Origin of the sequence: Lysinibacillus sp. NPDC058147 (genome assembly GCF_042884205.1) — a bacterium.
GTDB lineage: Bacteria > Bacillota > Bacilli > Bacillales_A > Planococcaceae > Lysinibacillus.
Map to the genome: position 1 here is coordinate 230,687 of NZ_JBHVUJ010000004.1, position 57,469 is coordinate 288,155.

Sequence of the window (57,469 nt, forward strand, 5' to 3'; positions counted from 1 at the left end):
GAAGGAATTAGTGTATGGCAAACTATAAATTAGTAGCAACTGCTGCAATGGGATTAGAGTCGATTGTGGCACAAGAGGTAAAGGCACTAGGCTATGAAACAACAGTTGAAAACGGCAAAGTGTATTTTGAAGGTGACGAAACGGCCATTGCACGAACAAACTTATGGCTACGTGTAGCAGACCGAGTAAAAATTGTTGTAGGACAGTTTCCTGCTAAATCTTTTGAACAGTTGTTTGAAAGTGTAAAAGCTTTACCGTGGGAAAAATACTTACCAGTTGATGCAGCTTTCCCAGTATCAGGGAAGTCTGTTAAATCCAAATTATTTAGTGTGCCAGATTGTCAGGCAATTACTAAAAAAGCAATTGTAGAGCGCATGAAACAACATTATAAACGTTTAGGATTTTTAGATGAATCCGGTGCAACTTATAAAATTGAAGTTTCAATTTTAAAAGATGTGGCTACACTTACTATTGATACATCGGGTGCGGGCTTGCATAAACGCGGCTATCGTCAAGCACAGGGTGAAGCACCTTTAAAAGAAACATTAGCAGCTGCACTCGTACAAATTTCAAAGTGGAATCCGAATCGTCCGTTCGTTGATCCATTCTGTGGTTCTGGTACAATTGCGTTAGAAGCAGCAATGTTTGGACAAAATATTGCACCAGGCTATAATCGTGAATTTATTTCAGAGAATTGGCCATGGATGAAGGCGAAAATTTGGGATGCAGTGCGAGATGAAGCGGACAGCTTAGCGAACTATGATCAACCATTAGAAATTTTCGGATCTGATATTGATCATCGCATGGTGAGTATTGCACAAGAAAATGCACTTGAAGCGGGCTTTGGTGATATGATTACGTTCAAGCAAATGCAAGCACGTGATTTTACTACACAGCTAACAGATGGTGTTATGATTGGTAATCCGCCATACGGAGAACGTATTGGTGACATCGAAGTCGTGGAGCAAGTAATTCGTGATTTAGGAAAAGTCATGAAAAACTATCCGACTTGGTCCGTGTACATGTTATCCTCAATGAAAAACTTTGAGGAATTGTACGGGCGTCAATCGACTAAGAAGCGTAAATTATTCAATGGTTTTATCGAAACTAATTATTACCAATTCTGGGGACAAAAGTCTAAAAGAGATTAACGAATGATAACGGAAGATAAGATTTTTTCTTATCTTCCGTTTCGTCGCGTATAATAGGACCAGATAGTTAGAGGGGGAACGTCAATTGCGTAAATCTTTACCATTTGCATTAACAAAGGACCGCTCATTTTTCGAGTCATTAGGTGACTGGATGGGGGACGTCCTTTATGATGAATTACCTGAAAAGGGCTTTGAATGCCGTGACGAGCAAATTTTTATGGCATATCAAATTGAGCAGGCCCTAAAAGAAAAAAACGTGCTTTTTGCGGAGGCAGGTGTAGGGACAGGGAAGACAATTGCCTATTTACTACCAGCTGTATCCTACGCACGCTATACTGGCAAACCAGCCCTTATTGCATGTGCAGATGAAACTTTAATAGACCAGCTAGTAAAAGAGGGCGGCGATATTTATAAGCTACAAAAAACGTTAGGTCTTGAAATTGATGTTCGCTTAGCGAAGTCACGAGACCAATATTTATGCTTAAAGCGTTTTGAGGAAGCTGAAAAAGTGGAAACTGATGAATGGATCGATGATATTGCATTTTCTATACCCGATGGAGTATATGCACAAGGCTCAATGATTGCTATACAACCTTATGGTGAACGAAGCGATTATCCAACTGTCAGTGATGAAGATTGGCAAAAAGTAAACTACAACTCGATTATGCAGTGTTCAGTATGTGATCTTCGTAATCGATGTGGCCAAACATTAAATCGTGCACATTATCGTAAATCGACGGATTTAATCATTTGTTCGCAAGATTTTTTGATGGAGCATTTAGCGACAAAGGAGTCTCGTGAACGTGAAGGGCAACTAGCTTTATTGCCTGAAGTATCGATGATGGTGCTAGACGAAGGCCATTTATTAGAATATGCAGCACAAAAAGCAATGACGTATAAAGTTCAGGCGACAACAATTGTGACATTGTTAGAGCGCTTAATGGTGGATGGTGTGCGCGAGCGTACATTATATGCGATGGAAAAATTGCAAGATGACCACGAGCTATTTTTTGACCAGCTACGAGATGATCTAGTAGCCTCTGAAGAAGAGCGTAAACGCATTAATAAATCCCCAAATCTATTGAAATATGGTAAACAACTTATTGCTGATGTTGAAACATTACTCGAGGAATTTGTCTTTGAATCTGAAATGTATATGATTCCAGAGTATGAATTAAATATGGCAGAGGAATATTTAGAACAATACGAGGCATCTTTACGTATTTTCATAGCTCAGGGAGATGCAGTCGATTGGTTAGAGGAAACTGATGGAGAGGAAACGCTTGTAATTATGCCTCGTCTCATCACAGAAGTTTTAGCAGAAAAATTATTCTCTAAAAAACTTCCAATAGTATTCTCTTCAGCAACTTTATCAGTCAATAAAGATTTTTCATATATTGCCTATAGTCTAGGAATTCGTGATTATCAATCATTTGCTGTTCCATCTCCATTTGATTATGAAGAAGTTATGCGAATTTATTTACATGAGCTTTCTCAAAAGGAGAAAACGGCGCGTGTTCAACAGCTATTACGTGACGGTGAAAAAACATTAATTTTATTTAAATCAAAACAAGCAATGTTAGATTTCAAAGAGGAACTACCTCTTATGGAACGGATGTATGTAGCGTTTGAGGGGGACCGTGAACTATCAGGAATTGTTCGTGATTTCCAAGAAGGCACAATCAAAACATTATGCTCCTATCATTTATGGGAAGGTCTAGATTTGCCGGAAGAGGCATTAACACGAGTTATTATTTTTGATTTACCTTTCCCTCCACACGATCCATTATTTGATGCGAAACGTACATTTGCAGAAAATCCATATGAAGAAGTGGAATTACCGTTTATGCAGCTTCGTTTACAGCAAGGAATGGGGCGTTTAATTCGTACTTCAAACGACCATGGAGATATCCATATTTTGTTGAATGAAGATGAAGCAAAGCAACGTGAAACATTTGAAAATATATTGGCTGTTACACCAGAAATAAAGTAGAAAAAGCGAGATTGCACTTGTTGCAGTCTCGTTTTTTTATATATTTAAATAACATTTTTATCGTAAAATAATGATGAGTCAGAAAAAAACTGTTGAATATTTCTCTTTTAAGCTATATAGTTCTTTGTAATGCAATGAAAATTATTAAAATAATTTATTTTTTATATTGAAAATAATTTTGCAAAAGGTTTATAATAATGACAAGAAATTTTAAGAATAATCAAAATCAACATTTGGTTATTCCGTGATAGGGGGGTTGAGCCTGTCGAACATTCAAACATTGTGTCGAAAGTATACGAACTTATCTGCAACAGATATAGAAAAGTTAAAAGAAATAGAAGCAACATTATCGTATTATGCTGAATTGACAGATTGTTATATGTTCATAGATTGTATGCTGGAAAACTTACCTCATGCAATTGTTGTGGCAGAGGCTTTCCCGAAAACAGAAAGCGGCTTATACGAAAAATCTGTAATTGGCAAATTTGTATTTGAAAGCTTTGAACCAGCAGTATTTTCTGCTTTTAAAAATAAAGAAAAATCGTCAATTACTAGAGCAATAACACAGGAAGGTATAACAGTTGAACAAAACGTTGTCCCTCTCCTTAATGACCAACAGCAGATTATTGCAGTATTAATCCAGGAAAAAATGGTGGATATGCAAACAACACCTAAAGATGATTTTCGACATATGCCTTTTGCATTAATTGAGCATATTGTAGAGCCAAATTCTCAACCGATTCCAGTAGTTTCTGATTTACTAGTGGAATCAATTATTCTTACAAATCATGAAAACAAAGTTATCTATAGCAATCCTGCAGGCTACCGATTTATATCTGAGCTATCAGGACTAGAACGTTTTGACAACGTTGCATTGAATAAGATTTTACCTTTTTTACAGGAGGTCTATGATAAAGGCGATGATGTCTTTTTCTTAGAAATTACGATTGATCGTAAATCCTTTATTGTGAAGAAAATTCCTATTCGTGATCAAAACGATAAAGTGACACTCCTCATTATTCAAGATCTTACAGAACTTAAGTTAAAAGAAAATGAACTAATGATGAAAACATTTGCTATACGAGAAATTCACCATCGAGTGAAAAATAATTTACAGACAGTTACGAGTCTATTGCGCTTGCAAATGCGAAATGACTTGTCAGCTTCAGGTGCGAGTGCTTTTCAAGAGGCATTAAATCGAATATATAGTATTTCCTCTGTTTATGAACTTATTTTAGAAAATGAAGATAACGCTGAAGAGAAAGTAGACGTTATCGCGTTATCTAAAAAGATAGGACATAAAATGGTTGGGACATCCAATACAGCATCAATTCAGTTAACCTTTCATCACGATAATGTACAGTTATTTTGTCATTCTAAAAAAGCTGTTTCGCTCGCGTTAATCATTTGTGAGCTACTGCAAAATGCACTGAAATATGCTTTTATAGGTCGTGAGGAAGGAACAATTGATATTCAATTTCAAGAGGATGCTTCCACTATTTCACTTGATATTTCTGACAACGGCGTTGGAATGCAAGAAGTGAAGGCCTCATTTGGAATGGAGATTATTACAAGGCTTGTTGAATATGATCTAGCTGGCACATTTTCAATTATCCCTAGTGACCAAGGTACACATACTCAAATTCAGTTCCCTGTAAGTGAGGAGGTATTTATCCTAAATGGCTAGGAAAGTTATGATCGTCGAAGATGAGTCGCTTATTGCAATTGATTTGAAGTTTATGCTAGAGGATAACGGCTACGAAGTGGTAGCGCAAGCGAATAATGGCGAATCAGCAATTGAGTTGGCTTTTACACATAAGCCACAGCTAATCTTAATGGATATTAAAATGCCAAAGCTAGATGGTTTAAAGGCAAGTAAAATTATTGAGCAGCAGCTTGGTATACCGGTGCTATTTATATCAGCTTATAGTGAAAAAGAGTTGTTACTGTACGTAAAGCAGGACAATGTTTTAGGCTATGTTATGAAACCGTTTTCTGAGAAAAATGTCCTTCCAGCGTTGGAAGTGGCATTTCACCAAATTGATAAGTTCAACCGTCTAAACGGGGAATTGTTGCATAAACAAACAGAATTAGAAAAGCGAAAAATAATCGAACGAGCAAAAGGGTTGCTAATGCAGTCGGAGAACCTGAGTGAGGACGAAGCTTATAAAAAAATTCGCAATGAAAGTATGCAGACTCAACAAGAAATGGCGCTTATTGCAAGGCGCATTATCAATACCTTACAAGTAAATAGCTAAAGCAAAGACGCTTTAAAGAGATTTCTTCTTTAATGCGTCTTTTTTATTTTCATTCAGCTCTCACCTCTAAAGGTGATGAGATGAATGCGGTTATTGTTCCTTTACGGTAGGTGTTCAACATCTACTGATTAAATATAAAAGCCTCTGGCGGGTGTCACAGATTTGAAAGGAATGAATTGTGTCTACACAATTCATAATCTGGACGCATTGTTTATCGAAAGCGACAATCAAGCCAAGGCGAAATAGATATATAGATAACAATTAAGGGGTGATGAGAAGGATGGCAATGATAGGAACGGTTATCGTTTATATTATTATGACCTGTGCAGTTTTAGGGGCAATCGGAGCAATTCGAGATGCTGAATATGGAATCGGTAAAGAGTTTATGAATGGTATTCATACGGTTGGACATATTTTTGTACCTGCTGCAGGGATCATGGCTGCTATACCTTACTTAACGTGGTTTATAAGCCATTTTATTAGTCCAATTTTTGAATTGATTGGTGCTGATCCAGCTATTGCAGCAACGACAATTTTAGCTTCGGACATGGGAGGATACCAATTAGCGAATGCGTTAAAAGAGTCTTATGAAGGATGGGTCATGGCTCTAGTTGTCGGATTTATGTCAGGCGCAACAATCGTGTTCTCTATTCCAATGGGCCTTGCCATGTTAGATAAGCGAGATCATAAATATATGGCTTTAGGTATTATGGCGGGAGTTTTAACAATTCCGATTGGAGCATTTATTTCTTCAATTATGATTGTGATATTTAATACAGACGTTCGTGAAGTGATTAGTACAACAGCTGCACCAACATATGTATTTACCATTTCTATTTTACAAATATTAATAAATTTATTGCCTTTATTTATTTTCGTAGTGTTAATTGCGTTAGGTCTTAAGTTAATTCCGAATGGCATGATCAAAGGATTCATGATTTTTGGACGCGTGATGGATGCTGCTATCAAACTTGTGCTAGTGTTCTCGATTGTAGAAATTTTTACAGGTGTTTTTACAAAAATTTTCGGTGCGTGGGGCTTTGATCCGATCATGGCAGATAAAGTCGATCAATTCCGAGCATTAGAAACAGCAGGGTATATCGGTATTATGCTATCGGGTGCATTCCCAATGGTGTACTTAATAAGAAAATATGCATCGAAACCTCTAGAAGCGGCAGGGAATAAATTAGGCTTATCGTCAGTAGGAAGCGCAGGTATTTTAGCGACAATTGCTAATATTTTAGCCATGTTTACACTCATTCGACATATGCCACCTAAAGATAAGGTTATTAACATAGCCTTTGGCGTTTGTTCAGCATTCCTTCTAGGAGATCATTTATCATTTACGGCTAACTTCCAGCCGACAATTATTTTACCTGTTATTACTGGTAAGTTTTTAGCGGGTGTTATCGCTATTATTTTTGCCTATAAACTATCTGTTCCAACAGCTTTAAGGCTAGAACAAGAGGATCGCAAGGCAGGAATTATTAAAGAAGGTGAATATCTAGAGAAGAATCTGGATTAGATAAAAAACTTGAAAGAGGTGATTACGTGTGAGTGAAGAAAAGAAACGGTTTATTCAGGAGTTTGTGCCAGGTAAACAACTAACATTGAGTCATCTAATAGCAAATCCTGATCCTGAGATGTTTCAAAAGCTGGGCATTCAAGAAGCAGGTGCACTGGGCATCATGACATGTACACCGAGTGAGACAGTTATTATCGCAGGGGATTTAGCAACAAAGGCAGCCAATGTAAGACTAGGATTTTTAGATCGCTTTACTGGCAGCCTCGTTATTGTTGGTAGTGTCTCCGAGGTTGAAATGGCAATGTTAGAGATTAATCGTTTTCTATCAGAGATGCTAGGCTATACACCATCAAAAATAACTAAGTCATAGGATGTGCTGAATGAAAAATCGAGTAATGATCATAGGTGGTGTTCAAGCAGGTAAGTCGACACTGATGAATGCGTTATTGGGGAAAGAAAGACAAGCCAATAAAACACAGGCGCTCGTTTATGATGACTGGATAGTTGATACACCCGGAGAATATATTGAAAATCCGATGTATTACAGAAACATTATGGCAACATCGCTTGAAGTGACACATGTGATTTATTTGCAGGATGCCACCTCATCAAAGAGTGTTTTTCCTCCGCAATTTAGCTTAGGAATTCCTAAAATACAAATTGGTGTCATTACAAAAATTGATGCACCCCTTGCAGATGTAGAAAGAGCAATATCGCTATTACAAAATGTCATGACGCATGGTCCAATTGTCAAAACCTCTTCTTGGCAAAAGCTAGGTATTGAATTTATTGCACCACTTATAGAGCTCAGTACTGAGGAAGAAATTCGTCAATTTGTGAAGGATCGCGATAGTCCTTATCTCATGTATTGCCCGTAGTGGCGAGAGGGGAGAGTAAATTGAAGACAGAAAAAATTTATAGCGCAGGCATTGATATTGGTACAAGTACAACAAAGATGGTTGTCAGTAGTTTTCTGTTGAAAAACGTTGCAGGTGTAACGCATGTGCCACGCATAGAAATTATTGAAAAAACGGTTTTGCATCAAAGTCCAATTATTAGAACGCCGTTTATCAATAAAGAGATTATCGACATGGAAAAAATTGAGCAATTTATTTTTCAGCAATATCAATTGGCCCACATTTCACCGGCAGATATTTCAACAGGTGCCATTATCATTACAGGCGAATCTGCCACAAAGGAAAACGCAAGCGAGGTAGTTCATGCGATTTCAGATACAGCCGGGCACTTTTTAGTTGCTACTGCTGGACCCGATTTGGAAGGCATCATTGCAGCAAAAGGCGCAGGTACCTTACAGCATTCTAAAAATACTGCTAAAGTTATCGCTAACATCGATATCGGCGGTGGTACTGCAAATATTGCGGTAATGCAATTCGGAGAAGTAATTGGTACGTGTACATTGCATGTCGGTGGAAGACTTATAGAATTTCATAACGGAATGGTCCAATCGATTTCACCACCCATTATGAAACTTATGGAGAAATGGTCAAACCCATTAAAGGTGGGTGATTCAGCAGAGGATGTACGTGTCACACAACTAATCCAAGAAATGGTGGATATAGTAACGAAGACACTAAGTGGACAATTAACAGATGAACAGCATCCATTATTGCTAGGACATTTGCCAACTTGGGATAAACCAGTTGAAGCAGTCGTTTTTTCCGGTGGAGTAGCCGCCTGTATTTATGAGAATGAATGTACAAACCGTCAGTATGATGATATTGGTGAAAAATTGGCAAAAAGTCTTTTGCAGCATGAACAGCTACAATCCTTTTTATGGTTAAAACCAGAGGAAACAGCGCGGGCAACTGTGACAGGTGCGGGTACTCAAACAACTGAGATTAGTGGTGCAACAATTCAGGTAGATGCAGAGGTATTGCCTTTAAAAAATGTGCCTGTTTTCAATTGCCATATGGAAACGAACAATAAAAAATTCGACTATGCAGTGAAAACAGCTGTTGACCGAGCTGATGCTCTATTTTCTATACAGGGAAATCGCTCTCCGTTTGCACTTTATTTTAGTCATTTACCATATTTAAGTTTCCAGGATGTTCATGCATTATGTGAGGCCATTTTGAAGAACTTAGCGATGAGAAGCTCCAAGGAAATACCAATTATCATAGTCATTCAATCAGATTATGCAAAGGTTATTGGGCAAACGATACAAGCGATCAATCAAACAGTTCCTATCATTTGCATCGATCAAATCAAAGTAGAAACAGGTGATTATATTGACATTGGGGAAATACTACCATCTGGTGTTGTCCCAGTCGTTGTAAAAACACTTGCTTTCCATTCAAAGTAAGGAGGATGAATGTGAATCTATCGGTGATATTTGGTGGAGAAAAATATAATTTTAATTCATTAAAAGATGTAATGGCCAAGGCCAATGAAGAAAAATCAGGAGATCAGCTAGCTGGAATTGCGGCTGAATCTGTACAGCAACGAATTGCAGCAAAGGCAGTTCTTAGTGAGCTGCTAGTGAAGGATATCAGAGAAAATCCATTAGTTCCTTCTGAAAATGATGAAGTGACACGCATTATTGAAGGTGATATTAATGAACAAATTTATGGAGAAATAAAAAACTGGAGTATCGAGCAACTAAGAGAATACATTTTATCAAATGAAACAGGCGATCGGGAATTAAAACGATTAAGCAAGGGCATGAATTCAGAAATAATTGCGGCCGTTACAAAGCTAATGTCCAATTTAGATCTTGTCCATGCTGCCAATAAAGTGGAAATTCTGTCGACTTGTAATATTACTATCGGACAAAAGGGCACACTTTCCTCAAGATTGCAGCCGAATCATCCAACAGACAATATTGATGGGATAATTGCCTCATTAAAAGAAGGATTGTCCTATGGTATTGGCGATGCGGTCATTGGAATTAACCCAGTAGATGACTCCGTTGAAAGTGTGAAAAAAGTATTGCAAGCCACAAAGGAGTTTATCAATGATTGGTCGATTCCTACACAAAACTGTGTGTTAGCGCATATTACAACACAAATGAAAGCCATTAAACAAGGCGCACCAGCAGATATGATTTTCCAAAGTATTGCTGGAACAGAAATTGCTAACCGCTCGTTCGGCATTTCTGCTGACCTAATAAGAGAAGCTGAAGAACTTGTGAAAAAGCAAGGAACAGGAACTGGTCCGAACTTATTTTATTTTGAAACTGGGCAAGGTTCGGAGCTATCTGCTGAGGCTCATATGGGTATTGACCAAGTAACACTTGAATCGCGCAATTACGGATTTGCTAGACATTTTAATCCGTATATAGTGAACACGGTTGTTGGCTTTATTGGACCTGAGTATTTATACAATAACAAACAGGTTATACGTGCAGGATTAGAAGATCACTTTATGGGCAAAATGCACGGCATTCCAATGGGCGTTGATATTTGTTATACAAACCATATTAAGGCAGACCAAAATGATGTTGAAGATTTAAGTGTGTTACTAACAGCAGCAGGTGTCAATTTTATTATCGCTGCACCTATGGGTGATGATGTCATGCTGAACTATCAGTCAATGAGTTTCCATGATGTCGCTACATTACTTCAAACGTTTGGTAAAAAACCAGCACCTGCATTTCTAGCGTGGTTAGAAAAAATGGGCATTTATGAAAATGGTCGTCTATCTGCAAGAGCTGGCGATTTATCTATATTTGAAAGGTAGGTGAGTCCATTGAATGAACAACTAGTATCAATGATTACACAGCTCGTAATGGAAAAGATGAGCAATAATACGTCAGACAAACCTTCTGTTGACACAGCTGTGCCAACAGAAGAGCAAAAGGAAACACTTATTAAATTTCACGATACGGTAGCTAATGCTAATTATGCTAATGAAGTAGTAAGTCCGAGCACAACATTACAATCAAATGAACCATTAATTAAGCTTTATAATGTTGAATCAAGTAATCATGAACAATCATATTACAGCGCAAGTAATGATGAATCGACTTACACTTCAGTACCTATTACAGCCTTTAAATTTGAAGAGGATGAAGTGTCTGAAAGTGTACAAGCTGCTAAAAAGCATACACCTGCAAGAATAGGTGTTGGTAGAGCGGGGACAAGACCAAAAACAAAAACTTGGTTAAAGTTCCGACTCGATCATGCAGCCGCAGTAGATGCAGTTTATGGAGAAGTGACAGAAGGGCTACTACAAAAGCTCGATGTCTTTCAAGTAACTTCAAGAGTGACAGATAAGGAAGAATACATTACTAGACCGGATTTAGGTCGTCGTTTATCAGATGAAGCAAAGACACTTATTCAATCGAAGTGTAAAAAAAATCCAAAGGTACAAATCATTATTTCTAACGGATTAAGTGCAAGTGCGATTGAAGAAAATGTGCAAGATGTTTTCTTAGCGTTACAGCAAAGCCTTCGTAATTTGAATATTGAAATAGGAACTACTTTCTATATTGATAAAGGGCGTGTTGCTCTTATGGATGAAATAGGCGAGCTTTTACAAGCAGAAGTGATCGTTTATTTAATCGGCGAGCGTCCTGGACTTGTATCGGCTGAGTCAATGAGTGCCTATATATGCTATCAACCTAGAATTGGCACAGTAGAAGCTGATCGAATGGTCGTTTCGAACATTCATAAAGGTGGTATCCCGCCATTAGAGGCAGGTGCTTATTTAGGAACAGTCGTTCAAAAAATATTGCATTACAAGGCAAGTGGAGTAGGTCTTGTGGCAAAAGAAGGTTAGGGGGCCAAACAATGAATCCTCAAAAAATTATGGCAGAAATTTTGGCAATGCAAATCATTCCAAGAGTGAATAGTGAATTAGCTGAGCAATTAGATTTAAAGCCATATCACAATAGCATTGGACTCGTAACTCTAACAATAGATGATGTTGGATATGTAGCGTTGGACGAAGCTACGAAAAAAGCAGATGTTGATGTTGTTTATGCAAAAAGCTTTTATGCTGGAGCGGCACACGCATCTGGGCCATTATCTGGCGAGGTCATTGGCATCATTGCTGGTAGCTCGCCCGATGAAATACGCAGTGGTTTTGATGCGATTCAGCAGAAAATCCAGTTTGATACGTATTTTGAAGCAATTCTTCAAAATGAAAGCCACGCTCTTTTTGCACATACTGTAGCGAGTTGTGGTACGTATCTGGCTGAGCTAGCAAACGTTAAGGTTGGAACGGCCCTTGCTTATTTAATAGCACCGCCACTTGAAGCTGTCGTTGGTTTAGATGCTGCATTAAAGGCGGCAGATGTAGAGCTAAAGGTTTTCTTTGGTCCACCATCTGAAACCAATTTCGGTGGCGGTTTAGTAAGTGGTAGTCAATCTTCCTGCCAAGCTGCTGCCAATGCTTTTAGAGAAGCTATTGAGAATTTAGCAAGAAATCCAGTTGTTTAGAAAGGAGGGGCTTTATGGCCACATTAGATAAAGATTTATTAGCAATTCAAGAAATGAGAGACGCTGTGAGACGTGCCAATATTGCACAGACTGCATACATGCAGTATTCACAGCAGCAAGTTGATACTATCGTCAAGGCTGTTGCGGATGCCGCATTTAAAGAGGCAGAACGTTTGGCAAATATGGCCGTTCAGGAAACAGGGATGGGTATACCTAATCATAAAAAAATGAAAAATGAGGTAGCCTCTAGAGATGTCTATGAAGATATTAAAGATTTGAAGACTGTTGGTGTCGTCGGTTTCGATCGAATGAAGAAAGTGACAGAAATTGCTAGTCCGTTTGGAGTAGTCGCGGGAATTGTACCAACAACTAATCCAACATCAACAGCAATCTTTAAAACACTTATCTCATTGAAAACTAGAAATGGTCTCGTATTAAGCCCACACCCATATGCGGTTGATTGTACAAAGGAAGCTTTAGAGATTTGTAGAGTAGCTGCAGAAAAAGCAGGAGCACCAGAAGGGTTACTACACTGTTTAACAATGTCTTCTATGGAAGCTACACAGCAATTAATGAAGCACCCAGATATTCACTTGATTTTAGCGACTGGTGGCGGTGCGTTAGTAAAAGCTGCCTATAGTTCAGGCAAACCTGCTTATGGTGTAGGACCAGGAAATGTTCCAGCTTACATTGAAAAATCGGCGAACATCTCCAAATCAGTTCGTCAGCTAGTACAAAGTAAGTCTTTTGATAACGGCACAATTTGTGCGACAGAGCAATCAATTATTGTAGATAAAGTCATTGCAGAGCAAGTTTTAGCAGAGTTAAAGAAAAACAATGCGTATATTTTGAGTGCTGAAGAGAAAGTGAAGATGGAGAAGTTGATTTCTCCTGTTCCTGGGAAAGTAAATCCTCAAATCGTAGGTAAATCAGCAGCTTGTCTAGCAGATTCTATCGGTATTACCGTACCGGAAGACACAAAAGTACTTGTCGGTATGGAAACAATGATTGGCAAGAACATTCCTTTTTCACTTGAAAAACTATCACCGATTTTTGCGTTATATACAGTGGAGGACAGTACAGAGGCCAAACAGGTGATGATTGATTTACTAAACATTGGTGGACGAGGACATACATGCTCGATTCATACAGAGAATACAGCTTTGGCTGAGCAGTTTTCAGTCGATTTACCAGTGTCTCGAATTGTTGTCAATACATTATCATCTATTGGCGCTGTTGGTGGGACTACTGGATTGGCACCATCCTTTACTTTAGGGTGTGGTACGTTTGGTGGCAATATTACGTCCGATAACATTACAGCGAGACATTTATTAAATATTAAACGTATGGCATATGGCATTAAAGAAGTAGATGTGCCAAAACCAGAATTTTTAGTACAACCAGTAGTAGAGAATATTCAGGCACAAGATCAATCTTTGGATACAGCAGTAGTTCAACAAATTGTTGATCAAGTATTAAAACAAATAACATTACAAAATAAATAATTTGGAGGAATGACAAATGAGTACAGCATTAGGAATGGTAGAAACAAAAGGATTAGTAGGAGCAATTGAAGCGGCAGATGCAATGGTAAAGGCTGCTAGCGTTAATTTAGTAGGTAAAGTACATGTTGGTGGCGGTATTGTCACTGTATTAGTTCGTGGTGATGTAGGCGCAGTAAAAGCAGCTACTGATGCAGGTGCGGCAGCAGCTCAACGTGTTGGAGAACTTCTATCAGTTCATGTAATCCCACGTCCACACCACGAATTAGAATTAATTTTACCAAAAGCAGAAGCTTAATTTTACTTCAGTCCGAATACAGGTGACGGAAAGAAGAGTCGAAGCGACGGAAAGAATCCCCGCAGTGACGGATAGAACATCATAAAGGGAAGGGCAGGATGTTATACATTGTACTCATCCTGCTTTATCCCCTATAACAATATAGCTAGAAAGATATAGAGGTGGCTAACTTGAATACAGCGACAAAAACATTTCCTGTGGCCATTTCAGCTCGTCATATACATGTAAGTGAAGAGGATTTACAGGCACTTTTTGGTCCAAATGCGACGCTAACGAAGGATTTTGATCTTTCACAGCCAGGACAGTTTGCAGCCAAAGAGCGTGTCTCTATTGAGGGACCAAAAGGTGTTCTTCACAATGTACGTGTATTAGGTCCAGTAAGAGCGGCAACACAGGTGGAAATAAGTCGAACAGATGCAATGAAATTAGGATTAACCCCTCCTTTGAGACAATCGGGTGATATCGAAAGTTCAGCTGGCATCAAATTAATCAATCAAGAACAAGAAATACACATTAAGCAGGGAGTCATTATTGCGCAGGCACATATTCATATGACGGAAGAAGATGCGATCGCATTGGATGTTCGAAATAATGAATTAGTATCTGTTGAAGTTGATAGTGAGCGACCTGTGACATTTCGTGGAGTTGTAGTTCGTGTATCAAACGATTTTAGTTTAGAGATGCATATCGATACAGATGAAGCGAATGCAGGTTTTATTGAACAGCAAGCTCAAGGAAGAATAATCAGATCATTGACATAAGGAGGAGGTTAGATGCAGGAAAATTTAGTTCAAAAAATCGTCGAAGAAGTATTGCAACAAGTTTTAAAAAATCAGCCTTCCTCTCAACATGACGGTAAAATTCCAGTTGGTGTATCAGCACGACATGTTCATCTGGCTCAAGCGGAAGTGGAGCAACTTTTTGGTGAGAACTATCAATTAACACCTAAGTTTGAGCTTTCGCAGCCAGGACAGTTTGCTGCTGAGGAAACAGTTGTTATTGCTGGTCCAAAAGGTTCCATTGAGCGAGTGCGTATTTTAGGCCCAGCTCGTTCATTGTCCCAAGTGGAAATTAGCTGGACAGACGCGATGAAATTAGGGGTTAAACCACCACTAAGAATTTCAGGAGATATAAAAGGCTCTAGCTCTGTTACACTTATCGGTCCAAAGGGTGGTGTAGTGCTAAATGAGGGACTCATTATTGCACAAGCACATATTCATATGTCACCAGCTGACAGTGCTCGGTTCCAAGTAGTGGATGGACAATCGGTACAAATTAAAGTAGAAGGTATAAGACCGATTATTTTATCAAATGTAGTGATTCGCGTTTCAGAGCGTTATCGATTGGAGATGCATATCGATACAGATGAGGCAAACGCGGGTTTAATCCAACAAGGTACATTTGCAGAGATAGTCAATGCTCAAGTAAATGAACAAATGAGTGTCAAAGAACTTTCGCCAGTCGTAATTCAGGCTGAAAAACCATTAAGCTATAAATTTGAAAAGAAACTACTTTCGCAAGTAGAAGTACTTGAAATAGAAGCGCAGGAAATTGTTGTTCCTAAAAAGACAATTGTGACAGCATTGGCCTATGACAAAATACGAGAGTTGAATAAGACGTTAACAATTCGCTCTGAGTAATTATAGTCCATGCGGGATAAAGAGGTGAAGTTCATGCAGATGGGAAGAGTGATAGGTAGTGTATGGGCAACACGTAAAGAAGAAGGGTTGAATGGCTTAAAATTATTAATTATTCAACCAATCGATTCCAATCAACAGCCGATTCGTTCAGAAATTGTAGCAGCTGACCGTATCGGGGCAGGAATCGGAGATGATGTGCTTATTACAAGTGGTGGATCATCCCGATATATTATGAAAGAAAATCCGTTGCCTATCGATGCGGTCGTTATAGGTATTATTGATTCTACTGAAGTTATGCGAGGTGAGAATAATGAGTAGCGCAATTGGAATGATTGAGACAAAGGGATTAGTTGGTTCTTATGAGGCGGCCGATGCAATGATAAAGTCTTCAGATGTAACCATTGTGAAACAGGAGTTTGTTGATGGTGGCATTGTTACCGTAGTTGTCAAAGGTGATGTTGGTTCAGTTCAAGCAGCTGTAGAAGCTGGTAAAGAGGCGGCTATGCGCGTTGGAGAACTATTAGGTGCTCACGTAATTCCGAGACCAGATGAAGATGTTTTTCAAATGATTAAAGGACCAGAAGCACCGAAGAAAAAGCCTGCATCAGCTTCAACATCAACACGTGCTAAAAAAACGACAGAAACAGCAGCTACAGAAAATCGAGGTGAGGCATAATGACATTTCGAAAAAGTAAAATCGCTGTAATCGGAGCTGGTCATACAGGTGCAACTTTAAGCTTGTTTTTGGCACAAAAAGAACTAGGCGATGTTGTACTGTTAGATATTCCAGAAGCAGAAAATCCAACAAAGGGAAAGGCGCTGGATTTATTACAAACAGGACCAATCGAAAAGTTTAATGTTTCTATTAAAGGAACGAGTAATTATGAGGATATAGCTGGAGCAAATATTGTCATTATTACAGCTGGTATTCCCCGTAAACCTGGCATGAGCCGAGATGACTTAGTGACGACGAATGCAAAAATTATTCAACAAGTGTCTAAACAAATAAAACACTATGCTCCAAACAGCATAGTCCTTATATTGAGCAACCCAGTTGATGCCATGACCTATGTTTGCTATAAGGAAACAGGATTTTCTAAAAATCGTGTCATTGGTCAATCAGGTGTGTTAGATACAGCACGTTTCAATACATTTGTAGCACAAGAGCTGCAAATTGCACCGGAAGATGTGTCAGGGTTCGTCTTAGGTGGACATGGTGACGAAATGGTCCCTTTAATTCGATATTCCTACGCTGGAGGTATCCCATTAGAAAAACTAATTCCTCAAGATAGACTACAGCAAATCGTAGAGCGTACACGTAAAGGTGGCGGAGAAATTGTTGGTTTGTTAGGTAATGGTAGTGCTTATTATGCGCCGGCAGCTGCCTGTGCACAGATGGTTGAAATCATCATGAAAGATCAACGTAAAATAATTCCTTCTATCGCCCTTTTAGAAGGAGAGTACGGATACAACGAATTATTTTTAGGTGTGCCGACAATATTAGGTGGCAATGGCATTGAATCGGTCATTGAATTGCACCTAACAAATGAAGAAAAAGCGGCGCTCCATCAATCGGCAGAAGCTGTAAAACAAGTATTAACAATTTGTCAAAACATTTAACTTCTTTGATATGTAGGATCCCCAACTATATATCTATTGATAAAAATTTAGCTCTTGAAAATGTTTGATTGGAAACCGAACATATAACTTCTTTCAGCAGTAGTCTTCCACCTCTATAGGTGGTTAGATGAATGCGGTTTTAAGTCACTTTTCAGCGAGTGTCCAAACATCCACTGAAAGAATTTAAAGCCTCCGGCGGATGTCACGGAAATCGGAAAGGAGTTCACATAGGATGTTAGCCTAAGATCATCGCATCCATGCGATAACGGCTAACTTACCTGCGTCACGCAGGCCTAAGCACAAAGCCGATTCCGGACGCAATTATGCCGAGGCATAATTGATTTTGAAAGCTAGTAAAATTCCCCCGTATTTATATAAAAGTAGAAGCTCTCCTTGATCGTGAAAATGATGAGGAGAGCTTCTTTGCTATATACAACTCAAATTGAGCAAATTAAGATAGGGTGAATGTTTAGGCGCAATTGCTGAAAAACGACTTGATAGTCAACAGAACACATGTGATGCAGCACCCATTAATTTTCCTTCCTTTTATGTAAATATGGGATTAATGAAAGTAACCCTAGGGTAGCTAAACAAACGCCAATCCACAGTGGTGATATATAGCCATATCCATTACTAATACCTAGGCCGCCTAGTGATGAACCAATAACAATACCAAGCGTGATAAAAGAACTGTGAATGGTATTTATCATCGTGCCATTATTAGCTGTTTTCATCACTCTCGCCACCATAGCTGGATTCATCGCAACACCAGTGAAGCCAATAAAAATACTAGTAATAACTGCAATAAATTTATTCTCAGCTCCTAAAGCAAATAAAGACAATGCTACGATTAAAATAATCAATCCACCCAAAAGTGTTTCCATTGTATATTTATCAGCAAACTTGCCAATCACTATATTTCCAATGACTGTAGCACAACCATAGAGAGCAAGTAAATATGGAATACTTGCGCTTGAAAAGCCGGTGATATTTGTAAAGATAGGCGTGAAATAACTAAATGCTGCAAACGTACCACCTATAATAAACATACTTGTTATGTACGCTGCCCAAAGATGAATATTTTTAAAGCGCATGAGCTCGTCTTTCCAGTTTAATAGTGCTTTGTTTGGCGATGATGGTAGTAACAATTGAATTAAAATCCCGGAAATTAGTACGAGAATAGAAACGAACCAAAAACTCGTACGCCAGCCAAAATTTTGCGAGATAACTGTTGTTAGAGGAAAGCCTAAGACTGTTGCGATCATTAAACCTGCAAGAACAATAGATGCAGCTTTTCCCCTAGAATGAGGGGGAACCAATGTTGCAGAAAAGGATATGGCAACACCAAATGCTGAGGATGAAGCAATCCCGGTAATAATACGCGAAACCATCATACTATCATAGTTCCAAGCGATAGCTCCGAGCGACTGGCCGATTAAAAATACAAACATTAAAAATAACAATGCTTGTTTGCTGCGTATTCGTAGAAGAGTTGCAGTTAAAATAGGTCCTCCTACTACCATTGCTCCTGCATAAGCTGTAATTAAATACCCGATTGAAGATACAGAAACCTGAAATGCAAGAGCAAGCTCGTTCATCATACCTGCAACCATAAATTCAGATGTAGTCATACAAAATATCGCTAAAGCTAGTAAATATATAATCGATGGCATAAAAACACTCCTTAATTCATTATTGTAACGTTCGGTACAAAAATCATGCTAAAAAAGAGCGCACTAAGCGCCAAATATAGAATCCAATGTTCCTTTCATAATTTGCTCAGACAACATCCGATTTTGCATCGAAACATTCAGAACACGGAACCCGTAATAACTACTTAAAAATAGACTAGCTAATTCCTCAGCTGTTTGCTTTTTTGAAATTTCACCAGTTCGTAATCCTTCCTCCATTACTTTTTCAATAGCTTGTTTAAGAAGCTCGACATGCTGTGAGAAAATTTCTTGAACCATTACATCGTTTTTAGCTCTTTCTACACCGGCATTAATTAATAAACAACCCTTTTGATCAATATTCTCAAAGTCTTCTTTCAGTGCCCATTCGAAAAGATTACTTAACCGTTCTTTCAATGCAATAGGAGCTTTTAATAATTCCTGCTGTTCCTTAATTCCAAACTCATGATAGCGTTCTAATACTTGCTTATACAGTTCATGTTTACTACCAAAAGTATTGTATAAGCTACCTTTCCCAAGTCCAGTATCATTGCATAAATCCTGTGTAGAACAGCCTTCATATCCTTTTATCCAAAAAGTTTTCATGGCGACATCTACAATTGAGGAATAATCAAACTCTCGGGGTCTGCCTCGTTTATTCAAAGTTATCCACCTCCCATTTACATTAATAGAATATCTTTTTTGTACTAAGTGGTCAATAAAATTTTTCAGTCAAGGAAAGTTAAAGGGAGAAAAGCATAAGTCTTGATTGACTTTGCCCTAAGGGGAAGGTGTATAACAGAATAGAGGAAATAAATAGTAAATGTTTGGTTGAGTTGGGAGGTGCTATTTTGCTATCAATAGGAGAATTCTCAAAAATATGTGGTGTCTCGACAAAAACACTTCGATATTACGATGAGATTGGTTTAATTAACCCGGATGAGATTAGTGCTGAAAACGGTTATAGGTATTATTCCATCGAACAACTTAAAAGGATGCTCTATATTAACCGCTTAAAATCTTATCATTTTTCTCTTGAAGAAAATCAATTATGCCTCGGCATAATTGCGTCCGGAATCGGCTTTGTGCTAGCACAAAGACCTCCTTTCCGATTTCCGTGACATCCGCCGGAGGCTTTAATTTCTTTCAGCGGATGTTTAAACACCCGCTGAAAGAAATTAAAATGATGCTGGCATTAGAAGAGGATCAATCCGAAGAAATGCTTTGTTCAGTGCTTAACCAGAAGAGAAATGAAATTCAAGAGAAACTAAAGGTTTTTGAATTCCTTGTAAAACAACTTAGTCATGATATTTCAAACTTAGAAAAGGGAGTACCAATCATGTCGTACCTTGACAATATCGAAGTACAGCTTGTTGAGACAAAGCCAAAGAATATCCTTTATAAGCGATTGATATTGAGCAGTGATGATTATGCCTCGGGATATGGTCATTATTTTAGTAAGCTTTATGAAAGAATTGCGATGGAGAAGCTCACTTTACTTGGTCAGCCAATGACGATTTACCATAGCCCTGAATTTAATCCTGCTGGCAATGATACCGAGTTTGCTATTCAAATAGCCGAGTCTGTCAAAGGAACTAGAGATTTACATGGTGGCCTCTGTGCTAAATCTGTTTTAAAGGGACCATATTCAGAATTAACAGCTATCTATGCTAATTTGATGAAGTGGATTGAAAACGAAAGTTATGAACTGATATCGCCACCATATGAAATATATGTAACAGATCCACATCAAGAAAACGCCCCTGAGGATTATGTTACTGAGGTTTATTTTCCTGTAAAGAAAAAATGACAAAACTACATTATAGGAGGTTCCTATGCAATCAACAATAAACTGGCACACGGTAAAGCCTGAAAGCATATATATGAACAATGAAAAGCTATCCAAGCTAGAGCAGACGATAAAAAGTGAATATAACAATATAAATGGCATTGTTATAATTAGAAATGGTCATTTAGCCTATGAAAAATATTTTAATGGCAAAGGTCCTGGTGATTGTCACCATGTAGCATCTGTAACCAAAAGTGTACTATCTGCACTTATAGGTATCGCTATCGATAAAGGATATATTAAAAGCGTGGAAGAGAAAGTGATAGATTTTTTCCCAAAATATATTTTTGATGCTGATAAGCAGAAACAACAGATTACAATACGACATCTTCTCACGATGACAGTACCATATCCATATGAGGATTGGCAGGAGCCGCTAGATGTTTTATGTCAACAGCAGGATTGGATAAAATATACACTCGATCTAATGGGGGGAAATGGGGATTTAGGCGCTTTTAAATATTCGACAGCTGGAGCACATTTATTGTCAGCTATTCTTACTCAAAGTACAGGCAAGAGTGCTCGAGCGTTCGCGAATGAACATTTATTTACACCGCTTGGCATGAAAGAAATTCCTGACTATCGAATGAACGCATATGGGTTTGATGATTTATTCGGGAAAAACGTTAAGGGGTGGGTTCATGACCCAAACGGTCATTCGACAGGTGGATGGGGACTAACATTAACTACCCGTGATATGGCCCGATTTGGCTACCTCTATTTAAACAATGGCATTTGGGATCATAATAGGGTTCTCTCAGAGACATGGATTCGTAAATCAACAGAAATGAACCATTACAATTACGGTTATCTATGGTGGCTACGGCAAGAAGATGGACTTTCTACCTTTTCAGCAATAGGGGATGGGGGCAATATGATTTGTTGTATACCCAAAATGAATATGATTGTAGCAATTAGTTCAGAATTGATTATGAATTCACGAGATATATGGCCATTAATGAAAGAGTATATAATCCCAGAGGTATTATAATTTTTATGTAGTATATAAAAGAAGAATAACAACTACTTATACCCAATCTTACAATTAAGTTGATCCTCTCCGAGTAGAAATGAAATGGTGGCAAAAGTCTTTTACATAGAGGGGACAGTATTTCAAAAAAATAATCTAAAAAATGAACTATTTTTATTTTCTTTTAAATTATACTTTTATTTAGAATTTATTAAATAAAGAGAGGGAAAGAAATGAGTAGTTACTTGGTTATCCTTTTTGTCATTATTCTTCTTATGTTTAGGGAGAAAAAAGTTAGACCAACTCGAATGTGGATAATACCGATTTTGTTAATTGGGATAACGTGTACTTCTATTTTAAGTTCAGATAAATTAACGCTAGTAAGCTTTGTCTTGTACTCCATTTGTTTAATAATTGGCATAGGTATCGGGATATGGAGAGGAAAATTAGAAAAAATTCGTGTTAATCATGAAAGAGGAATTGTAACTACACAAAGCTCTGTCGCTGGAGTTATTTTATTTCTTGGCATTCTTCTTTTGCGTGTACTTGCAGCAAAATGGGGAAAAGAGCATGCTGTAATATCATTAACGAATGCTCTTATGTTTATACCGCTCGGTAGTGTATGTGCTCGTCGGTATATTATTTTTATGAGATACAAACAACTTACGGGATGAAAAAAATGGATTTAAATTGTTTCTTTTCGCAACACCAGGTGAACTTTTTGATGCAATAAGAGCCGCATACCGTAGAGAAGCGATTTTTCGTACTTCTATAGCAGCAAAGGTTATGGCCAAAGCGATTAAATCAGCGAATGAGGAGTTTGAAACGAATAAAGCAAAAGTAGAGATGTTTGAGATGTTCACCGAACGTAAGCTTGAAGTTCTCCAACAAATGGCATACGGATTAAAAAAGAAGATATTTCTAATGTGCTTCACATTAGTGAGAGTATAGTACAGATAAGACACATGTTCATCGTATTCTACAGAAAATTGGTGCAGAGGATCGAACGCAAGCTGTTGTATATGCTTTTCGCAATAGAATAGTTTTGTAGATAAGCTAAGGCCGACTATTGCAATAAAAAAATACTATAAAGTCCATAATATACGAAATTTTCGAAAATATGATAAAATAGGAAGAGTGGAAAAGGAGGATGAATAGTATGACTGTACAGCAATTTACAGACTATGTGAAAAAAATGCAGCACTACGGAGAAGCATTAAGTGTGATTTATTGGGATATGCGCACCGGTGCACCTAAGAAGGGGTTAGCTCAGCGCTCAGAGGTAGTTGGAACATTATCTGCCTCCTTATTTGACATGCAAACTAGTGAAGAGTTAGGGCAATTACTAACGGATCTTGAGGGGCAAAAGGCAGATCTTGATTATGTAACGCTGCGTTTAGTTGAGGAAGTACGTAAAGAGTATGATCAAAATAAAAAAATACCGGCTGATGAATATAAGGAATTCGTAATTCTACAAACTAAAGCCGAAACAGCATGGGAAGAAGCAAAGGCAACTAATAATTTTGCTCTATTCCTACCTTATTTAGAGGAAATAATAAGCTGGCAGAAGAAATTCATACAATATTGGGGCATTAAAAACGGTTCTCCATACAATACATTACTAGACTTATATGAACCTGAAATGACGACTGATGTTTTAGACCAAGTTTTTGGTGATTTACGTGAAACAATCGTTTCTCTTGTGCAAAAAATCGCAGCTTCACCAAATAAACCAGATACAAGCATATTATTTAAGCATTTCCCTCGTGAATCTCAGCGTGCATTATCATTAGAAATATTAACACAACTTGGCTATGATTTTGATGCAGGTCGCTTAGACGAAAGTGTGCATCCATTTATGATTGGCTTAAATCATGGAGATAATCGTATTACAACGAAATATGATGAAAACGATTTCCGCTCAGCAATTTTTGGAACAATCCATGAGTGTGGACATGCGATGTATGAACAAAATATCGATGCGAAGCTTGATGGTTTACCTTTAGCAACTGGTACATCCATGGGTATACACGAATCCCAATCTTTATTTTATGAAAATTTTGTAGGTCGAAACGAAAAGTTCTGGGAGCATAATTACGAGCGACTTCAAAAGTATTCACCTGAGCAATTTGGTGATGTAGCATTAGCGGATTTCCTTCGAGCAATTAATATGGTGGAGCCATCGTTTATTCGCATTGAAGCAGATGAGTTAACATATCCACTACATATTATGATTCGCTATGAAATTGAACGTGACTTATTCAACGGCGATCTTCAAGCGAAGGATCTTCCACAAGTATGGAATGATAAATACGAGGAATATTTAGGCATTCGTCCTGAAACAGATGCAAAAGGGGTACTACAAGATATGCACTGGTCAGGGGGCATGTTTGGATACTTCCCATCCTATGCTTTAGGTATGATTTATGCGGCGCAATGGAAGCATGCAATGGATAAAGATCTTCCAAACTTTGATGAGCTGTTAGAAAAGGGAGAGCTTCTACCAATTCGAGAGTGGTTAACAGACAAAGTCCATCAATACGGTGCACTGAAGAAGCCATTTGAGTTGCTACAGGGGGCGACAGGGGAAGGCTTAAACGCTAAATATTTAGCAAACTATTTACAAGAAAAATATGCGAAACTGTATCAGCTTTAAAAAACAAGCGATTTCTCATTATAGAGAAATCGCTTGTTGCTTTAAAATATCCTTTACCAAAGCTTAAAGCCTTTTGAGCCTGCTGGTGAATTTGAAATAATTTCAAAGATAGGAATTGTGTAAGCAAATATGATTAACGCTACTAAAATTACAAGTGATTTAAAGTAATTTACATGTTTCATTAGTATTATTTATAAAATGTGCAACATTATAACGAGTTATTTTTAAGCGGAACTATTGTTTATATTTGTTCAGCTATTATTTGTGATTAAAAGTATATTTAGAAATTTTTACGAAATGAAAGTGTAGTTGATTAAGATGTAAAAACAGGTTACGAACCTATCTTCGACCCTTATTTAAAAAGCCTTATTTTATAATGTGATGGTACGACCTATATTAACTGTTACATAAGAATTGATTTAAAGAAGTTGTTGAACTCCCGTGAAAGAACTTAATCATTTTTCATTTTCTGTGGTGTAGTGTTGATTGTACGCGACATGGATGGCTAACGGGGCAGTTAAGTAGAATAGTGTTGATAGTTTTTATTCAACAATCGGGCCAGATTGTGGAGCAACACTTAATAATGGAAGTGGATATTTATGTTAAAATTTAAAGTGGAATATGAAATAATATACTTCAATGAAACGTCAGTTTAGTGTAATAACTCATTTAACCAAAATTTTTTCTATTGCTATTATGAATAAATTTTTTAAGTAGCATGGGTTATCAAGCCTGTGCTTTTTTTATTGGATAATAAGTATAGAAACTACGTTTTTGCTGCGTTTCTAAATAAATTGTGTAAGAAAAAATATTTTTAAATCCTTTTCCTTTTTCTTTGTGTTTAATAGGTATATGGAGGTTTAGTCATGATAAAGAACGATGCAACATTAATAAAAGTAATTCTGCATGGAGAAGAAGAGGCGATGGAAACACTTGTTCATCGTTATTATGATGAAATATTTTACTATATCTATCGCCTAGGAAGTTCCTATGAAGAAGCGAAAGATATAACGCAAGAAGTGTTTATTGCCATGTTGAAAGCATTACCAACATATCAGGAACAAGGGGATTTTAAAGCTTGGCTTTATAAAATTGCACATAACCGAGCCATGAATTCCTTTCGGCAAAATAAACAATCAATTTCGTTTTCAGTTGAGCATGAAAACTTAATGATAGGGTCCGATATAGGCGATCAAATTGTAAAACAATCAATGGTAAAAGAATTATTAAATTCGTTGCCTAAAAAGCAAAGGAATACCCTCATTTTGAAATACTTTCATGGATTTACAGCTAAAGAAATTGCAAAAATTACAGGAACATCCATACCAACTGTTAAATCGAGGCTTCTTCAAGGTTTGCAAAAAATGAAGAAACGTATGAAGGAGGGAAATTAATTGAAAAAGATTAATGAAACTGAGGAAAAGTTTAAATCATTCCTTAATACATATACACTACCTGAAATTAAAGAAAATGATAAACAAGAGACGATTGACTTACTAAAAACTTATATGCCTATTCAACAAGAAAGAACGAGTGAATTAATGAAAAAACTCGTTTGGAAAGCATTTATAGAACTATTATCTTATTTTAAAATTCAATTACTTATTATAACTGTTCTGATGTTTTTAATTTATACAATAATTCCTGAAACGATGGAAAGATGGATCTTCTTTGTTTTAACTACACCAGCTCCTTTATTGGGAGTAGGGTGGTATTTAATGAATGCACAAACAGAAGGTATAGTTGAATTAGAGTCCACCTATAAGTATTCCTTTCAGCAGATTCTCTTTTCTAAAATTGTCGCAATTGCGGTATGTAGTATAGCTATTTACAGTTGTACATTGCTTTATATGATTTTAATTCATCATGTTGAACTATCAACGGCGATCTTTCATATTGCAGTTTTGGGGTTAACACCAATTCTACTACTTTGCCTGACATTATTATCTTTAAGCATTAGATTTCGAGATGCGATGTCTTGGACGTTGATTATATTGATTTGGATTTTCTTTGTTTTACTCTCAATATACACACCAATGGGAGCGATTCTGCTATCGATGGATTCTTTAATATATATATTGATCAACGTTATGCTGTTAGTGTTTTTCATTTATCGATTAGCTAATGTTTGGAGAATGGAGAGATTGCCTAATGAGTATCATTAAATTGGGTTTAATGGAAATGAAGAAATTGTTTCAACAACGAGAAATATATGTCGCTCTCTTTTTATGTACAGTCATTTACCTAATGGGAATGAAAAGTGTTGGAGAATCCGATAAACCTTATGAATTATGGAAGGGGTTAATAGAGGCTATTCCTTGGATTGGATTCTGGTTTATTGCTGTATTAATTGTTGTAGGCGTATCCAAATGTTTGTCTTTCGAGCGAGAACAGGAAATGAGTGAATTATTGTTAACGTACAAGAAAGGACACCTAAAATTATTAATTGTAAAACAGATTATTACTTTGATTTATTGTGCATTAATTGTTTTATATTTTTATGTAGTTTCTTTTTTTAGCTTAGGAAATGGCTATTCTATTTCGGGTATATTCGCTCAAATAAAAGTAAATCCACCTCTTTTTTTCGAAGTAAATCCCAACTGGACATTTGCCCAGCTTTTAGTTTATCAGTATGGATATACAGTCCTAGCAAGCTATATCTTCGCATTGTTTATACTAGCATTATCATTTTTTATAAAACGAAGTGTTTTCATCATGATGATTGCAGGAAGTATTTTTGCAGCAGGAGAGCTTTATGAAAAATTTATCGCAACATTCATAGGAACTATGAAATTGAGTGAATACCTCGGTGCAATTTATGATTATGGATTTAATGGCATGTTAAGCCATCAATATTTAGGGTTTTTCAAACCATTTTCAGAAAGTGAAGTATACATTTTATTTTTAGTCATTGCTTTATTACTATTCACACTTAATCTTATCATCGGAAGGTGGAGAAGATATGCTTCGATGGGAGATTAAAAAACTCGCAAAAAATAGCTTTAATGCCCCTATTCTGGCAGGGATAACTTGTCTATGGGGAATTATTTTATATTTCTCTGCACAAAAGGGATCAGAACAGTTACTAATGACATCTACAACATTTTGGCATGTATTAGGTTCGATAGCTGTTGGATTTATGATTTTATTTGTGAATACAAGATTGTTTATTTTAGATGAAGAAGAAAAAGTGAAAGAAGTTATTTTAACTACTCAAAAAGGAAAAGCAAAGGTTTTTTTGCTAAGGATGATTGCTACTGTTATTTACACCACTTGGACTATTGTTTTGTTTTTACTAGTTCAAATCGTGATGTTTTTAATCTTTAACCGTGTTGAAACCGACTTGGCTACAACATTTATTACAGATTGTTTAGAGAGTTTTCTTTACGTATGGATAGGTAGCGTATTATTTTCGATTTTTACAGCTTGCATTTGCACGATTTTTAAATCACATATGGCAACAGTGATTTTATGTGGAATTTTATTTGGATTGACCTATTTATTGAGAGGTAGTCTCCTTCAACATTATTCGTTTGAATGGTTTTTAGAGAAAGGTTTTTTTTCGTATTTGATAAGGGCGAAAGATATTTTACTTGAATCACAATTAATTATTTTAACAATATGGTATGGAGTTCTAATAGTTTGCATCTTAATGCTGACAATAAAATTGCAATTAAGGAGACACGAAATATGATTCTAAAAATAGAAAATATCACACATCAATACAAAGGCTTCTATGCAATACAAAATATCAATTGTGAATTGTCTCCCGGAATTTATGGCCTATTAGGGCCAAATGGGGCTGGAAAATCGACTTTTTTACGTATACTAGTCGATGTGATTGCTCCAGAAAAAGGTAGAGTTCTTTATAATAATCGAGAGATTACTACTTTAGGTGAACATTACCGTGATATCTTGGGGTATTTACCACAGGAATTTCATGGTTATCGTAATTTTACAGCGGAAGATTTTTTAAAATATGTAGCAAATTTAAAGGGGTTAGACAAACAGATAACCCAAACAAGAGTGCAACAACTTTTAACAATGGTTGGTTTAGTAGATGTAAGAAAGAAAAAGCTAAAAAGTTTCTCAGGAGGAATGAAACGGAGAATAGGAATTGCACAAGCGTTGTTAAATGACCCTGAGATTTTAATATTAGATGAACCAACGGCTGGTTTAGATCCTAGTGAACGGATACGGTTAAGAGGAATACTATCAAAACTTTCAAAGAATAAAATTATTATTCTGTCTACACATATTGTATCGGATATTGAGTATGTGGCAGATGAAGTTCTATTGCTAAAAGGTGGTGAACTTATTGAAAAGGCAGCGCCTAATAAGTTATTAAGTCATTTAACTAATCAAGTGTGGCACTTACAAATAGCGGAAGATGAATTAGAAAAATATTTAGCAGAATATGCTGTATCGAACGTTCATCAACAAGGGGCTAATATCGAGTTGCGTATAATCTCAAAGGAAAAACCAAATGAATCAGCTGTAAATGTAGAGCCAAGAATGGAAGATATCTATGTTTATTATTTCGGAGCACAAGAAAGTAACGTTGTTTTTAATTAATAAAAGACTGAATTCAGTATTGGTTTGAAAAGAGTTTATGAAGAATAGCACTTAAAGTAAACAAGGACATTAGTAAAATAACTAAGGTGTCTTTTGCCTTGGCCTCTATTCAGCAAACGGAGCAGGATAGTTGAAGAAGGAATTATTGTAAATGAACAAGACATACTATACCTAAATAAAAAATTAGGGTGATGAAATTGGATAAACGTATTCCTCTTCTAATGGTTTTATTTAGTCTATTAATTTGTGTGTGGTGTTTTGGAACAGTAAATGCAAATTCGAGTGACACTCCTCCTTCTTTTGAGGAAATGTATACTGAAGCTGGATATAAATCCGTAAAAGCTGCTGTTAAGGAATTTGAAAATCATTGTAAATGTGATGTAAAGCTACCCGAAAAGTTGCCTTCTATTTCTTTCACACATCAATATGGAAGATTCTTTGAAGATAAGAACTATAATGTGAATGATTCCCTGGAAATTAGGTTTGTTAACAAAGATTTAAGTAATAATATTTATAAAATTGATATTCGTCCTTTAAAAAACAAATTGGACTTCACAGATAAACTGAACTTAAATGGAAAAGAATATACACTTCAAGATGGTGCAAAAGCCATTTATTTTGAGCATCAACTATTTAACTTTTTTGTATTTGAAAAAAATAATTTGCAGTATATGCTTGGAATTTATAATAAAGTAGCCAACAAAGTAACACCTGAAACTTTTGTTCTAATAGCTAACTCAATTTAACTAATTTAGATGAAAATCATTAGGGCCTTATAAAATGAAATAGCCATCTGGCTGAATGTTATGGCGTTTGCGGTGAGAGTTGTTCTAAGCTACTCACATTCCTTAGAGAGGCGTCGCGTCACTCCCTCCACTTACGTATGTTGCTGTCGCTTCGCTTTCGCGCAAAAAACATCTGTTTCTCCAAGTGACTCATCGGACGCCCCAGGAAGCTTTGCTTTGCACGAAAGCGAAGCGTCAGAGACAAATCGACCGTTCGGAACGGAATTAAACTCCTCGTTGTGCAGATAAGCCATATTTTATTTATTATGAAACCTTAAATTTATTGAGATAATTGGTTTTATGCAACATGAAAAAAGACCGAGACAAAACCCTTCTCTAATATCGAAAAGCCGGTGAAATTTTACCCGTCGTAAAATTTCACCGGCTTTATATTCTTCATTTTTTTCGCTATTTTTTATCTTCCTTTCGAAAATTGATTTCCTCATAATCTGCATTATCGACTTCAATTGATTAAAGCTGATATAATACAAAATGGTTATTTAGACATCCCCTATCAAGATACATATTGATAGTTAAAAATAATAGGGATTCACAAAAAACGGAGGTATGAAAGTGTCAAAGAATTCAAGTAAAATAGGTGTAGTAATCGCAGGGCTATTGCTAGCGATTTTAATGGCTGCAATGGATAATACAATTGTAGCAACGGCAATCAGTACAATTGTCGGAGATCTTGGTGGATATGACAAACTTGTCTGGGTGACATCAGCTTATATGATCGCGTCGATTGCAGGTATGCCGATTTTCGGTAAATTATCCGATATGTATGGTCGTAAAAGATTCTTTATTTTCGGTTTAGTAGTATTTTTAATCGGTTCGGCGCTAGCCGGTACAGCAAACTCAATCATTCAGCTTAGTATTTACCGTGCAATTCAAGGTATTGGCGGTGGTGCATTAATGCCAATCGCATTCACAATTATGTTTGATGTAGTGTCTCCAGATAAACGCGGCAAAATGGGTGGCTTATTCGGGGCAGTATTTGGTCTATCGAGTATCTTTGGTCCACTTATTGGAGCCTATTTAACTGATTATGTTCATTGGTCTTGGATTTTCTATATTAATTTACCACTTGGGCTAATTGCTTTTGTGTTAGTTGCAAAATTTTACAATGAATCAGTTGTACATGCCAAGCAAAAAATCGACTACTTTGGCGCAGCTACTTTAGTTAGTGCAGTAGTTAGTTTAATGTTTGCTCTTGAGCTAGGCGGCAAAGAATATGCTTGGGATTCCGCAATGATTCTTGGATTATTCGCTCTATTTGGAGTGCTTCTTATTAGCTTTATTTTAATTGAACTACGTGTAGAAGAGCCTATTATTTCCTTTAAAATGTTTAAAAGCCGTCTCTATGCAACGAGTAATATCATTTCAATATTTGCTGGTGCTGCTTACATTACTGCTGCCATCTACATTCCAATTTTTGTTCAAGGTGTACTTGGAGGCTCAGCAACGAACTCAGGTCTTATTTTACTTCCGATGATGGTCGGTTCGGTTGTAACAGCATCTGGAGGTGGAGCTCTCCTCACAAAATTTAAGTATCGAACGATTATGTTACCGACTTTAACTCTATTCGTTGTTGGTATCACCTTGCTTACAACATTGACAACTGAAACGTCACACTTTATGGTAACAATCTTTATGATACTTGTTGGTCTTGGCATTGGCTCGTCTTTCTCTGTGTTGAGCAATGCCGTTATTCATGGTCTTAGTATGAGACAACGTGGCTCGGCTAACTCAACGCTAAACTTCAATCGAGAACTTGGAATGACATTAGGAATTACAGTGTTTGGGATTATTCAAAACCATATTTTCTCAAATAAATTAACGTCCGCGTTTAGTGGTCAAGCACCTACTGGTATGGATTTAAGTGATCCAAGTGTTATCCTAACACCTGAAACTCGAAACTTCATTCCTGTAGAGGTTCTTGATAAAATGCAAGAAGCACTTACTATTTCAGTTGCTCATACTTTTGCTTGGGCGATAATCCCAGCTGCTATTGCGCTAATTATGGCATTTGCTATGGGTAGAGAGCAATTCGACCCTGCTTCTGAAATGGAAACGTACAATCACGACGCATCACATTAATATATGAGCCTGTGTTTCACAAATTATCAAAATTCGGCCTCTCCTCAATTAAAATTTTATAACATTTCATATTCGAAATAGCGATAAAGATTGAGGTAGTCGTATGAAAAAGCAGCTGAGATTGCGGAATTTACGCATACAAAAATAGAAAAAGAGAGCTCGAAAAAGGATTTCAAAAAATGGTCGGTGAGCAAAAAGTGAGCCATCATGCTAATTTAGATACCTTTACTAAGAGGCAAGGACAACCCCCTCCTCTGATACCAAAAAGCCGATGAAATTTTACGACATGTAAAATTTCACCGGCTTTATACTTTTCGTAATAAGCACTCAAACCGTTTATACGAAGTACGGGTTGTCCTGCCTATCATTCACGCATGGTGCTTAAACTGATTTTATGCGCCTATACGTAGGTGAAAACGAAGCTCTCAGAAGAAAAAACGAACGCCATTTACGTCAAAAATGGCGTGGAACCAGTTTTTGGATTCTTGAAGGCTAATTCGCATTTCACTCGATTTTCTGTCCGAGGAGAATTGAAAGTTTATAACGAAATAGGTCTTTCATTTATGGCTGTAAATTTGAGAAAATTCACGACCATTCACATAGATGTGTAAGTATAGAGAAAAATCGAAAAAAGTGAAATTAAGCACACTCAATTTCACTTTTTTCGATATTAGAAGCTAGTTTTATCCCAACCTCTTGTTATAAGATGTAAAACGTTGTTACCAAAGCTTATAGCCTTTAGAGCCAGGAGGGGAGTTAGAAATAATATCGATAATTGGAATAGTATAAGCAAATAAAATTAATGCTACTAAAATAACAAGCCATACTTTGAAGTTCTCTAAAATAGCTGGAGTAGTACCACCGTTTTCATGTACTTCACCAACTGGGAATTCTTCTTCGCCTTTTGGTGCAAACCATGCTAATTTCACCACAATATAAAGGATGATTATGATAGCGATGAACAGGATTGTGCCACCAACAGCTTGAGCGATTTGATAAGGAATCCAATCATAAGCTTGTTGAGCACCGCCATACTCAGAGTAATCGGATCGACGAGGTGCACCGATCAGACCGGCGATATGCATAGCAGAAGACATAATTGTCATACCAATAGCCCATAAAATAGCTGCAAAATTACCAAGATTGTTTAAAGATTTAGTCAGTGTGCGACCTGTTAAATGTGGAATTAACCAGAATGCCGCACTGAAATAAGTTAATACGACAGTTGTTGCAATTGTTAAATGGAAATGTCCTGTAACCCAAATCGTATTATGGATTAATTGGTTCATTTGGTAAGAAGCATTGATGATACCGCCAGCGCCACCAGGAATAAATGCTACCATACCGATAAATGGCACGAAGAAACGAGCATCTTTCCATGGCAATTTTTTGAACCAGCCGTAAAGACCTTTCCCACCTAATTCACGACCACGTAATTCAAACATTGCAAACATCGAGAAGGCGGTCATTAAAGATGGAACGATTACCGCAAATGTTAAAACAACTTGTATGAATTTCCATGTACCAGTAATACCTGGCTCTGTTAATTGGTGATGAATCCCAACTGGTACAGAGAAGATTAAGAATAGCATAAATGATAGTCTTGCTAAAGAATCAGAGAAAATTTTTCCGCCAATAACCTTCGGGATAATGACATACCAAACCATGTATGCAGGTAATAACCAGAAATACACAAGCGCATGACCAAAATACCAGAATAATGTACGGGATAGTGCTATGTCGACACGTTCTATAAAGCCTAAGGACCATGGAAGTAGCTGGAATAGAACAGAAGCAGCTACACCTAGAGTTGCTACGAACCACATTAAATTGTTGACAACAACCATAAATGATAGTAATGGGCTTCGTTGTCCGCTTCCTTTATTTTCTTTACGCCACTGTGCATATCTTAAAATTTGACCTGCGCCGCCAACCCAAGAACCAACAACGACCAATGTAAGGCCTAAATAGAATATCCAGTGAGCTTTCAATGGAGCATAGAACGTATATAAAACAGTTGCCTCATTAAGTAGAACCATTGTTGCAGCTGCTGCTGTACCGATAGTCATTAACCAGAAGCCAATCCAGCCAAGGCGACGTTGACCATCTGAGAAAGTCCCTGACGTACGGCTAACACTGGCAATTTGGAAACCAAAAATAAAGAACGTTGTTAAAATAAGACCGAGTAAAACACCATGTACGGTTAAAACTTGATAGTAACCAATGCCTGCTGGTAATGTAAATTGACCAGAACGAACGAAAACTTGTAATAAACCTGCAAGACCCCCTAATAACAATGCGATGAATGCCACGTAAATATGTGCCATCGCTAGCTTCGCATCACGACGATCCACTTTTGTCAAATTATTATTGAGACTCATTTGGCTTCACCACCTTTAGCATAGAGTGCATCATCGTATGTCCTGTACCACAATATTCATTACATACGATTAAAAACTCTCCTTCTTTATTTACTGTAGTTACATATTCAGAAATGTAACCAGGTTCAAGCATCATATTAATATTTGTACCTGCAACTTCAAAACCGTGCATTACATCTGCACTTGTTGCGATAAATTTCACTTTAGCTCCAAGTGGAACTTCAATTTCGGGAGGATTGTAGTTAAATGCTGATGCTAAAACAACTACTTCATAATCCCAATCCTTTCCATCGACTTTATGGACACCAGGATTATCGAATGGTGCAAATTCTTTTACTTTCTCATAATCTAGTGTTTTTTTACCATTGTTCGGATGTGAGCCTTGATGAAATGCACCGATGCCTAGAATGATAAGGAATGCTACTAAAGTAGCAACTCCGAACACAAGCCAATACTTCTCATACTTATGTAAGTGCATATGTCTCCGTCCTTTCTTAGTAGAATCAATTATGCCTCGGCATAATTGCGTGTCATCCGCCGGAGGCTTTAATCTCTTTCAGTGGAAACCCGCTGAAAGAAGTTAAAAACGATTGATGAACAAATCGAAGCAGTACACCCAAAGCAAGATAATGATGATTCCTACTCCAAATACCGCATAGAGTGAACCTTTTAAATTTTCATCTGACTTTTTTTTATTTGCCATTTTTGCTCCTCCTACGCCTTTATTGTGTCTTTCTTATTGCCATGATATATAAATAAATTTCTTTTTGATGTGAAAAAAATCACACATCTTGGCGAATTATGTGAAAAAAGTGTGAAAAATTGAGGGGAAGATAAAAAATAGCCATCTCAATAGTCATTGAGATGGCCACTTTTAGGTTGAAATTGGATTAATTTTTATTAAAATTTCTTCTTTTTCAAGAAATTTTACTATTGAAAATTAGACTTGAGCCTTATGGTGCATCCTCCGTTAATGAAAGAGAATGATAAAGTGTACTCATAAATGTTTGGTGTTTTAGCATAGGATATATCATTTGGAACAGTCTTCTATTATAGGACTCTATTCTTCCTCGATTGTTAAAAGAACTGTCAATGGACCAACGTTTGGAATTGTAACAGGTAGTACAAATGCCTTTTCAAAGCCGTATAACTTTGTGTTGCCAACCATCACTGTTGGTGGTGTGATATCAATTTCTAAGCTTTCTTGCCCTACGGTAGTACATAAATTTCCCGCAATCATATTTCCAAATTCACCAGTGAAGGATTCCAACATTTCTCCTTCAAGAGGCATACCAAACATTGTATTGCCGATGCCACTAAATATTTCAGGAGAGGAATCAATGATTACACGGCCCTTTAAATCTCCTATTAAACCAATTAAAACCCCCATTTGCTGTTGTTGGAATGGTTCAGAAATAATACTAGGAGTTTTCACCTCTATATCCATTGGTAAGATCGATCTTAAAGCGTGAATTGTCCCGTTTAAAATAGTTTGAAAGTACTTCGAATTACTCATCATAACCGCATCCTTTTTCCGACTTTTCTACATCTTACCATGTTAAATGGGTAAGATGAAAGTATGTCTTGACGAATTAATGGGAATTTTATATTATATCAATGAGAATGATTTTCAAAATCAATAGACGTTTAAGTTTTTTCAAATACAAATAATTATAAAAAAAGGAGCGGTCAGTGATGACATTCGTATTTATTGGTGCAGCAGTGGTTATCTATATTGGAGTGGGAGCACACGTCATGAAACAGACGACTGCACATTTAAAATAAGAGGATATCAATAATAGAGGAAGTAGAGCATGGTCATGTAATTTTGAGACCATGCTTTTTTTATTTATTTTTATTACTATTGTTTCAATCACGAGAAAAAAGAGTTGTTTGTTTTTTCTGAAATATATTGTAAAAGGGAAATGTTTTTTTGTAGAATTAAAACAAATCAGTGTGGTTACGAGGTGATGAAAAAATGACACTTAAGAAGATTAAAAACTTCAATAAGTGACAGTTTTTCTAAGCAATCAATCAGTATCTACACCAGTAATTAAAAATAATAAAAATGGATGGGCAATTAAGCAACGTCCAAGAGAAATTTAGGTGAAGAAAACATGACAAAAATATTGTTAACAGGGTTTGTACCATTTCTTGATTATAAAATTAATCCAACAATGCAAATTGTAGAAAATCTAAATGGAGAAAAGATGGGTGGCTATGAAATAGTAGGACGTATTTTGTCTGTAGATTTTCAGCAATCTGCTCAGCAGCTAAAACAATATATTGCTGAGATAAAGCCACAAATCATTATTTCATTAGGGTTAGCTGGAGGGCGTTTTAAAATAACGCCAGAGCGAATTGCGATTAATATTAAAGATGGTGAAGAAGATAATAATGGTTATACACCAGTAGATGAGAGCATTTATAATAATGGTGCAGATGCATATATAACGAATTTACCTATCCGAAATATGGTCAATCGATTATGCAAAGAAGGATATCCAGCGGAAATTTCAAATACGGCGGGTACTTATTTATGCAACAATATTATGTATGAAGGGCTAGTTTATGCAAAGCAACATGAAGGGGTTCGTGCAGGATTTATTCATATTCCTGCGTCATTTGATTTGGCCATTCAGCATGGAAAAATACCAGGATGGAACATCCAAGATTTAATAACTTCTATTAGGCTCTGTATTGAGGAGACCATTCGTGCAACAAATGAATGATTTTCCTACTACGATGTGGATTAGCCAACACACAATTCGTTTTGCATTTCATGAGGAAATATCTCAAGAAAATTTTCTAGTAGTACAAAAGTTCAATTGGTTTCTGAAAAAAATGCTACAACAAAACCTTGTTGAAAGTGTTGCAAGCTATCATACAGTTACAGCTTATATAAAACAAAAAATCGATTTAGATTTTTTACAAGAACAATGGCTGTTGATGCAAATTGCACCAACAGTTGACGATGTAACAAATCGACAGTTACAAATTCCAGTATGCTATGATGAGGAATTTGCCCTAGATATGTATAGTGTGATGGATTATACGGGTTTATCGTATGAGGAAATTAAAAAAATACATATGTCAAAGCTTTATAGTGTATATCTAATTGGATTTTTACCTGGATTTCCTTATTTGGGTGAATTAGATAGAAAGCTGTTTGTACCACGATTAAAAAAGCCGCGAACTTCTGTATTTGCAAGTTCTGTTGGTATAGGTGGTTTGCAGACAGGGATTTATCCATTAGATTCACCAGGTGGATGGAATATCATTGGTAAGACGCCGCTAAATTTATTTGATGTACATCGGAAAGAAACTTTTATTTTTTCACTTGGAGATCAAGTACAATTTTATGAAATAACAAAACAGGAGTTTATTGAAATAAAAAGCAAAGGAGTGTAGCAATTGAAGCCACTTCTTATGATAAAAAAGAAAGGTGTATATGGGAGCTTGCAAGACCAAGGGAGATACGGCTATCGGGCGTATGGTATTCCTCTATCTGGACCTATGGATAAAGTGTCATTTCAAGCAGCGCAATATATCTTAAGTAACGACAATAACCAAACTTCATTTGAAATATTTGTTGGTGGTTTTGAATTTGAAGCTTTAAATGAAGGTACTTATGTATTGACTGGAGCAAAATGTCAATGCTTGTTAAATGATGCTCCAGTAGAAATGTGGAAAACTTTCCATTTAACAAAAGGAGATATCTTGTCCATAAAAAGTGTAAGTCTTGGCTCTATTGTTTATCTTACGCCTGAAGGAGGATTTCAAACAGATCCAATACTTGGAAGCAACTCGTACTTTCCACTTGGAAATCTAGGTGACGCAATAAATGAGGGTAGCGTTATATTTGGACAAAAGTCAAAAACGTTACAATTGACAAGAGGACTTTATGCACCTTTTCGCCCAACCTTTAAAACTTCTATTACGGTAAGAATTTTTAAAGGTCCACATTTTGATTTATTTACGGATGAGAGTCAGCATCAATTTTTAAACATTCCATTTCAATTTTCAGGTGGAAATCGTATGGGCTATTATTTAAAAGGTGCTACGCTACAGCTGAAAGAATCACAAGATATTCTCTCGGAAGCAACACAGTTTGGGACAATTCAAGTGCCTCAAAGTGGGGACCCCATCGTATTAATGGCAGATGCTCAAACGGTTGGGGGTTATCCTATAATTGCAACAATACATGAAGATGATTTACATAAAGTCGCTCAAATGCGCATGTTTAACACGGTCAACTTCGCACTAATGGAGGAATAGGTATGCCAATGGATATTAATTGTGATATGGGTGAAAGTAATAATGCACTTACCATGGGCAATGATGAAGAGATTTTAAACTATGTGACGTCCATTAATATTGCATGTGGCTATCATGCAGGCAATCATACGATTATGCGTCAGACTGTACGAAATGCCATTCGAAAAAATGTCCTTATTGGAGCACACCCAGGATACCCTGATCGCGAAGGTTTTGGCCGTCGTAATATGGATTTTAGTGCTGAGGAAATATACGATATGATTGTCTATCAGGTAGGGGCATTGCAAGCATTTGTATCAGTAGAGAATGGAACACTTCATCATGTAAAGCCACATGGAGCCCTCTATAATCAAAGTGCTAATGATAAAGAAATGGCAACTGCTATTGTCAATGCAATATTTGATTTAAATCCAGCGTATATTTTATATTGCTTGGCTGGGAGTAAAATGGCTAAAATTGCGAATGAAAAAGGCTTACAAGTTTACGAAGAAGTTTTTTCTGATCGTAATTATAATGAAGACGGGACATTAGTGAATCGATTACATTCAAATGCATTGATTCAAACAGAGGAAGAAATGCTTGTACATGTCAAAAGTATTTTAACGTCGAATGAAGTGATGTCAGTACAGCAAAAGAAAATTAAAATTTCCGCGCAAACACTATGTATACACGGAGACGGCCCACATGCACTGGACTATGCCAAAAAGATTTATGAGTTTAAATGTCAAATGGATAAATAAAATAAAGGATGCCCTTTTTTAAGGCATCCTTTATTATAAAAAAATATATTTCTCTATCCTATTTACTTAGGATAATTAAAGTGTAGTCACTAATTCAACAGCTTCAACAATAACAGGTGTTCCTGCTGGTAAAGTGCCTGTAACAGTATTGAATGTTAATTCTGTTGCAGAAACTGAGTAAGAACCACCTTCCTGAAGCACCCCATTAATATATAAATTATAGTACCCATTTGTTACGATTGGGAAAGTAGTTGCAGCAGAACCGCTATCATTTAAAAAGGTAGTAGAGGCAACCGTTGTACCATCAGTGATCGTTAAGGGTGCAGCTAAAACATTGAAAAATCTAGTCGAAGTACCTGTAACATTGACATGAATATTAATAATAGAAAGTGCCACTTATTTTCACCCCCTTTCAGGTTGGTTACTTACATAGTAGAAAAACCTATTGATTCTATGATGATTGGAGTACCTCTATAAATTGTTGAATTATCTGGACTTAAGGTTAACGAGGTTGGAGTTATGTTGTAAATTTCACCTTCCTGCATTACGGCATTGATATAAAGATTTACGTAGCCATTCGGATTGAAAATCTTAAATTCAGTTGCTGGATTGCCATCATCATTCCAAAATTGGCTAGCAGCTAGAGTCACTCCATTCGTCAAATTAATATCTGATGTAACGACATAGAAATATCTATTTACGATTGGAATGATATTTCCATTAGGTTCAATGACAGGGGGAGGGTCTACCGGAGGGATGGTACTAGCTTTTATACGTGGCCAAATAAAACGATCTTTACACCCGCATTCACATTCTTGCTCGATTTTACCGGAATTCCTATAATTCCCCATATTTCTTATCACCTCATTTAATTATTTTTCCCTCATTTAGCTTTGATTTTTCACTATTATTAGTATTGCAATCGAACACCAAACTTTTTTAAAACTTAATTTTCCTTACTTTAAAATATGAAGAAAATTATTATTTGCTTAGTTGTGCAACCATTTTGGAATAGAAATTAGTAGTTTTATAAAATAATTGCCCACTACCATAAATTGAGGATGACAATTGTTAGAGACTCTGGGCGAAGCGTCAGCAACAAATGTTTTATCTGTGCGAAAGTGAAGCGTCAGCAACAAATGTTTTATCTGTGCGAAAGTGAAGCGTCAGCAACAAATGTTTTATCTGTGCGAAAGCGAAGCGTCAGCAACAAATGTTTTATCTGTGCGAAAGCGAAGCGTCAGCAACAAATGTTTTATCTGTGCGAAAGCGAATCGTCAGCAACAAATGTTTTATCCTGTGCGAAAGCGAAGCGTCAGCAACAAATGTTTTATCCTGTGCGAAAGCGAAGCGTCAGCAACAACAAAGTGCACAGTCGGAAGGAAATCAACTACACGTTTTGATAGTGGGCCTGAAAAATGCATTATCTTTTTGATTAAACAGGACGATATGGATGAATATGGCGTCTGAAACCTTTATATATATGCTTTTCAAAGTAAATTAGTGTTATACTTTGTTTGTCGAATAAGGTAGAATACTAATTATGACTATCCTCATACGTAAAAACTACTTCCTCTAAAGTGGTAAGATGAATGTGGATATAGTTCCTTTCCAAACAAGAGTGAATAGAGGAACTCAGTCTAAGAAAGTCACATCCTGTGGCAATGACTGAGTGACCAACATCGTGTTGCTGACGCTACGTTAGCACTGCGCTTTCGCACAGAAAACATTTGTTGGCCTAATGCCTCCGGCGGAAGTCACGGATTTTTAAAGGAGTGAATTGTGCTCGCACAATTCAAAATCCGGACGCATTGTTTATCTGTAGCGAAAGCAAAGCGTCAGCTACAATTACGCCAAGGCGAAATTGATTAATATGAATAAAGGGGTTACTGTTTTTATGAAAGATTTTGAACAACAGTTGGAGGCGCTATTAAAACAAGCCTCGTTACAATACATAATTTATCAGCATAATGGTGATACAGAGCGAATGGATAAGACATCACTTTTTGCACGTAAAATACAGCAAAAAGAATATGTTATTGGCTTTGCAGGTCATTTCTCTGCTGGTAAATCGAGTATGATTAACGCGCTATCAGGTGAAGATTTACTAGCGGCAAGTCCTATTCCAACGAGTGCCAATATCGTCAAAGTCCATAAATCAGACGAAGATTTTGCGATTGTCTATATGCACAACGAAAAGCCGGTAAAATTTGAAGCAGGCTATGATTTTAAAACAGTTAAAGAGCTTAGTAAAAATGGTGAGCTAGTGTCACAAATAGAAATTGGTCATAGCAAATCGTCATTACCACTAGGCGTCACTGTTATGGATACGCCAGGTGTCGACTCGACAGATGATGCTCACCGCATGTCAACAGAGTCAGCCCTTCATATTGCTGATATCGTATTTTATACAATGGACTACAATCACGTGCAATCAGAATTGAATTTCCAATTTACAAAGCAATTAATGAAGTACAATCCAAACGTTTATTTAATCGTTAATATGATTGATAAGCATAATGAAAATGAATTAAGTTTTGAGGAATTTAAAGCAACAGTTCACAATTCCTTTTCAGCTTGGGGAGTAGTACCTAAGGGCGTATTTTTCACTTCATTAAGAGAGCCGGAGCATCCTAATAACGATTTTGAGGTCGTAAAGAAAATTGTTATGGATAGTATGAATGATTGGCAGGATCAACTTGTACAGACTGCATCAAATACGTTGCGTTTATTACAAAGTGAGCATGACAATTATTTAACAGAAGAAAGACAAGATCGTTTAGACATTGATGAAGATGTATTAAGTGCCGATGACTGGGCAAACCATAAAGATATTTTAGAGCAGTACAATAAGTTAAATCGTCAAGTTGAATTGTTCTCAGTTGAGGCATGGAATGAAACGTTTGAAGATCAACGTAAAGAACTTCTTTCGAATGCAGCCATTATGCCAGCAGATTTACGCGATAAATTACGTCTGTATTTAGAAAGTCAGCAGGAAGGTTTCAAGGTAGGAGGCCTGTTTACAGCTAAGAAAAAAACAGAAGAAGAGCGTAACCGCCGCAAAGAGGATGTCTATAGCGCCTATCAAAATGTTGTGCATGCACAAATTACAGGGCATTTAAAAGGGCTAATGAAAAAGGTATTGAAGGATGTAGGTGCATTAAATGAAGAACGTGCTACAGCTATTGATGCTTACGCCTTTGAATTACCATTCTCACTTATTGAACAGCAAGTACAAGTTGGTGCTCTACTAACTGGAGATGCCGTTCTAAACTTTGCAAACCGTGTGGCAGAAGCAACAAAACGCTACTTCATCCAGGAAACAGATAATTGGAAGGATGCACAAGCAACAATTTTAGAAGCGGTAGCTACTGAAACAGCTGCGCCATCTAAATTAAAAATGGCTGGAATGCAAGAGAAAGTTGATGCCATTAAAGCAGTGCTTGAAATCGAGGGCTACCAGCAATATAGTGCAACTATTATGCACCAGGCAAGCAATGAAATACGTCAGCTAGCGAATCAACAGCTTACAAATTGGGATCATGCATTTAAGCAAGATTTAGCAGATATTCGATTATTTGATGAATCGATGTTAAAGCCAAAAGAGGTAGCGTTACAACAGGAAGAATCACAGCAAGCAGTTAGTGCAACAAGCCTTCCTATTGAAGGTGTAGTTAAGCGTGCACTTCATACGGCAAACTCGGTAAAAGATGTACAAGGCTTTGCGGAAGTAGCAACTTACTTAGAAAATAAAGTAGAACGATTACAGAAAAAAGATTTCACAATTGCGCTTTTCGGTGCATTTAGTGCAGGAAAATCTTCGTTCTCTAATGCGTTAATGGGTGCCAAAGTTTTACCTGTATCACCAAACCCTACAACTGCGGCTATTAATAAAATTCGTCCTGTGACACCAGAGCATCCGCATGAAACAGCAGATGTACTGTTAAAAACAGCTGACCAAATGCTAGAGGATATTCAAGCTTCATACGCAGCAGTTGGTTTATCAGTGTCTTCTTTAGAGGAAGCATTTAGTCGTGCAGATGAGGGACTTGCAGTACAGCTATCGGACGAACGCTTAAATGTGCATAAATCATTTATTCGTGCATATAAAGAAGGATTCCCAACATTTAAATCTGAGCTTGGAAAAGTATTACGTGTTAACCGTGAAGAGTTTGAAAAATTTGTTGCGCAGGAAAATAAATCATGCTTTGTCGATAATATTGATTTCTACTATGATAGTCCGTTAACACGCATGGGTGTGACACTTGTTGACACACCAGGAGCAGATTCTATTAATGCGCGTCATACAGGTGTTGCGTTTGAATATATTCGTAATGCTGATGCCATCCTGTTTATTACTTATTATAATCATGCTTTTGCTAAAGCTGACCGTGAGTTTTTAATTCAGCTAGGGCGTGTGAAGGATGCTTTCGAACTTGATAAGATGTTCTTTATCGTCAATGCAATTGATTTAGCGACAACAGAAGAAGAGCAGGAAGATGTAAAAGGCTATGTACGTTCAGAATTACAACGTTTTGGCATTCGCTTCCCTCGACTTTACGGTGTGTCAAGCTTACTGGCTTTAAAAGAAAAAGTAGAGAGTACTGAATTAACATCAGGTATGCCACCATTCGAAGATGCATTCCATACGTTCTTAAATGATGAATTAAGTGCATTGGCTGTCCAAGCACTTGCAGAGGAAGTCGATAAAACGGAGCAACGTTTAGGTGACTTAATTGCGCAAACAGAAGAGAACTTAAAGCGTAAGGATGAACGTTTAGAGGAATTAACAACTCTTGAACAGCATATAAAATCGAAGTACAATTCGCTTAATACAAGTATGTTAGAAAGTGAAACGAAGCAAGAGCTTGATGAATTATTGTATTATGTTCTTCAGCGTGTGTATTATCGTTATCCAGAGTTCTTTAAGGAAGGCTATAATCCATCAACATTTGCAGCAATGCCGGCTCAGCAAGCATTAGAGCATGCTTTAAAGGAAGTAATGCAAAGTTTACGCTTTGACTTTACACAAGAAATGCGTGTAACAAACTTCCGTTTATCACAGTTTATTAGTAAGAAGATGAAACTGCGCTTTAAAGATGAAGTACGTGAGCTGAAAGAATTAAACCGTAGCTTCTCATTCTTAGCGTTTGAATCTTCTGAGCCAGATTTACTTGATTTTGAAGGACCATTTACAGATATCGCGAAATATTCAGGTGTTAAATCTCATTTCCGTAATCAGAAAGCATTCTTTGAGAAGAATGAAAAAATGAAGCTAAGTGAGGCGCTTGAGGTATTAACAAAACCAGATGCGCAAAATTATTTAGATACACAGAAAGTATCGCTCATGACATGGGCTATTACTTATATTGCTGAGGAAGCAGAGAAATTACGTCTGCATATTTACCATCAGGCACTTGAACAAATTGCAACAGAAAGACTTGCACTACAGGAAGAAAGTCGTTTAGCTTCTTGGAAAGCTATTTACGCTCAATTACAATACGCATGAGGTGATTCATTTGGGAAAAGTATTCAAATCAGTTGAGGAAATTCAGATAGATGGAGTCCGTTTCTTAGATGCCCGCTTCGATTTACAAAACAAAGAGGCGGGAAATAAAATATTTGAAGATGGGCATGCACCAGGAGCGATTTATATCGATTTAGAGCAAGATTTATCAGATATGGGGTCTAGCAATGGTCGTCATCCTATGCCAAATAAGGAAAAGCTATCGGCAGTATTTCAAGGATTAGGATTAAGCTACGAGGATCAAATTGTCATTTATGATCAAGGGGCTGCGCCATTTGCACCACGTGCTTGGTGGATGCTGACATATGCGGGTTTTCCAAATGTAGTGATTGTGAATGGTGGTGCACCTGCTCTCGAGGAAAAAATATCTTTCACAAAAGACATTATAAAATATCCACCGACTAAGATTGAATTTGTTTGGCGAGATGAACTATATGCTCCACGTGAAGCAGTTAAAGCTATTGTAGATGGAGAAGTCAAGGCGACGTTGCTAGATGCACGTGCCGCAGATCGTTACCGTGGTGACGTAGAGCCTCTTGATATGGTAGCTGGACATATTCCAACAGCGAAAAACTTTGACTGGGAGCAATTAAAGTCAGATGGTCGTCTACAAGCCAATGATGAGTTACGCAGTAAGGTTGCTCAAGACGAGCACGTTGTTGTGTACTGTGGCAGTGGTGTTACAGCATCACCATTGTATGCGGTGCTAGCAGATGAAGGATATGAAAATATTCAACTGTATGTAGGAAGCTTTAGTGACTGGATTACAGAATATGATGTAGAAAAAGGAACAAATGAATAAATGATTGAAGAAGAAACGCTCACTTTGGTGGGCGTTTTTTTGTTTTTATTGGAGTGGTAATGGGAGTAAGAGCCAAGGTGACGGATAGAAAGGCAAGAGCGACGGAAAGAAGAGCCAAGGTGACGGATAGAATCATCAAAGCGACGGATAGAAATCCAAAGTCGTGGATAGCACCGTCAAAATGATGGATAGACCCACCAAAATCGTGGATAGCCGCCAGAGCGAGCAATTATGAAACAATATATGTGGATTGTACCCCCTAGTATAGCAAGCTGGACCTTTCTGATGAATGTAGAATACGATGCCATGGTCTCTCTATTAAACTGAGAGTTTTAATAGTAATCATCAATGATGCAGGTTGTGATGTCTTCATAAAATGACTGGTTATTCATTTTATGCTACACTCTTTTTACAAAGGGGGGAAAAGGATGTTTAAACGAGAGAAAAGTATAGAGATTCAACAAAATCGTGATGTGCAATGTGCGCACGGTAAAGTGGCAGTTCAGGGTATTGGAATGAGTGTATATAGCTTTTTTGTGGATGGGGTACTGATTGATACAGGCTCATATTCACTTTCACAAGAGTTCCAATCCTTTTTTAATGATATACCGATTGAACAGTTGGCGCTAACTCATTCTCATGAAGATCATTCAGGAAATGCAGCATGGATTCAGCAACATAAGGGTATACCTATCTATGTTCACAGTGATTCTGTAAGTCTTTGTGCAAAGGATGGTGAATATCCTTTTTATCGACAGGCATTATGGGGGGAGCGACCAGCATTTATTGCTCATCCCTTAGGCAATACATTGCAAACGAAATCAGCTACATGGGATGTTATTGAAACGCCAGGACATACGACAGATCATGTATCATTTTACAATCGAGAAACAGGTGCTATGTTTACAGGTGATTTGTATATACAGACGAAAACTAAGGTTGTCCTTGATGAAGAAAACATTGTACATACCTTGGCGTCTTTGAAGAAAATATTAAACTATGATTTCGAAGCAATATATTGCTGCCATGCAGGCTTTCTAGCGGATGGTCGAGAGAAAATACAAGAAAAAATTGCTTATTTAGAAGATATGGAGAGTAATATAAGGCAGTTATTTCTTAAAGGTTATTCAGTAGACGAAATTACAAAATCTATCTTTTCTCGTGATTACCCGATTACGAAAGCATCAGGGGAACAGTGGTCTTCCAAGCATATTATTACCGCTTTTATCAATCAATTTACGCAAGAGTCCTTAAAATAGGGGCTCTTTTTTATTGAAATAATAAAAAACTTTGTGAAAAAATGTGAAGAAAATGTGACGGAACCAGATGGAATAATGGATACGCTTACATTTGTTTGTGAAAAATTTCTCTTTTACACAAGAAAAATACTATGTGAAAAGTTGAACAGGAAAAATGGCGGTATTTGTACATTCTTTATAAAGCAAATTGACGTTAACATTATATCAATATAATTGATTGTGAAGTTGATAACAAAGCGAAAAATCAGTGTAGTCGATAATAAAAGGCGCTATTTCGAAGAAAAAATAAAATTGACAGAAAATTCATTGACTTTACTTTCACAAAGTATTATGATTCTGAAATATATAATAATTCAAAAGAAAAGGATGGGATTGAATGGATATTATGAAAAAGGCTTTAGAAATGCACGAGTATTATAGTGGAAAATTAGAGGTGATTTCTAAGGTGCCTGTGCAAGATTCATATGATTTAAGTCTCGCTTATTCTCCAGGAGTAGCTGCGCCTTGTGTAGAGATTGAGAGAAATCCATCACTTGTTTACGATTATACAATGAAAGGTAATATGGTGGCGGTTGTTTCAGATGGTACGGCAGTTTTAGGGTTAGGGGATATTGGTCCGAAGGCAGCATTACCAGTAATGGAGGGGAAGGCTATTTTATTAAAGCGTTTTGCCAATGTTGATGCTTTTCCTATTTGTTTAGATACGAAGAATACGGATGAAATCGTCAACATTGTGAAGGCGCTTGCTCCTACTTTTGGTGCTGTAAATTTAGAAGATATTTCAGCGCCAAGATGCTTTGAAATTGAAGATCGTCTGCGCCAAGAATGTGATATTCCTGTATTCCATGATGATCAGCATGGAACAGCGATTGTAGTAGGTGCGGGGATGATTAATGCCAATCGTATTGTGAAGAAAGATGTGGCAACGATGAAGGTCGTAATTAATGGTGCAGGAGCAGCCGGTATTGCTATTTTGCGTATTCTTGTACAAATGGGCTATAAAAATATTTATATGTGCGATACGAAAGGTATCATTTATGAAGGTCGCGCTGAAGGTATGAATCCTATTAAAGAAACGGTGGCCCATTTAACAAATCCAGAAAAATTACATGGAACATTGGACGATGCCATTAAAGGTGCTGACGTCTTTATCGGTGTATCTGTTGCTAATTTATTAACAGAAGCACATATTGCTTCAATGAATGAAGATCCAGTAGTGTTTGCACTAGCAAACCCAAATCCTGAAATTACGTATGAAAATGCCAAAGCATGGGGTGTGCGTATTATGGGGACAGGGCGCTCTGATTATCCAAACCAAATTAACAATGTGCTTGCTTTCCCTGGTATTTTCCGCGGTGCATTGGATGTTCGGGCAACAGATATTAACGAGGCGATGAAAATAGCTGCAGTGGAAGCAATAGCCGCTCTTGTAAGTAATGAGGAATTAACGGAGGAATATATTGTACCTAAATCATTAGATGAGCGGGTTGTTGAAATTGTTTCGCAAGCTGTAAGTGGCGCAGCTGTTGAGTCAGGAGTGTCGGAGTTATTCCAACAAAATACAGTCCTTTCAGTTTAAAAAGAAAAATCGACCATACAGTGAATCTAAAAAAATCTCCCGCTCTCATAGAGAGAGGGGAGATTTTTTTAGATCATAAAAATACCCAAAACGACAAAGAGAACAATAATCAAAATAATGATTAAGATAAAGAAAATAATGCTTGGAATGAAGATTGTAAAGAAGGCCATCCAATTGGATATTTGATGTGCCTCTGCAACAACCCCTATAGTAATGACGATTGACCAAATACCAATCACAAGTGTTACTAAAATGGCTAGCCAAAAAATCCAAGGCATCGATCCAGCGAAGTCAGGGTCCATTAAAGACTCAGGTGATGTAAATAACCAAATTAAATAAAAAGGAATAAGTACTATAAATGGAATAGCAGTTAAGCTTAGCCCTTTAAATAAATGTGAGTACGTTCCGGTTCCTTTAAAAAGTTTACCGAACAGCCAAGCGATTAGTGCAACAAAAGCCGTACCGATTATTCCTGTAATCGGTGATAGAATAACACAAATTAGTGCAATAAGCCAAGGAGACCAGTCTATAAAAGATATTTTATCAATAAGGTCTGAAAGTGTAACACCAATATAACCAATTGACAAAAGTAGGATCGCAAAGCCTATTGATTTTTCTTCTATCATGTAACGGGTTGTTTGCTTTGGATGTAACCAAATAGACAAAAATGGATTAACCTTTAGCCTTTCTCGTGATGTTTCATTTAAGTTATCCATTAAATTACCTCCGAAATAATAGTATAAATGCGTTAAGCGTATAAATAGTATACGAATGATTCAATGAAAAGTTTCAAAAGAAAGAAAAAATGATCTTACAAACAAAAAAAGAGCCACAACTAAGCGACTCTTCTCGATTATTCGTATCTAATCAGACGTGGCATATTAATAGAATGGATTTTTTATTCAGCTAACATAATTTTTTCAAGCTCTAATGGTTCTATGTATTGTTCGCCTTTGTAAGCGCGCATATTACCACCTGAAATTTCATCTATTAATAAAATTTCATTTGTTTTAGCATCGCGGCCAAACTCTAATTTAATATCGTAAAGTGTTAACCCTTTTTTTTCAAGCTCCGCAGCAACAAATTTAGCAATTTCAATTGTACGTTGCTTTAAAATTACGTATTCTTCGTGTGTTAACAGGTCTAACATGGCTAAAGCATCTTCAGAAATAGGAGGATCTAGTCGATCATCATCTTTGATGGTAACTTCTACGAAAGAATTTAAGTCTTGTCCTTCTTTCACATAAGCGCCATAGCGACGTAGGAAAGAGCCAACTGCCTTGAAGCGACAAATGACCTCTAAACCTTTACCGAAAACAGTTGCAGGCTTAACTGTCATTGTTGCATCGTTGAAGTTTGCATCAACATAGTGAGTAGGGACACCTTGTTCGTTTAGTTTTGAGTAGAAATAAGAAGTTAAGCGAAGTCCAGCTAAACCAGCGCCGTCTATTGTTAATCCAACAGTATTAGCACCTGGGTCGAATACGCCGTTTTCACCAGTTACATCATCTTTAAATTTTAATATGTAATGACCATCTTCTAATTGAAACACATTTTTCGTTTTACCTGTATACAATAATTCCACAAAAAACCCTCCAATATTTCATAGTACTTCATTATTATAACACGAATGTTTTAAATGTTTAATAGTAAAAATGTTCGTTTTAAACGATATTTTTTGTGTTTTTCAATTCTTTTTCTAACTAAAAACAAGATGATAACGAATATTCGTTATCATCTTGTTGGAAGGATTCTAAATTATTATTAATATACGCCTTCTGCTAGCATACCATCAGCAACTTTTATGAAGCCAGCGATGTTCGCGCCAACTACAAGGTTCCCAGGGTAACCATATTTTTCAGCAGCTGCTTTACTATCCGCGTAAATGTTTTTCATAATTTCATGTAATTTAGCATCTACTTTTTCAAATGACCAGAATACGCGACTTGAATCTTGCGCCATTTCAAGAGCAGATACAGCAACTCCTCCGGCGTTAGCTGCTTTAGCAGGACCGAATAATACGCCTGCATTTAAGAATTCGTTAATTGCTTCAAGATCTGATGGCATGTTTGCACCTTCACCAATAGCTTTAACACCGTTAGAGATTAAAGTACGAGCTGAATCGCCATTAATTTCATTTTGAGTAGCACATGGAAGTGCTATGTCACAAGGGATCGTCCAGATTCCAGTACAGCCTTCTGTAAATGTAGCATTTGGACGATAGTTAAGGTAAGTGGAGATACGATCGCCTTTTACTTCTTTGATTTCTTTAATGGCATCAAGATCTAAACCTTCTGGGTCGTAAACATAGCCTGAAGAGTCAGAGCAAGCAACAACTTTTGCGCCATATGCTTGTGCTTTTTCAATTGCATATGTCGAAACGTTACCAGAACCAGAAACTACAACTGTTTTACCTTCGAATGAATCGTTGACATCTTTTAGCATTTCATTTACAAAATATACAGTACCATAACCAGTTGCCTCTTTACGTGCTAAAGAACCACCGTAGCCAGGAGTTTTACCAGTTAATACACCAGATTCGCTTGCTTTTGTTAAACGCTTATATTGGCCCCATAAATAGCCTACTTCACGAGCTCCAACACCGATATCACCTGCTGGAACATCGACATCTGGACCAATATGGCGGTATAATTCAGTCATGAATGCTTGGCAGAAACGCATGATTTCCGAATCAGATTTACCTTTAGGATCGAAGTTTGAACCACCTTTACCACCACCGATTGGTTGGCCTGTTAAAGCATTTTTAAAGATTTGTTCAAAGCCTAAGAATTTGATAATTGATTCATTTACGGAAGGGTGGAAGCGAAGACCGCCTTTATATGGCCCCATTACGTTACTGTATTGAACACGGTAACCACGGTTTACTTGAACTTGATTGTTATCATCTTGCCAAGCTACACGGAAAGAAATGATACGATCTGGTTCAACGATACGAGATAAGATATTGGCTTTAATATATTCAGGGTGTTGTGCAAAAACAGGCACTAATGAAATGAAAATTTCTTCAGCTGCTTGTAAGAACTCCGCTTGATAACTATTTTGATTTTTTAGTTGCTCAAATACGCCATCAACGTATTCTTTTGCTAATTGTTCGTTGCTTACAATTGTAGTTGTCATAGTAAAAAACCTCCAGTTATTTGATATGTGTATCGTATATCTATTTTTCACACTATTCAATAAAATACTTTTTCCAACAGTCTTAAGTTTGTGAAAAATTGAACAAATGAAGGTGAGAAATAACTATATTAAAATAATGTTTACTTGTGTGATCTATCTAATTATGAGAAAGGAATGATGCTTTATTGTAAAGGTTTTAATTGATGCTGATGCCTGTCCAGTCGTGGATTTAGCGCTATCTATATCATCTGAGTTTGAGATTGAAACAATCTTGTTTTGCGATACATCCCACCGTATCGAACGTGATAATGTAATAACAATTATGGTTCCTAAGGGTCCAGATTCGGTTGATTTTACGCTAGTGAATGCGCTTTCAAAACATGATATTGTCATTACACAGGATTACGGTTTAGCAGCTATGGTTTTGGCAAGAGGAGGTTATCCAATCGACCAAAATGGGCGAGAGATGTCCAATGAAAATATCGAACGTTTGCTCGATATGCGCCATGTTGGACAAAAAATTAGACGTGCTGGTGGACGCACGAAAGGACCTAAAAAACGAACACAAGAAAACAATATTTCGTTTGAAATGAAATTTCGACAAATTTGTGAACGAGCGATTTTAGCTCAAAAAAAGGGGGATCCTAAAGGTGAAGAATGAACTTAAACACGAACTATTTAATCAATTTCCAAAACTAAATGAGTTAGCAAATCATGATACTGTCCTTTGGGAAAATACAAATCGAGAAAAAAAGGCGCAAACAAATCTTTTTTCAATGGAGGAAGTTCAGGAGGCAGAAGAAACACTTCAACGCTTTTCTTCCTATTTAACTTTAGCATTTCCAGAGCTTTTGGAAAGTAAAGGACTTATTGAATCATCTTTACAAGATATACCTTCGATGAAGAAAGCTCTTGAAAAGGAATATGATGTTTTAATACCAGGTCAATTTATCTTAAAATGCGATCATGCCCTGCCAATTTCTGGTTCTATCAAAGCGCGAGGTGGTATTTTTGAAGTATTAAGGCATGCAGAGCGGCTTGCGATTGCTAGTGGCAAACTAACAAAAGAGGATAGTTATGCAGTGTTGGCAACAGAGGGCTTTCAATCGTTCTTCAAGCAATACACAATTGCTGTAGGTTCTACAGGTAATTTAGGATTGAGTATCGGCATTATGGGCAAAAAACTCGGCTTTAATGTCGTTGTACATATGTCGAGTGATGCAAAAGAGTGGAAAAAAGCCTTACTGCGTGAAAAAGGTGCGACAGTTATTGAATATGAGGCTGATTATAGCGTTGCTGTAGAACAAGGTCGTCAAGAGGCTGAACAAGATTCTATGTGTCATTTTATTGATGACGAGAATTCAAAGGACCTATTTGCTGGCTATGCAGTAGCGGCGAAGCGTTTAAAAGCACAGTTTGAAAAGACGAATATTATTGTGGATGAAGCCCATCCATTGTTCGTGTATTTACCATGTGGTGTAGGTGGAGGACCGGGGGGAGTTGCGTACGGCATACGTGAAATTTTTGGAGAGCATGCCCATATTTTCTTCGCTGAGCCCGTAGCATCCCCTTGTATGACAATTGGCTTGATGACAGGTTTACATGATGAGATCAGCGTAGAAGACATCGGTCTTAATAATAGAACGGAAGCAGATGGTCTAGCAGTTGGGCGTGCTTCCAAATTCGTTGGTAAAGTAATGGAGACTTATATTAGTGGCTGTTATACAGTGAAAGATGAAGAATTATTTACGTCGCTCGGTTTAGCGATGGATTCGGAAGATCTATTTTTAGAGCCATCTGCACATGCAGGGATGTTCGGACCAATTCAGTTAATGAAAAATGGACAAAGTTATTTAGAAAAGCAGGATTTAGTGGATAAGATGGGGCAAGCTACCCATCTTGTATGGGCAACAGGTGGAAGTATGGTGCCGGTGGAAATGCGTGAGGAATACATGGCAAAGGTAGTACAAGTAGCAAGAACTAATGATTAAGGTAGTTAATAAGAAAACGCAAGAATGTTAATTCCAAATAGCATTCTTGCGTTTATTACTTTTAAAGTTATTTATATAAATAGTCCAACGCTTGATAATCTTGCTGATAGCGACCACCGTCTGCTACTTCAGCGTGATATAGAGCTTTTAAAGCATAATTTTTTTGCAAATCCATTTCGGACATTAACTCTTTTAGGCGATCATGTAATTCACGGTTTTCTTTCACAAGTTGCTGCATTTGTGGTTTAAAATATTTCATACTGTCTAACTCCTCAATTTATAACGTGCTTATTAGTATAACACTTTTAGCTTATGAAAATGCACCCATATTCATAATTCTGGCTGTAAAAGATTATTCAGTCGATCATGCCGTGAAGTATGGACCTAAATTGTAATTTTACTTCAGATTTCCTGAGTCCTTGTTTTAGGTGTATTGGCTTGGCAACAATTCAACACTGCTAAAATTTCTTCACGCAAGGAGGGTAGGGTGAAGATTTGTATAAATTCCTCCTGTTAAATAATGATATCTTAAAGAAATGGATGTCCTTCTAGTGCCATTTCCGCCTCCCATTTGGCAACTTCCTCACGTACTCTAGGAGCAACTTTTGTTCCGAGCAATTCTATAGCCTGCATAACTTGATCATGTGGCATTGTGCTTAATGGTACGTACAGCATAAAACGTGTAATCCCTACATGTTTTCGAAGATGGATGATTTTTTCAGCAACTGTATCTGGATCACCTACATATAACGCACCTTCAAAACTTCGTGCATCATCATAGCTAGAGCGATCATAATATCGCCAACCCCGTTCTTTGCCCAATCTATTCATGCCCGCCTTTGTTGATGGGAAAAACGTATCCGCTGCCCATTCAGTATTCGGGCCAACAAAACCTATTGAATGAGATCCCACCTGAAGTTTTGATAAATCATGCCCTGCTTGAGCAGCTGCCTTTTTATAGAGCTGTACGATAGGTGCAAACTGCATTGGACTGCCACCAATGATTGCTAGCATAAGTGGTAATCCTAAAAGTCCTGCACGGATGGCAGATTGTTGATTTCCTCCACTACCAACCCATATTGGTAAGGAGTTTTGAACAGGTCTTGGATACACACCTAAATTATTGATTGCTGGTCGATGTCTACCTTCCCATACTACTTTTTCTGACTCTCGAATTTTGAGGAGTAAGTCCAAATGTTCCTCAAATAGTTCATCATAATCATTTAAATTGTAGCCAAACAAAGGAAAGGATTCGATAAAGGAACCACGACCTGCCATAATCTCAGCTCGCCCATTTGATAGTCCATCTAATGTAGAAAAATCCTGAAAGACACGTACAGGATCAGCTGAAGATAGAACTGTTACTGCACTTGTAAGCCTAATCTTTTTTGTTTGCTGAGCTGCAGCAGATAACACCATTGCTGGAGAGGATGCAGCATAATCTTCTCGATGGTGCTCACCAACACCGAACACATCCAGCTCCACTTGATCTGCAAGAATGATTTCTTCAACCACTTCACGCAAACGTTGTGCATGACTAATCACTTCACCACTATGAACATCTGGTTTTGTTTCTACAAAAGAGGTAATTCCTATTTCCATTTGTAATCTCTCCTAGTCAAATTGATTATTTTGTTAACTGTTTAGTCGTAGCCCAAAAAATAAGAGCAATTGTACTGATTGAAGCTCCGAGGAAACAAACTCCTTCCCAACCAAAGTGTGCATACATCTGTGTAGAAGCAAAAGAGCCGCCAGCACTGCCGATAGAATAAAACATCATATATCCAGCAGTAAGTCGACTCCGTGCCTCTGTACGTAATGGAAGAATCATCGTCTGATTAGTGACATGTATTGCCTGTACGGCCAAATCAAGCAACACAATACCTGCAATTAATGCCAATAACGACTGTTCTAGATAGTTGATAAACAACCATGAAATGAGTAATAGAACTAAAGCAATACCTGTCGTTCTTTGTCCGAAACCTCGATCGGCCAGTTTCCCGGCCTGAGCTGCAGCTAGTGCACCAGCCACTCCAACGAGACCAAATGCGCCAATTACACTATGTGAAAGAGCTAATGGTGGCGCACTAAGAGGTAGAACAAGTGAAGTCCACAAAATACTGAAATCAGCAAAAATTAGCATGGCTAGAACTGAACGGATGCGCAATGTTCTTTCCTGCATAAACAGAGTGAACACGGATTTAATTAGCTGATGATAGGGGAGTGATTTTATTTCACGTTCCGCCTTTGGTAACACCTTAAAAAACATACAAACCATTACAAGCATGAGGGCGGCAGAGACAAATAAGACGGATCGCCATCCTGAAAGGTCTGTTAATAGACCAGCAAAGGTTCGAGCGAGCAGAATGCCAATGACGATCCCGCTTGTAACAATACCAACAACACGCCCACGTTCTGTAGGAGAAGCCATAGTTGCTGCAAACGCCACAAGTGTCTGCGTCACAACTGCAAGTAGACCTACTAAGGCCATACCTGTAAAAAGCACCACGCTAAAAGAAGCAGTACTAACTATAACCAAAGCTATTGTGGATAATAGCATCTGTCCGATAATCAAGCGTCGTTGGTTTAGTAAATCTCCAAGAGGCACCAGAAGTAATAAGCCCAACCCATAAAAGATCTGTGTGATGGTAATTACAACACCTATTGTCGAGTGATCAATATTAAATTCATTAGACAATTGATCAAGCAACGGCTGTGCGAAATAAATATTGGCGACAGACATTCCACAGGCTGTTGCGAATAATAAAGTTACAGTTCTGGACATAGAAGGTTGCAGATTCATCACAGATGCATCCACTTCTTGCTTCAGATTATGGTCCACACCATATCCTCCTTTCATCATTTGATTTTAACCATAACATACCGTTCGGTACAATATAATTATTGGTAAATATATCTTAGCGATGTTTATAATGTCAAGGATTTATTTGAAAATATTTTAATCCGCATTTACCTAATACAACGAAAATTGACAATAAAAGCAGCTGATTATACAATATTTACATACTGTTTGGTATTTAAAATTTATAGTGACAAAATCACTAACTCTTAAACAATGGAGGTGGATTTTTAATGGCAAGAACCCGTGAATTTGATGAGGAAAAAGTTTTAGAAGCTGCCATGCAGTTATTTTGGGAGAAGGGCTATGAAGCTACTTCTTTAAGTGATCTCACTGCTAGAATGGGGATTCAACGTCCGAGTATTTATTCAACCTTTGGTGATAAAAAGGAACTATTCGAAGCAGCACTTCGTAGATATACGACATCTCGTGCAGTTGATATACGAGCTAGACTTCAAAGTCATACCTCTGTAAAACAGGCATTTGCTATTTTTTTTGAAGAAGTGATTTCCGCTGAATATACGAAAGATCTTAGTAACGGCTGTTTTTGCATCAATACAATGGTTGAATTAGCTCCTCATGATGAGAGATTTGAAATCTTAACAAGAGAACATCAACTTTATCTTGCCGTCATTTTTCAGGAGACAATTGAACGTGGAATCCAATCGGGTGAGTTAGAGGAAGGCACGGATGCAAAGTCTATAGCACAGGCTCTAATTGTGGCGTTAATTGGGTTAACGGTCATGTTGAAATCTCAACCACAAAAATCATTTGTTGACAATGCAATCGCAACAACTTTAACATTACTTAAATAAGTTTTTTGAAATATTAACATCTTTCAGAAAAAGTGAAATCGACGACGCGATTTCACTTTTTTCACTTCTTCTCGAGATTATTAATGTTCTAGCCTCATAAAAGAG

General features: G+C 37.2%; 56 protein-coding genes and 3 pseudogenes (1 of these 59 only partly in view). 45 read left to right on the plus strand and 14 right to left on the minus strand.

Annotated elements, in window-relative coordinates:
- The 19 genes from ACFVT8_RS13805 to mdh form a co-directional block, all read left to right on the plus strand.
- On the plus strand, positions 1-11 hold the 3' portion of the coding sequence (locus ACFVT8_RS13805; protein ID WP_387080985.1) for an EAL domain-containing protein. The gene continues 1,729 nt to the left of window position 1, outside the view; the window shows 11 of its 1,740 coding nt (coding positions 1,730-1,740); the start codon falls outside the window, past its left edge; it ends in the stop codon at positions 9-11.
- A 3-nt stretch (positions 12-14) separates the two neighbouring features.
- Positions 15-1,151 (plus strand): THUMP domain-containing class I SAM-dependent RNA methyltransferase, encoded by a 1,137-nt coding sequence (locus ACFVT8_RS13810; RefSeq protein WP_387080986.1) that lies wholly within the window; start codon positions 15-17, stop codon positions 1,149-1,151.
- A gap of 85 nt (positions 1,152-1,236) precedes the next feature.
- Positions 1,237-3,144: an ATP-dependent DNA helicase gene (locus ACFVT8_RS13815; protein WP_387080987.1), complete on the plus strand. Its 1,908-nt coding sequence runs from the start codon at positions 1,237-1,239 to the stop codon at positions 3,142-3,144.
- A 256-nt stretch (positions 3,145-3,400) separates the two neighbouring features.
- Positions 3,401-4,831 carry a histidine kinase N-terminal domain-containing protein gene (locus ACFVT8_RS13820; protein WP_387080988.1) on the plus strand — a complete coding sequence of 477 codons (1,431 nt, stop codon included), beginning with the start codon at positions 3,401-3,403 and terminating at the stop codon, positions 4,829-4,831.
- Positions 4,824-5,402, plus strand: coding sequence for an ANTAR domain-containing response regulator (locus tag ACFVT8_RS13825; protein ID WP_387080990.1), 579 nt, complete (start codon positions 4,824-4,826; stop codon positions 5,400-5,402). Before ACFVT8_RS13820 ends, ACFVT8_RS13825 begins: the two co-directional genes overlap by 8 nt.
- A gap of 280 nt (positions 5,403-5,682) precedes the next feature.
- The gene (gene eutH, locus ACFVT8_RS13830) at positions 5,683-6,927 is read left to right on the plus strand and encodes an ethanolamine utilization protein EutH (RefSeq protein ID WP_387080992.1); all 1,245 of its coding nucleotides are present in this window, start codon (positions 5,683-5,685) and stop codon (positions 6,925-6,927) included.
- A gap of 28 nt (positions 6,928-6,955) precedes the next feature.
- A complete protein-coding gene (gene eutS / locus ACFVT8_RS13835) occupies positions 6,956-7,297 on the plus strand; it encodes an ethanolamine utilization microcompartment protein EutS (RefSeq protein WP_053482454.1) in 342 nt (113 codons plus the stop codon).
- A gap of 10 nt (positions 7,298-7,307) precedes the next feature.
- Positions 7,308-7,805, plus strand: coding sequence for a EutP/PduV family microcompartment system protein (locus ACFVT8_RS13840; protein ID WP_387080994.1), 498 nt, complete (start codon positions 7,308-7,310; stop codon positions 7,803-7,805).
- Between the two features lie 20 nt (positions 7,806-7,825).
- Positions 7,826-9,250, plus strand: coding sequence for an ethanolamine ammonia-lyase reactivating factor EutA (locus ACFVT8_RS13845; RefSeq protein ID WP_387080995.1), 1,425 nt, complete (start codon positions 7,826-7,828; stop codon positions 9,248-9,250).
- Positions 9,251-9,255: 5 nt separating this feature from the next.
- Positions 9,256-10,626, plus strand: coding sequence for an ethanolamine ammonia-lyase subunit EutB (locus tag ACFVT8_RS13850; protein ID WP_387080997.1), 1,371 nt, complete (start codon positions 9,256-9,258; stop codon positions 10,624-10,626).
- A 9-nt stretch (positions 10,627-10,635) separates the two neighbouring features.
- Positions 10,636-11,667 carry an ethanolamine ammonia-lyase subunit EutC gene (gene eutC, locus ACFVT8_RS13855; RefSeq protein ID WP_387080998.1) on the plus strand — a complete coding sequence of 344 codons (1,032 nt, stop codon included), beginning with the start codon at positions 10,636-10,638 and terminating at the stop codon, positions 11,665-11,667.
- An 11-nt stretch (positions 11,668-11,678) separates the two neighbouring features.
- Positions 11,679-12,329: an ethanolamine utilization microcompartment protein EutL gene (gene eutL, locus ACFVT8_RS13860; protein WP_387080999.1), complete on the plus strand. Its 651-nt coding sequence runs from the start codon at positions 11,679-11,681 to the stop codon at positions 12,327-12,329.
- Between the two features lie 14 nt (positions 12,330-12,343).
- Positions 12,344-13,834 (plus strand): aldehyde dehydrogenase family protein, encoded by a 1,491-nt coding sequence (locus ACFVT8_RS13865; RefSeq protein ID WP_387081001.1) that lies wholly within the window; start codon positions 12,344-12,346, stop codon positions 13,832-13,834.
- Positions 13,835-13,850: 16 nt separating this feature from the next.
- A complete protein-coding gene (locus ACFVT8_RS13870; RefSeq protein ID WP_053482447.1) occupies positions 13,851-14,129 on the plus strand; it encodes a BMC domain-containing protein in 279 nt (92 codons plus the stop codon).
- Between the two features lie 170 nt (positions 14,130-14,299).
- On the plus strand, positions 14,300-14,890 hold the full coding sequence (gene pduL / locus ACFVT8_RS13875) for a phosphate propanoyltransferase (RefSeq protein WP_387081003.1): 591 nt from the start codon (positions 14,300-14,302) through the stop codon (positions 14,888-14,890).
- A gap of 12 nt (positions 14,891-14,902) precedes the next feature.
- Positions 14,903-15,769: a phosphate propanoyltransferase gene (locus tag ACFVT8_RS13880; RefSeq protein ID WP_387081005.1), complete on the plus strand. Its 867-nt coding sequence runs from the start codon at positions 14,903-14,905 to the stop codon at positions 15,767-15,769.
- Between the two features lie 33 nt (positions 15,770-15,802).
- Positions 15,803-16,087, plus strand: coding sequence for a EutN/CcmL family microcompartment protein (locus ACFVT8_RS13885; protein WP_387081006.1), 285 nt, complete (start codon positions 15,803-15,805; stop codon positions 16,085-16,087).
- Positions 16,080-16,445 carry a BMC domain-containing protein gene (locus ACFVT8_RS13890; RefSeq protein ID WP_387081008.1) on the plus strand — a complete coding sequence of 122 codons (366 nt, stop codon included), beginning with the start codon at positions 16,080-16,082 and terminating at the stop codon, positions 16,443-16,445. The genes ACFVT8_RS13885 and ACFVT8_RS13890 overlap by 8 nt, the downstream gene beginning before the upstream one ends.
- A complete protein-coding gene (mdh, locus tag ACFVT8_RS13895) occupies positions 16,445-17,389 on the plus strand; it encodes a malate dehydrogenase (RefSeq protein WP_387081010.1) in 945 nt (314 codons plus the stop codon). Before ACFVT8_RS13890 ends, mdh begins: the two co-directional genes overlap by 1 nt.
- Positions 17,390-17,919: 530 nt before the next feature.
- On the opposite strand, the gene ACFVT8_RS13900 is transcribed toward mdh, so the two are convergent.
- Both ACFVT8_RS13900 and ACFVT8_RS13905 read right to left on the minus strand, forming a co-directional pair.
- Positions 17,920-19,062, minus strand: a complete 1,143-nt coding sequence (locus ACFVT8_RS13900) for an MFS transporter (RefSeq protein WP_387081011.1) — start codon at positions 19,060-19,062, stop codon at positions 17,920-17,922.
- 63 nt (positions 19,063-19,125) lie between these two features.
- On the minus strand, positions 19,126-19,722 hold the full coding sequence (locus ACFVT8_RS13905; protein WP_387081013.1) for a TetR/AcrR family transcriptional regulator: 597 nt from the start codon (positions 19,720-19,722) through the stop codon (positions 19,126-19,128).
- Positions 19,723-19,910: 188 nt separating this feature from the next.
- Here ACFVT8_RS13905 and ACFVT8_RS13910 point away from each other — a divergent pair.
- The 14 genes and pseudogenes from ACFVT8_RS13910 to ACFVT8_RS13975 all read left to right on the plus strand — a co-directional run.
- Positions 19,911-20,099, plus strand: a pseudogene (locus tag ACFVT8_RS13910) (MerR family transcriptional regulator); the annotation flags it as partial.
- Positions 20,100-20,233: 134 nt separating this feature from the next.
- A pseudogene (locus ACFVT8_RS13915) lies at positions 20,234-20,869 on the plus strand (GyrI-like domain-containing protein); the annotation flags it as partial.
- Between the two features lie 25 nt (positions 20,870-20,894).
- Positions 20,895-21,899, plus strand: coding sequence for a serine hydrolase domain-containing protein (locus ACFVT8_RS13920; RefSeq protein WP_387081014.1), 1,005 nt, complete (start codon positions 20,895-20,897; stop codon positions 21,897-21,899).
- A gap of 212 nt (positions 21,900-22,111) precedes the next feature.
- Positions 22,112-22,552, plus strand: a complete 441-nt coding sequence (locus ACFVT8_RS13925) for a CcdC protein domain-containing protein (RefSeq protein ID WP_387081016.1) — start codon at positions 22,112-22,114, stop codon at positions 22,550-22,552.
- Positions 22,553-22,568: 16 nt separating this feature from the next.
- The gene (locus ACFVT8_RS13930; RefSeq protein WP_387081018.1) at positions 22,569-22,829 is read left to right on the plus strand and encodes a hypothetical protein; all 261 of its coding nucleotides are present in this window, start codon (positions 22,569-22,571) and stop codon (positions 22,827-22,829) included.
- Between the two features lie 208 nt (positions 22,830-23,037).
- Positions 23,038-24,534 (plus strand): carboxypeptidase M32, encoded by a 1,497-nt coding sequence (locus tag ACFVT8_RS13935; protein WP_387081020.1) that lies wholly within the window; start codon positions 23,038-23,040, stop codon positions 24,532-24,534.
- An 866-nt stretch (positions 24,535-25,400) separates the two neighbouring features.
- Positions 25,401-25,928 (plus strand): RNA polymerase sigma factor, encoded by a 528-nt coding sequence (locus ACFVT8_RS13940; protein WP_387081021.1) that lies wholly within the window; start codon positions 25,401-25,403, stop codon positions 25,926-25,928.
- Entirely contained in the window at positions 25,929-26,699 is a 771-nt protein-coding gene (locus ACFVT8_RS13945; protein WP_387081023.1) for a hypothetical protein, read from the plus strand.
- The gene (locus ACFVT8_RS13950; RefSeq protein ID WP_387081024.1) at positions 26,686-27,516 is read left to right on the plus strand and encodes a hypothetical protein; all 831 of its coding nucleotides are present in this window, start codon (positions 26,686-26,688) and stop codon (positions 27,514-27,516) included. Before ACFVT8_RS13945 ends, ACFVT8_RS13950 begins: the two co-directional genes overlap by 14 nt.
- Entirely contained in the window at positions 27,497-28,228 is a 732-nt protein-coding gene (locus ACFVT8_RS13955) for a hypothetical protein (RefSeq protein ID WP_387081025.1), read from the plus strand. Before ACFVT8_RS13950 ends, ACFVT8_RS13955 begins: the two co-directional genes overlap by 20 nt.
- Positions 28,225-29,109, plus strand: a complete 885-nt coding sequence (locus tag ACFVT8_RS13960; protein WP_387081027.1) for an ABC transporter ATP-binding protein — start codon at positions 28,225-28,227, stop codon at positions 29,107-29,109. Before ACFVT8_RS13955 ends, ACFVT8_RS13960 begins: the two co-directional genes overlap by 4 nt.
- Positions 29,110-29,300: 191 nt before the next feature.
- A complete protein-coding gene (locus ACFVT8_RS13965; protein WP_387081028.1) occupies positions 29,301-29,855 on the plus strand; it encodes a carbon monoxide dehydrogenase in 555 nt (184 codons plus the stop codon).
- A 606-nt stretch (positions 29,856-30,461) separates the two neighbouring features.
- Positions 30,462-31,994 carry an MDR family MFS transporter gene (locus ACFVT8_RS13970; protein WP_387081030.1) on the plus strand — a complete coding sequence of 511 codons (1,533 nt, stop codon included), beginning with the start codon at positions 30,462-30,464 and terminating at the stop codon, positions 31,992-31,994.
- 410 nt (positions 31,995-32,404) lie between these two features.
- Positions 32,405-32,584: pseudogene (locus tag ACFVT8_RS13975) on the plus strand (transposase); the annotation flags it as partial.
- A gap of 129 nt (positions 32,585-32,713) precedes the next feature.
- On the opposite strand, the gene ACFVT8_RS13980 reads toward ACFVT8_RS13975, so the two are convergent.
- From ACFVT8_RS13980 to ACFVT8_RS13995, 4 genes are all read right to left on the minus strand, one after another.
- On the minus strand, positions 32,714-34,375 hold the full coding sequence (locus tag ACFVT8_RS13980; RefSeq protein WP_387081031.1) for a b(o/a)3-type cytochrome-c oxidase subunit 1: 1,662 nt from the start codon (positions 34,373-34,375) through the stop codon (positions 32,714-32,716).
- Positions 34,362-34,853, minus strand: a complete 492-nt coding sequence (locus ACFVT8_RS13985; protein ID WP_387081033.1) for a cytochrome c oxidase subunit II — start codon at positions 34,851-34,853, stop codon at positions 34,362-34,364. Before ACFVT8_RS13985 ends, ACFVT8_RS13980 begins: the two co-directional genes overlap by 14 nt.
- A gap of 102 nt (positions 34,854-34,955) precedes the next feature.
- Entirely contained in the window at positions 34,956-35,078 is a 123-nt protein-coding gene (locus ACFVT8_RS13990; protein ID WP_255505077.1) for a hypothetical protein, read from the minus strand.
- A 357-nt stretch (positions 35,079-35,435) separates the two neighbouring features.
- On the minus strand, positions 35,436-35,891 hold the full coding sequence (locus ACFVT8_RS13995) for a chemotaxis protein CheX (protein WP_387081035.1): 456 nt from the start codon (positions 35,889-35,891) through the stop codon (positions 35,436-35,438).
- A 601-nt stretch (positions 35,892-36,492) separates the two neighbouring features.
- Between ACFVT8_RS13995 and ACFVT8_RS14000 the strand changes: the two genes are divergently transcribed.
- From ACFVT8_RS14000 to ACFVT8_RS14015, 4 genes are read left to right on the plus strand one after another with little or no spacing between them, the layout of a single operon-like run.
- A complete protein-coding gene (locus ACFVT8_RS14000) occupies positions 36,493-37,107 on the plus strand; it encodes a pyroglutamyl-peptidase I (RefSeq protein ID WP_387081036.1) in 615 nt (204 codons plus the stop codon).
- Positions 37,100-37,786, plus strand: coding sequence for a 5-oxoprolinase subunit PxpB (pxpB, locus tag ACFVT8_RS14005; protein WP_387081521.1), 687 nt, complete (start codon positions 37,100-37,102; stop codon positions 37,784-37,786). Before ACFVT8_RS14000 ends, pxpB begins: the two co-directional genes overlap by 8 nt.
- 3 nt (positions 37,787-37,789) lie before the next feature.
- Positions 37,790-38,653 carry a 5-oxoprolinase subunit C family protein gene (locus ACFVT8_RS14010; RefSeq protein ID WP_387081038.1) on the plus strand — a complete coding sequence of 288 codons (864 nt, stop codon included), beginning with the start codon at positions 37,790-37,792 and terminating at the stop codon, positions 38,651-38,653.
- Between the two features lie 2 nt (positions 38,654-38,655).
- Positions 38,656-39,393, plus strand: coding sequence for a 5-oxoprolinase subunit PxpA (locus tag ACFVT8_RS14015; RefSeq protein WP_387081040.1), 738 nt, complete (start codon positions 38,656-38,658; stop codon positions 39,391-39,393).
- 75 nt (positions 39,394-39,468) lie between these two features.
- Here the strand turns inward: ACFVT8_RS14015 and ACFVT8_RS14020 are convergent, their stop codons facing one another.
- A complete protein-coding gene (locus ACFVT8_RS14020) occupies positions 39,469-39,789 on the minus strand; it encodes a DUF4183 domain-containing protein (protein WP_387081042.1) in 321 nt (106 codons plus the stop codon).
- Positions 39,790-39,818: 29 nt separating this feature from the next.
- The gene (locus ACFVT8_RS14025) at positions 39,819-40,244 is read right to left on the minus strand and encodes a DUF4183 domain-containing protein (protein WP_387081043.1); all 426 of its coding nucleotides are present in this window, start codon (positions 40,242-40,244) and stop codon (positions 39,819-39,821) included.
- A gap of 210 nt (positions 40,245-40,454) precedes the next feature.
- On the opposite strand from ACFVT8_RS14025, the gene ACFVT8_RS14030 reads away from it, so the two are divergent.
- The 5 genes from ACFVT8_RS14030 to ACFVT8_RS14050 all read left to right on the plus strand — a co-directional run bounded on the left by ACFVT8_RS14030 (position 40,455) and on the right by ACFVT8_RS14050 (position 48,560).
- On the plus strand, positions 40,455-40,796 hold the full coding sequence (locus ACFVT8_RS14030; protein ID WP_387081044.1) for a hypothetical protein: 342 nt from the start codon (positions 40,455-40,457) through the stop codon (positions 40,794-40,796).
- A gap of 494 nt (positions 40,797-41,290) precedes the next feature.
- Positions 41,291-44,902, plus strand: a complete 3,612-nt coding sequence (locus ACFVT8_RS14035; protein WP_387081046.1) for a dynamin family protein — start codon at positions 41,291-41,293, stop codon at positions 44,900-44,902.
- Positions 44,903-44,912: 10 nt separating this feature from the next.
- Positions 44,913-45,722: a sulfurtransferase gene (locus tag ACFVT8_RS14040; RefSeq protein ID WP_387081047.1), complete on the plus strand. Its 810-nt coding sequence runs from the start codon at positions 44,913-44,915 to the stop codon at positions 45,720-45,722.
- Between the two features lie 428 nt (positions 45,723-46,150).
- Positions 46,151-46,981, plus strand: a complete 831-nt coding sequence (locus ACFVT8_RS14045) for an MBL fold metallo-hydrolase (protein ID WP_387081049.1) — start codon at positions 46,151-46,153, stop codon at positions 46,979-46,981.
- A 376-nt stretch (positions 46,982-47,357) separates the two neighbouring features.
- Positions 47,358-48,560 carry an NAD(P)-dependent malic enzyme gene (locus ACFVT8_RS14050; protein ID WP_387081051.1) on the plus strand — a complete coding sequence of 401 codons (1,203 nt, stop codon included), beginning with the start codon at positions 47,358-47,360 and terminating at the stop codon, positions 48,558-48,560.
- 68 nt (positions 48,561-48,628) lie between these two features.
- On the opposite strand, the gene ACFVT8_RS14055 is transcribed toward ACFVT8_RS14050, so the two are convergent.
- From ACFVT8_RS14055 to gdhA, 3 genes are all read right to left on the minus strand, one after another.
- Positions 48,629-49,276 (minus strand): YIP1 family protein, encoded by a 648-nt coding sequence (locus tag ACFVT8_RS14055; RefSeq protein WP_387081052.1) that lies wholly within the window; start codon positions 49,274-49,276, stop codon positions 48,629-48,631.
- A gap of 182 nt (positions 49,277-49,458) precedes the next feature.
- Positions 49,459-50,145, minus strand: a complete 687-nt coding sequence (locus tag ACFVT8_RS14060) for a phosphoribosylaminoimidazolesuccinocarboxamide synthase (protein WP_387081054.1) — start codon at positions 50,143-50,145, stop codon at positions 49,459-49,461.
- 179 nt (positions 50,146-50,324) lie between these two features.
- Entirely contained in the window at positions 50,325-51,698 is a 1,374-nt protein-coding gene (gene gdhA / locus ACFVT8_RS14065; protein ID WP_387081056.1) for an NADP-specific glutamate dehydrogenase, read from the minus strand.
- Between the two features lie 184 nt (positions 51,699-51,882).
- Here gdhA and ACFVT8_RS14070 point away from each other — a divergent pair, with 184 nt between their 5' ends.
- Positions 51,883-52,359: a YaiI/YqxD family protein gene (locus ACFVT8_RS14070; protein ID WP_387081522.1), complete on the plus strand. Its 477-nt coding sequence runs from the start codon at positions 51,883-51,885 to the stop codon at positions 52,357-52,359.
- Positions 52,349-53,689 carry a D-serine ammonia-lyase gene (locus ACFVT8_RS14075; RefSeq protein WP_387081057.1) on the plus strand — a complete coding sequence of 447 codons (1,341 nt, stop codon included), beginning with the start codon at positions 52,349-52,351 and terminating at the stop codon, positions 53,687-53,689. Before ACFVT8_RS14070 ends, ACFVT8_RS14075 begins: the two co-directional genes overlap by 11 nt.
- A 67-nt stretch (positions 53,690-53,756) precedes the next feature.
- Here ACFVT8_RS14075 and ACFVT8_RS14080 read toward each other — a convergent pair whose 3' ends face one another.
- The 3 genes from ACFVT8_RS14080 to ACFVT8_RS14090 form a co-directional block, all read right to left on the minus strand.
- Entirely contained in the window at positions 53,757-53,948 is a 192-nt protein-coding gene (locus ACFVT8_RS14080; RefSeq protein WP_049666523.1) for a hypothetical protein, read from the minus strand.
- Between the two features lie 269 nt (positions 53,949-54,217).
- Positions 54,218-55,291, minus strand: coding sequence for an LLM class flavin-dependent oxidoreductase (locus ACFVT8_RS14085; protein ID WP_387081059.1), 1,074 nt, complete (start codon positions 55,289-55,291; stop codon positions 54,218-54,220).
- Positions 55,292-55,316: 25 nt separating this feature from the next.
- The gene (locus ACFVT8_RS14090) at positions 55,317-56,492 is read right to left on the minus strand and encodes an MFS transporter (protein ID WP_387081523.1); all 1,176 of its coding nucleotides are present in this window, start codon (positions 56,490-56,492) and stop codon (positions 55,317-55,319) included.
- 290 nt (positions 56,493-56,782) lie between these two features.
- Between ACFVT8_RS14090 and ACFVT8_RS14095 the strand changes: the two genes are divergently transcribed.
- Entirely contained in the window at positions 56,783-57,364 is a 582-nt protein-coding gene (locus tag ACFVT8_RS14095) for a TetR/AcrR family transcriptional regulator (RefSeq protein ID WP_387081060.1), read from the plus strand.
- Positions 57,365-57,469 lie beyond the last annotated feature (105 nt).

Coding starts and splice junctions, on each gene's coding strand:
- ACFVT8_RS13810 (WP_387080986.1), top strand. CDS start 15: ATGGCAAACTATAAATTAGTAGCAACTGCTGCAATGGGATTAGAGTCG.
- ACFVT8_RS13825 (WP_387080990.1), top strand. CDS start 4,824: ATGGCTAGGAAAGTTATGATCGTCGAAGATGAGTCGCTTATTGCAATT.
- eutH (WP_387080992.1), top strand. CDS start 5,683: ATGGCAATGATAGGAACGGTTATCGTTTATATTATTATGACCTGTGCA.
- ACFVT8_RS13840 (WP_387080994.1), top strand. CDS start 7,308: ATGAAAAATCGAGTAATGATCATAGGTGGTGTTCAAGCAGGTAAGTCG.
- ACFVT8_RS13850 (WP_387080997.1), top strand. CDS start 9,256: ATGAATGTGAATCTATCGGTGATATTTGGTGGAGAAAAATATAATTTT.
- eutL (WP_387080999.1), top strand. CDS start 11,679: ATGAATCCTCAAAAAATTATGGCAGAAATTTTGGCAATGCAAATCATT.
- ACFVT8_RS13865 (WP_387081001.1), top strand. CDS start 12,344: ATGGCCACATTAGATAAAGATTTATTAGCAATTCAAGAAATGAGAGAC.
- ACFVT8_RS13870 (WP_053482447.1), top strand. CDS start 13,851: ATGAGTACAGCATTAGGAATGGTAGAAACAAAAGGATTAGTAGGAGCA.
- ACFVT8_RS13880 (WP_387081005.1), top strand. CDS start 14,903: ATGCAGGAAAATTTAGTTCAAAAAATCGTCGAAGAAGTATTGCAACAA.
- ACFVT8_RS13885 (WP_387081006.1), top strand. CDS start 15,803: ATGCAGATGGGAAGAGTGATAGGTAGTGTATGGGCAACACGTAAAGAA.
- ACFVT8_RS13890 (WP_387081008.1), top strand. CDS start 16,080: ATGAGTAGCGCAATTGGAATGATTGAGACAAAGGGATTAGTTGGTTCT.
- mdh (WP_387081010.1), top strand. CDS start 16,445: ATGACATTTCGAAAAAGTAAAATCGCTGTAATCGGAGCTGGTCATACA.
- ACFVT8_RS13900 (WP_387081011.1), bottom strand. CDS start 19,062: ATGCCATCGATTATATATTTACTAGCTTTAGCGATATTTTGTATGACT.
- ACFVT8_RS13920 (WP_387081014.1), top strand. CDS start 20,895: ATGCAATCAACAATAAACTGGCACACGGTAAAGCCTGAAAGCATATAT.
- ACFVT8_RS13925 (WP_387081016.1), top strand. CDS start 22,112: ATGAGTAGTTACTTGGTTATCCTTTTTGTCATTATTCTTCTTATGTTT.
- ACFVT8_RS13935 (WP_387081020.1), top strand. CDS start 23,038: ATGACTGTACAGCAATTTACAGACTATGTGAAAAAAATGCAGCACTAC.
- ACFVT8_RS13940 (WP_387081021.1), top strand. CDS start 25,401: ATGATAAAGAACGATGCAACATTAATAAAAGTAATTCTGCATGGAGAA.
- ACFVT8_RS13950 (WP_387081024.1), top strand. CDS start 26,686: ATGAGTATCATTAAATTGGGTTTAATGGAAATGAAGAAATTGTTTCAA.
- ACFVT8_RS13955 (WP_387081025.1), top strand. CDS start 27,497: ATGCTTCGATGGGAGATTAAAAAACTCGCAAAAAATAGCTTTAATGCC.
- ACFVT8_RS13960 (WP_387081027.1), top strand. CDS start 28,225: ATGATTCTAAAAATAGAAAATATCACACATCAATACAAAGGCTTCTAT.
- ACFVT8_RS13965 (WP_387081028.1), top strand. CDS start 29,301: ATGAAATTGGATAAACGTATTCCTCTTCTAATGGTTTTATTTAGTCTA.
- ACFVT8_RS13970 (WP_387081030.1), top strand. CDS start 30,462: ATGAAAGTGTCAAAGAATTCAAGTAAAATAGGTGTAGTAATCGCAGGG.
- ACFVT8_RS13980 (WP_387081031.1), bottom strand. CDS start 34,375: ATGAGTCTCAATAATAATTTGACAAAAGTGGATCGTCGTGATGCGAAG.
- ACFVT8_RS13985 (WP_387081033.1), bottom strand. CDS start 34,853: ATGCACTTACATAAGTATGAGAAGTATTGGCTTGTGTTCGGAGTTGCT.
- ACFVT8_RS13990 (WP_255505077.1), bottom strand. CDS start 35,078: ATGGCAAATAAAAAAAAGTCAGATGAAAATTTAAAAGGTTCACTCTAT.
- ACFVT8_RS13995 (WP_387081035.1), bottom strand. CDS start 35,891: ATGAGTAATTCGAAGTACTTTCAAACTATTTTAAACGGGACAATTCAC.
- ACFVT8_RS14000 (WP_387081036.1), top strand. CDS start 36,493: ATGACAAAAATATTGTTAACAGGGTTTGTACCATTTCTTGATTATAAA.
- pxpB (WP_387081521.1), top strand. CDS start 37,100: ATGAATGATTTTCCTACTACGATGTGGATTAGCCAACACACAATTCGT.
- ACFVT8_RS14015 (WP_387081040.1), top strand. CDS start 38,656: ATGCCAATGGATATTAATTGTGATATGGGTGAAAGTAATAATGCACTT.
- ACFVT8_RS14025 (WP_387081043.1), bottom strand. CDS start 40,244: ATGGGGAATTATAGGAATTCCGGTAAAATCGAGCAAGAATGTGAATGC.
- ACFVT8_RS14030 (WP_387081044.1), top strand. CDS start 40,455: ATGACAATTGTTAGAGACTCTGGGCGAAGCGTCAGCAACAAATGTTTT.
- ACFVT8_RS14035 (WP_387081046.1), top strand. CDS start 41,291: ATGAAAGATTTTGAACAACAGTTGGAGGCGCTATTAAAACAAGCCTCG.
- ACFVT8_RS14045 (WP_387081049.1), top strand. CDS start 46,151: ATGTTTAAACGAGAGAAAAGTATAGAGATTCAACAAAATCGTGATGTG.
- ACFVT8_RS14050 (WP_387081051.1), top strand. CDS start 47,358: ATGGATATTATGAAAAAGGCTTTAGAAATGCACGAGTATTATAGTGGA.
- ACFVT8_RS14055 (WP_387081052.1), bottom strand. CDS start 49,276: ATGGATAACTTAAATGAAACATCACGAGAAAGGCTAAAGGTTAATCCA.
- gdhA (WP_387081056.1), bottom strand. CDS start 51,698: ATGACAACTACAATTGTAAGCAACGAACAATTAGCAAAAGAATACGTT.
- ACFVT8_RS14080 (WP_049666523.1), bottom strand. CDS start 53,948: ATGAAATATTTTAAACCACAAATGCAGCAACTTGTGAAAGAAAACCGT.
- ACFVT8_RS14085 (WP_387081059.1), bottom strand. CDS start 55,291: ATGGAAATAGGAATTACCTCTTTTGTAGAAACAAAACCAGATGTTCAT.
- ACFVT8_RS14090 (WP_387081523.1), bottom strand. CDS start 56,492: ATGAATCTGCAACCTTCTATGTCCAGAACTGTAACTTTATTATTCGCA.
- ACFVT8_RS14095 (WP_387081060.1), top strand. CDS start 56,783: ATGGCAAGAACCCGTGAATTTGATGAGGAAAAAGTTTTAGAAGCTGCC.